The sequence below is a fragment of the Burkholderia sp. BCC1644 genome (genome assembly GCF_902833225.1).
Lineage (GTDB): Bacteria > Pseudomonadota > Gammaproteobacteria > Burkholderiales > Burkholderiaceae > Burkholderia.
Genome location: NZ_CADFEI010000019.1, coordinates 57,156 through 110,650, shown reverse-complemented (window position 1 = coordinate 110,650; position 53,495 = coordinate 57,156). Strand labels below are relative to the sequence as shown.

General features: G+C 67.6%; 61 protein-coding genes, 1 tRNA gene, 1 other RNA gene and 1 riboswitch (2 of these 64 cut by a window edge). Of the genes, 34 read left to right on the top strand and 29 right to left on the bottom strand.

Annotated features, from left to right (window positions below):
* The 4 genes from nadB to radC form a co-directional block, all read right to left on the bottom strand.
* Positions 1-1,278 carry the 5' portion of an L-aspartate oxidase gene (gene nadB, locus HWX87_RS30350; RefSeq protein ID WP_176050682.1) on the bottom strand. 309 nt of this gene lie to the left of the window's left edge, so 1,278 of the gene's 1,587 nt are visible here — the first part of the coding sequence; it begins with the start codon at positions 1,276-1,278; its stop codon lies beyond the left edge, outside the window.
* Positions 1,279-1,438: 160 nt separating this feature from the next.
* The gene (gene rpmG / locus HWX87_RS30345; protein ID WP_006478046.1) at positions 1,439-1,606 is read right to left on the bottom strand and encodes a 50S ribosomal protein L33; all 168 of its coding nucleotides are present in this window, start codon (positions 1,604-1,606) and stop codon (positions 1,439-1,441) included.
* A gap of 17 nt (positions 1,607-1,623) precedes the next feature.
* On the bottom strand, positions 1,624-1,857 hold the full coding sequence (rpmB, locus tag HWX87_RS30340) for a 50S ribosomal protein L28 (RefSeq protein WP_004186391.1): 234 nt from the start codon (positions 1,855-1,857) through the stop codon (positions 1,624-1,626).
* A gap of 237 nt (positions 1,858-2,094) precedes the next feature.
* Positions 2,095-2,868, bottom strand: a complete 774-nt coding sequence (gene radC / locus HWX87_RS30335; protein ID WP_176050681.1) for a DNA repair protein RadC — start codon at positions 2,866-2,868, stop codon at positions 2,095-2,097.
* 136 nt (positions 2,869-3,004) lie between these two features.
* Here radC and HWX87_RS30330 point away from each other — a divergent pair, with 136 nt between their 5' ends.
* The 8 genes from HWX87_RS30330 to HWX87_RS30295 all read left to right on the top strand — a co-directional run bounded on the left by HWX87_RS30330 (position 3,005) and on the right by HWX87_RS30295 (position 10,209).
* Positions 3,005-3,460: a peptidylprolyl isomerase gene (locus HWX87_RS30330; protein WP_006488950.1), complete on the top strand. Its 456-nt coding sequence runs from the start codon at positions 3,005-3,007 to the stop codon at positions 3,458-3,460.
* A 2-nt stretch (positions 3,461-3,462) separates the two neighbouring features.
* A complete protein-coding gene (gene ispH, locus HWX87_RS30325; RefSeq protein WP_011352949.1) occupies positions 3,463-4,443 on the top strand; it encodes a 4-hydroxy-3-methylbut-2-enyl diphosphate reductase in 981 nt (326 codons plus the stop codon).
* A 269-nt stretch (positions 4,444-4,712) separates the two neighbouring features.
* Positions 4,713-5,387 (top strand): amino acid-binding protein, encoded by a 675-nt coding sequence (locus HWX87_RS30320; protein WP_244137793.1) that lies wholly within the window; start codon positions 4,713-4,715, stop codon positions 5,385-5,387.
* Positions 5,388-5,598: 211 nt separating this feature from the next.
* Positions 5,599-6,549: a branched-chain amino acid ABC transporter permease gene (locus HWX87_RS30315; RefSeq protein ID WP_006488946.1), complete on the top strand. Its 951-nt coding sequence runs from the start codon at positions 5,599-5,601 to the stop codon at positions 6,547-6,549.
* An 18-nt stretch (positions 6,550-6,567) separates the two neighbouring features.
* Positions 6,568-7,737: an ABC transporter ATP-binding protein gene (locus tag HWX87_RS30310; protein ID WP_176050679.1), complete on the top strand. Its 1,170-nt coding sequence runs from the start codon at positions 6,568-6,570 to the stop codon at positions 7,735-7,737.
* Positions 7,738-7,760: 23 nt separating this feature from the next.
* The gene (locus HWX87_RS30305) at positions 7,761-8,537 is read left to right on the top strand and encodes an ABC transporter ATP-binding protein (RefSeq protein ID WP_059233415.1); all 777 of its coding nucleotides are present in this window, start codon (positions 7,761-7,763) and stop codon (positions 8,535-8,537) included.
* Entirely contained in the window at positions 8,537-9,253 is a 717-nt protein-coding gene (locus tag HWX87_RS30300; protein ID WP_059233416.1) for an ABC transporter ATP-binding protein, read from the top strand. The genes HWX87_RS30305 and HWX87_RS30300 overlap by 1 nt, the downstream gene beginning before the upstream one ends.
* A 284-nt stretch (positions 9,254-9,537) precedes the next feature.
* Complete coding sequence (locus HWX87_RS30295) at positions 9,538-10,209, top strand: DUF2278 family protein (RefSeq protein WP_176050678.1); 672 nt, start codon at positions 9,538-9,540, stop codon at positions 10,207-10,209.
* Between the two features lie 24 nt (positions 10,210-10,233).
* Here HWX87_RS30295 and HWX87_RS30290 read toward each other — a convergent pair whose 3' ends face one another.
* The 3 genes from HWX87_RS30290 to HWX87_RS30280 all read right to left on the bottom strand — a co-directional run bounded on the left by HWX87_RS30290 (position 10,234) and on the right by HWX87_RS30280 (position 13,214).
* Entirely contained in the window at positions 10,234-10,689 is a 456-nt protein-coding gene (locus HWX87_RS30290) for a GNAT family acetyltransferase (RefSeq protein ID WP_176050677.1), read from the bottom strand.
* A 13-nt stretch (positions 10,690-10,702) separates the two neighbouring features.
* Complete coding sequence (locus HWX87_RS30285; protein ID WP_176050676.1) at positions 10,703-11,887, bottom strand: acetylornithine transaminase; 1,185 nt, start codon at positions 11,885-11,887, stop codon at positions 10,703-10,705.
* 295 nt (positions 11,888-12,182) lie between these two features.
* The gene (locus HWX87_RS30280) at positions 12,183-13,214 is read right to left on the bottom strand and encodes a CDP-6-deoxy-delta-3,4-glucoseen reductase (protein ID WP_174942003.1); all 1,032 of its coding nucleotides are present in this window, start codon (positions 13,212-13,214) and stop codon (positions 12,183-12,185) included.
* 107 nt (positions 13,215-13,321) lie between these two features.
* Between HWX87_RS30280 and HWX87_RS30275 the strand changes: the two genes are divergently transcribed.
* Positions 13,322-14,359, top strand: a complete 1,038-nt coding sequence (locus tag HWX87_RS30275) for an NAD-dependent epimerase/dehydratase family protein (RefSeq protein ID WP_176050675.1) — start codon at positions 13,322-13,324, stop codon at positions 14,357-14,359.
* Here HWX87_RS30275 and HWX87_RS30270 read toward each other — a convergent pair.
* Complete coding sequence (locus tag HWX87_RS30270) at positions 14,342-14,530, bottom strand: hypothetical protein (protein ID WP_176050674.1); 189 nt, start codon at positions 14,528-14,530, stop codon at positions 14,342-14,344. The two genes, HWX87_RS30275 and HWX87_RS30270, sit on opposite strands and share 18 nt — an antisense overlap.
* A 106-nt stretch (positions 14,531-14,636) precedes the next feature.
* Positions 14,637-15,353 (bottom strand): 16S rRNA pseudouridine(516) synthase, encoded by a 717-nt coding sequence (locus tag HWX87_RS30265; RefSeq protein ID WP_176050673.1) that lies wholly within the window; start codon positions 15,351-15,353, stop codon positions 14,637-14,639.
* 114 nt (positions 15,354-15,467) lie between these two features.
* Here HWX87_RS30265 and copC point away from each other — a divergent pair, with 114 nt between their 5' ends.
* The 4 genes from copC to HWX87_RS30245 all read left to right on the top strand — a co-directional run bounded on the left by copC (position 15,468) and on the right by HWX87_RS30245 (position 18,454).
* Entirely contained in the window at positions 15,468-15,842 is a 375-nt protein-coding gene (copC, locus tag HWX87_RS30260) for a copper homeostasis periplasmic binding protein CopC (RefSeq protein ID WP_176050672.1), read from the top strand.
* A gap of 65 nt (positions 15,843-15,907) precedes the next feature.
* Positions 15,908-16,408, top strand: coding sequence for a DinB family protein (locus HWX87_RS30255; protein WP_176050671.1), 501 nt, complete (start codon positions 15,908-15,910; stop codon positions 16,406-16,408).
* A gap of 179 nt (positions 16,409-16,587) precedes the next feature.
* Positions 16,588-17,361, top strand: coding sequence for an SDR family oxidoreductase (locus tag HWX87_RS30250; protein WP_027785181.1), 774 nt, complete (start codon positions 16,588-16,590; stop codon positions 17,359-17,361).
* A gap of 157 nt (positions 17,362-17,518) precedes the next feature.
* Positions 17,519-18,454, top strand: a complete 936-nt coding sequence (locus HWX87_RS30245) for a LysR family transcriptional regulator (protein WP_176050670.1) — start codon at positions 17,519-17,521, stop codon at positions 18,452-18,454.
* Between the two features lie 23 nt (positions 18,455-18,477).
* Here the strand turns inward: HWX87_RS30245 and HWX87_RS30240 are convergent, their stop codons facing one another.
* Entirely contained in the window at positions 18,478-19,374 is an 897-nt protein-coding gene (locus HWX87_RS30240; RefSeq protein WP_176050669.1) for a LysR substrate-binding domain-containing protein, read from the bottom strand.
* A 106-nt stretch (positions 19,375-19,480) separates the two neighbouring features.
* On the opposite strand from HWX87_RS30240, the gene HWX87_RS30235 reads away from it, so the two are divergent.
* Complete coding sequence (locus HWX87_RS30235) at positions 19,481-20,371, top strand: alpha/beta hydrolase (RefSeq protein WP_176050716.1); 891 nt, start codon at positions 19,481-19,483, stop codon at positions 20,369-20,371.
* A gap of 40 nt (positions 20,372-20,411) precedes the next feature.
* Here HWX87_RS30235 and HWX87_RS30230 read toward each other — a convergent pair whose 3' ends face one another.
* The 4 genes from HWX87_RS30230 to HWX87_RS30215 all read right to left on the bottom strand — a co-directional run bounded on the left by HWX87_RS30230 (position 20,412) and on the right by HWX87_RS30215 (position 23,074).
* Entirely contained in the window at positions 20,412-20,579 is a 168-nt protein-coding gene (locus HWX87_RS30230; RefSeq protein ID WP_176050668.1) for a hypothetical protein, read from the bottom strand.
* Positions 20,580-20,729: 150 nt separating this feature from the next.
* Positions 20,730-20,814 (bottom strand) — tRNA-Leu (locus tag HWX87_RS30225).
* Between the two features lie 96 nt (positions 20,815-20,910).
* Positions 20,911-22,068, bottom strand: coding sequence for an ABC transporter substrate-binding protein (locus tag HWX87_RS30220; RefSeq protein ID WP_176050667.1), 1,158 nt, complete (start codon positions 22,066-22,068; stop codon positions 20,911-20,913).
* A gap of 64 nt (positions 22,069-22,132) precedes the next feature.
* Positions 22,133-23,074 (bottom strand): CysB family HTH-type transcriptional regulator, encoded by a 942-nt coding sequence (locus tag HWX87_RS30215; protein ID WP_176050666.1) that lies wholly within the window; start codon positions 23,072-23,074, stop codon positions 22,133-22,135.
* A 215-nt stretch (positions 23,075-23,289) separates the two neighbouring features.
* Here HWX87_RS30215 and HWX87_RS30210 point away from each other — a divergent pair, with 215 nt between their 5' ends.
* The 6 genes from HWX87_RS30210 to cobA all read left to right on the top strand — a co-directional run bounded on the left by HWX87_RS30210 (position 23,290) and on the right by cobA (position 29,500).
* Complete coding sequence (locus HWX87_RS30210) at positions 23,290-24,969, top strand: nitrite/sulfite reductase (RefSeq protein WP_176050665.1); 1,680 nt, start codon at positions 23,290-23,292, stop codon at positions 24,967-24,969.
* Between the two features lie 25 nt (positions 24,970-24,994).
* A complete protein-coding gene (locus HWX87_RS30205) occupies positions 24,995-25,546 on the top strand; it encodes a DUF934 domain-containing protein (protein ID WP_176050664.1) in 552 nt (183 codons plus the stop codon).
* Positions 25,543-26,286 carry a phosphoadenylyl-sulfate reductase gene (locus HWX87_RS30200; protein WP_176050663.1) on the top strand — a complete coding sequence of 248 codons (744 nt, stop codon included), beginning with the start codon at positions 25,543-25,545 and terminating at the stop codon, positions 26,284-26,286. The genes HWX87_RS30205 and HWX87_RS30200 overlap by 4 nt, the downstream gene beginning before the upstream one ends.
* 76 nt (positions 26,287-26,362) lie before the next feature.
* Entirely contained in the window at positions 26,363-27,325 is a 963-nt protein-coding gene (gene cysD, locus HWX87_RS30195; protein WP_176050662.1) for a sulfate adenylyltransferase subunit CysD, read from the top strand.
* A 22-nt stretch (positions 27,326-27,347) separates the two neighbouring features.
* Positions 27,348-28,664, top strand: coding sequence for a sulfate adenylyltransferase subunit 1 (locus tag HWX87_RS30190; protein ID WP_176050661.1), 1,317 nt, complete (start codon positions 27,348-27,350; stop codon positions 28,662-28,664).
* 86 nt (positions 28,665-28,750) lie between these two features.
* Entirely contained in the window at positions 28,751-29,500 is a 750-nt protein-coding gene (gene cobA / locus HWX87_RS30185; protein ID WP_176050660.1) for a uroporphyrinogen-III C-methyltransferase, read from the top strand.
* 81 nt (positions 29,501-29,581) lie between these two features.
* Here cobA and HWX87_RS30180 read toward each other — a convergent pair whose 3' ends face one another.
* From HWX87_RS30180 to lptF, 3 genes are read right to left on the bottom strand one after another with little or no spacing between them, the layout of a single operon-like run.
* Positions 29,582-29,965, bottom strand: coding sequence for a CbiX/SirB N-terminal domain-containing protein (locus HWX87_RS30180; protein ID WP_176050659.1), 384 nt, complete (start codon positions 29,963-29,965; stop codon positions 29,582-29,584).
* Between the two features lie 27 nt (positions 29,966-29,992).
* Entirely contained in the window at positions 29,993-31,141 is a 1,149-nt protein-coding gene (gene lptG / locus HWX87_RS30175) for an LPS export ABC transporter permease LptG (protein WP_176050658.1), read from the bottom strand.
* A 3-nt stretch (positions 31,142-31,144) separates the two neighbouring features.
* Positions 31,145-32,236: an LPS export ABC transporter permease LptF gene (lptF, locus tag HWX87_RS30170; RefSeq protein WP_176050657.1), complete on the bottom strand. Its 1,092-nt coding sequence runs from the start codon at positions 32,234-32,236 to the stop codon at positions 31,145-31,147.
* Between the two features lie 122 nt (positions 32,237-32,358).
* Here lptF and HWX87_RS30165 point away from each other — a divergent pair, with 122 nt between their 5' ends.
* Genes HWX87_RS30165 through HWX87_RS30155 form a run of 3 tightly spaced genes read left to right on the top strand, consistent with a single transcriptional unit; the run spans position 32,359 to position 35,093 of the window.
* Positions 32,359-33,870, top strand: coding sequence for a leucyl aminopeptidase (locus HWX87_RS30165; protein WP_176050656.1), 1,512 nt, complete (start codon positions 32,359-32,361; stop codon positions 33,868-33,870).
* A 34-nt stretch (positions 33,871-33,904) separates the two neighbouring features.
* Complete coding sequence (locus HWX87_RS30160; RefSeq protein WP_176050655.1) at positions 33,905-34,321, top strand: DNA polymerase III subunit chi; 417 nt, start codon at positions 33,905-33,907, stop codon at positions 34,319-34,321.
* A gap of 25 nt (positions 34,322-34,346) precedes the next feature.
* Positions 34,347-35,093 (top strand): DUF2486 family protein, encoded by a 747-nt coding sequence (locus HWX87_RS30155; RefSeq protein ID WP_176050654.1) that lies wholly within the window; start codon positions 34,347-34,349, stop codon positions 35,091-35,093.
* A gap of 143 nt (positions 35,094-35,236) precedes the next feature.
* Here HWX87_RS30155 and HWX87_RS30150 read toward each other — a convergent pair whose 3' ends face one another.
* Positions 35,237-35,563, bottom strand: a complete 327-nt coding sequence (locus tag HWX87_RS30150; protein ID WP_176050653.1) for a c-type cytochrome — start codon at positions 35,561-35,563, stop codon at positions 35,237-35,239.
* A 126-nt stretch (positions 35,564-35,689) separates the two neighbouring features.
* Positions 35,690-37,363 (bottom strand): dihydroxy-acid dehydratase, encoded by a 1,674-nt coding sequence (ilvD, locus tag HWX87_RS30145; protein ID WP_176050652.1) that lies wholly within the window; start codon positions 37,361-37,363, stop codon positions 35,690-35,692.
* 134 nt (positions 37,364-37,497) lie between these two features.
* On the opposite strand from ilvD, the gene HWX87_RS30140 reads away from it, so the two are divergent.
* Both HWX87_RS30140 and lgt read left to right on the top strand, forming a co-directional pair.
* Entirely contained in the window at positions 37,498-38,412 is a 915-nt protein-coding gene (locus HWX87_RS30140) for a LysR substrate-binding domain-containing protein (RefSeq protein ID WP_176050651.1), read from the top strand.
* A gap of 88 nt (positions 38,413-38,500) precedes the next feature.
* Positions 38,501-39,391: a prolipoprotein diacylglyceryl transferase gene (lgt, locus tag HWX87_RS30135; RefSeq protein ID WP_176050650.1), complete on the top strand. Its 891-nt coding sequence runs from the start codon at positions 38,501-38,503 to the stop codon at positions 39,389-39,391.
* A gap of 105 nt (positions 39,392-39,496) precedes the next feature.
* Here lgt and HWX87_RS30130 read toward each other — a convergent pair whose 3' ends face one another.
* The 5 genes from HWX87_RS30130 to HWX87_RS30110 all read right to left on the bottom strand — a co-directional run bounded on the left by HWX87_RS30130 (position 39,497) and on the right by HWX87_RS30110 (position 41,876).
* On the bottom strand, positions 39,497-40,237 hold the full coding sequence (locus tag HWX87_RS30130; protein ID WP_034186272.1) for an SIMPL domain-containing protein: 741 nt from the start codon (positions 40,235-40,237) through the stop codon (positions 39,497-39,499).
* A 181-nt stretch (positions 40,238-40,418) separates the two neighbouring features.
* Entirely contained in the window at positions 40,419-40,880 is a 462-nt protein-coding gene (locus tag HWX87_RS30125) for an EVE domain-containing protein (RefSeq protein WP_176050649.1), read from the bottom strand.
* 71 nt (positions 40,881-40,951) lie between these two features.
* A non-coding RNA gene (gene ssrS, locus HWX87_RS30120) (6S RNA) lies at positions 40,952-41,133 on the bottom strand.
* A gap of 81 nt (positions 41,134-41,214) precedes the next feature.
* The gene (locus HWX87_RS30115) at positions 41,215-41,529 is read right to left on the bottom strand and encodes a cell division protein ZapA (RefSeq protein ID WP_006478091.1); all 315 of its coding nucleotides are present in this window, start codon (positions 41,527-41,529) and stop codon (positions 41,215-41,217) included.
* Positions 41,526-41,876 carry a hypothetical protein gene (locus tag HWX87_RS30110; protein ID WP_059233447.1) on the bottom strand — a complete coding sequence of 117 codons (351 nt, stop codon included), beginning with the start codon at positions 41,874-41,876 and terminating at the stop codon, positions 41,526-41,528. Before HWX87_RS30110 ends, HWX87_RS30115 begins: the two co-directional genes overlap by 4 nt.
* Positions 41,877-42,030: 154 nt before the next feature.
* Positions 42,031-42,283, top strand: a riboswitch (cobalamin riboswitch).
* A gap of 158 nt (positions 42,284-42,441) precedes the next feature.
* Between HWX87_RS30110 and HWX87_RS30105 the strand changes: the two genes are divergently transcribed.
* From HWX87_RS30105 to cobC, 5 genes are all read left to right on the top strand, one after another.
* A complete protein-coding gene (locus tag HWX87_RS30105) occupies positions 42,442-43,440 on the top strand; it encodes an iron ABC transporter permease (protein ID WP_244137792.1) in 999 nt (332 codons plus the stop codon).
* A complete protein-coding gene (locus HWX87_RS30100; RefSeq protein ID WP_176050647.1) occupies positions 43,437-44,249 on the top strand; it encodes an ABC transporter ATP-binding protein in 813 nt (270 codons plus the stop codon). The genes HWX87_RS30105 and HWX87_RS30100 overlap by 4 nt, the downstream gene beginning before the upstream one ends.
* A gap of 61 nt (positions 44,250-44,310) precedes the next feature.
* Entirely contained in the window at positions 44,311-45,366 is a 1,056-nt protein-coding gene (gene cobT, locus HWX87_RS30095) for a nicotinate-nucleotide--dimethylbenzimidazole phosphoribosyltransferase (RefSeq protein ID WP_176050646.1), read from the top strand.
* A complete protein-coding gene (locus tag HWX87_RS30090; RefSeq protein ID WP_176050645.1) occupies positions 45,356-46,132 on the top strand; it encodes an adenosylcobinamide-GDP ribazoletransferase in 777 nt (258 codons plus the stop codon). The genes cobT and HWX87_RS30090 overlap by 11 nt, the downstream gene beginning before the upstream one ends.
* Positions 46,117-46,701 (top strand): alpha-ribazole phosphatase, encoded by a 585-nt coding sequence (cobC, locus tag HWX87_RS30085; RefSeq protein WP_176050644.1) that lies wholly within the window; start codon positions 46,117-46,119, stop codon positions 46,699-46,701. Before HWX87_RS30090 ends, cobC begins: the two co-directional genes overlap by 16 nt.
* 26 nt (positions 46,702-46,727) lie before the next feature.
* Here the strand turns inward: cobC and HWX87_RS30080 are convergent, their stop codons facing one another.
* Genes HWX87_RS30080 through cobU form a run of 4 tightly spaced genes read right to left on the bottom strand, consistent with a single transcriptional unit; the run spans position 46,728 to position 50,146 of the window.
* Positions 46,728-47,645: a cobalamin-binding protein gene (locus HWX87_RS30080; RefSeq protein WP_176050643.1), complete on the bottom strand. Its 918-nt coding sequence runs from the start codon at positions 47,643-47,645 to the stop codon at positions 46,728-46,730.
* Positions 47,642-48,661 (bottom strand): threonine-phosphate decarboxylase CobD, encoded by a 1,020-nt coding sequence (gene cobD / locus HWX87_RS30075; RefSeq protein ID WP_176050642.1) that lies wholly within the window; start codon positions 48,659-48,661, stop codon positions 47,642-47,644. Before cobD ends, HWX87_RS30080 begins: the two co-directional genes overlap by 4 nt.
* Complete coding sequence (gene cbiB / locus HWX87_RS30070) at positions 48,654-49,598, bottom strand: adenosylcobinamide-phosphate synthase CbiB (protein WP_176050641.1); 945 nt, start codon at positions 49,596-49,598, stop codon at positions 48,654-48,656. Before cbiB ends, cobD begins: the two co-directional genes overlap by 8 nt.
* Positions 49,592-50,146, bottom strand: a complete 555-nt coding sequence (gene cobU, locus HWX87_RS30065) for a bifunctional adenosylcobinamide kinase/adenosylcobinamide-phosphate guanylyltransferase (protein ID WP_176050640.1) — start codon at positions 50,144-50,146, stop codon at positions 49,592-49,594. The genes cbiB and cobU overlap by 7 nt, the downstream gene beginning before the upstream one ends.
* Positions 50,147-50,220: 74 nt before the next feature.
* Here cobU and HWX87_RS30060 point away from each other — a divergent pair, with 74 nt between their 5' ends.
* From HWX87_RS30060 to HWX87_RS30045, 4 genes are all read left to right on the top strand, one after another.
* On the top strand, positions 50,221-51,723 hold the full coding sequence (locus tag HWX87_RS30060; protein WP_176050639.1) for a cobyric acid synthase: 1,503 nt from the start codon (positions 50,221-50,223) through the stop codon (positions 51,721-51,723).
* A gap of 82 nt (positions 51,724-51,805) precedes the next feature.
* On the top strand, positions 51,806-51,943 hold the full coding sequence (locus HWX87_RS30055; RefSeq protein WP_176050638.1) for a hypothetical protein: 138 nt from the start codon (positions 51,806-51,808) through the stop codon (positions 51,941-51,943).
* A 148-nt stretch (positions 51,944-52,091) separates the two neighbouring features.
* Entirely contained in the window at positions 52,092-52,505 is a 414-nt protein-coding gene (locus tag HWX87_RS30050; protein ID WP_176050637.1) for a DoxX family protein, read from the top strand.
* A 137-nt stretch (positions 52,506-52,642) separates the two neighbouring features.
* A complete protein-coding gene (locus HWX87_RS30045) occupies positions 52,643-53,311 on the top strand; it encodes a ParA family protein (protein ID WP_176050636.1) in 669 nt (222 codons plus the stop codon).
* 73 nt (positions 53,312-53,384) lie between these two features.
* Here the strand turns inward: HWX87_RS30045 and panD are convergent, their stop codons facing one another.
* Positions 53,385-53,495: the final stretch of an aspartate 1-decarboxylase gene (gene panD / locus HWX87_RS30040; protein ID WP_011545962.1), read on the bottom strand. It continues 276 nt past the right edge of the window; 111 of the gene's 387 nt are visible here — the last part of the coding sequence; its start codon lies beyond the right edge, outside the window; its stop codon occupies positions 53,385-53,387.

Genomic DNA, 53,495 nt, shown 5'->3' with positions numbered 1-53,495 from the left:
GACGACTTCCTCGTCGGCATCCGACACGCGGCTTTCGTCCCATGCGGGCAGCGTGGACGGCGTTTCGGCGTCGAAGCCGGCCGCCTCGATGGCTTCGGCGGCCGCGCGGCCGATCACGAGACATTCGAGCAGCGAGTTGCTCGCGAGCCGGTTCGCGCCGTGCAGCCCCGTGTACGACGTTTCGCCAACCGCATACAGGCCCGCGAGATCGGTACGCCCGGCAAGATCGGTGACGACGCCGCCGCACGTGTAGTGCGCGGCCGGCACGACGGGGATCGGCTCTTTCGCGATGTCGATGCCGAATTCGAGGCAGCGCGCGTGGATCGTCGGGAAGTGTTCGCGCAGGAACGCTTCCGGCTGATGGCTGATGTCGAGATACACGCAGTCGATCCCGCGCTTCTTGATTTCGAAGTCGATCGCGCGTGCGACGATGTCGCGCGGGGCGAGTTCGGCACGCGGATCGTGCGCGGGCATGAAGCGCGTGCCGTCGGGCAGCTTCAGCAGGCCGCCTTCGCCGCGCACGGCCTCCGAAATCAGGAACGACTTTGCATACGGGTGGAACAGGCAGGTCGGGTGGAACTGGATGAATTCCATGTTCGACACGCGGCAGCCCGCGCGCCACGCCATCGCGATGCCGTCGCCGGTCGCGGTGTCGGGGTTCGTCGTGTACAGGTAGACCTTGCCGGCGCCGCCCGTGGCGAGCACCGTATGCGGCGCCTCGATCGTGATCGTGCGGTCGTGGTCGACGTCGAGCGCATACAGGCCGTGACAGCGGCGGCCGGGCAGGCCGAGCCGGTCCGACGTGATCAGGTCGATCGCATGGTGGTTTTCGAAGAACGTGATATTCGGATGCTGGCGTGCACGCTCCGACAGCGTCGCCAGCACCGCGTGGCCGGTCGCGTCGGCCGCGTGGATGATCCGGCGGTGGCTGTGGCCGCCTTCGCGCGTCAGGTGAAAGCCGAGTTCGGCCGCATCGTCCTTCGTGAACGGCACGCCTTGCGAGATCAGCCATTCGATCGCTTCACGGCCGTGCTCGACGATGTAGCGCGTCGCGCCTTCGTCGCACAGCCCGCCACCGGCGACCAGTGTGTCGTCGACATGGTTCTCGATACTGTCCGCCGAGTCGAGGACCGCCGCGATACCGCCTTGCGCGTTATCGCTTGCCCCCTCCATCATCGAACGTTTCGCGATCAGCGCGACACGTCGCGTGCTGGCCAGGTTGAGTGCGACCGACAGCCCTGCCAGGCCGCTGCCGACGATCGCCACGTCGAATTTCATGCTGCATCTCCATCGTTACGCTTTTGATCTTGTGCGTTCCGGCGGCCGGGGCCGCGGAAAGGGGAGAGCATACCGCGTCGGGCCCGAGCGTGCGCGCAAAACAAAAAGCCCCGCAGGAGCGGGGCTTTTCGGTTGCCGTCAGGCTGGCAGAAACCCGAGATTACTTGATCTTGGTTTCTTTGTATTCCACATGCTTGCGGACGACGGGATCGAACTTCTTGATCGCCATCTTTTCCGGCATGTTGCGCTTGTTCTTCGTGGTCGTGTAGAAGTGACCCGTACCAGCGGTCGACTCCAGCTTGATCTTGTCGCGGGCGCCTTTTGCCATGATTGTGCTCCTTGGGCTTAGGCTTCGCCGCGTGCGCGCAGGTCAGCGAGCACGGAATCGATGCCGTTCTTGTCGATCAGGCGCAGGCCGGCGTTCGAGACGCGCAGGCGCACCCAGCGGTTTTCGCTCTCAACCCAGAACCGGCGGTTTTGCAGGTTCGGCAGGAAGCGACGCTTGGTCTTGTTGTTGGCGTGGGAAACGTTGTTGCCGCTCATCGGCGCTTTCCCAGTTACTTGGCATACGCGTGCCATGAGAGCACTCCTAATACGCTAAATTCGGGGTTCGATCGCCGGTGAAGGTTCCATCGCACCGCCACGTGATCCATGGCTGCACTCAGAACGCCGTAGCCCTTACAGACAAGGCCCTTCGATGGCTAGAACTGGTTGGAAAAAAGACAGACGACGATTCTAGCAGAAAAAGTTCAGAAAAATCAAACCTAATTTCGCTACGTCGTTGCGGCGCCCCGGGGTGGGCTGCCGCGGCACAGTCTACAGCCAACCGGCACGTGCGAACGAAAAAGTGTCATCGACGCCGACGACGACGTGGTCGAGCAGCCGCACGTCGACGAGTTCGAGCGCGTCTTTCAGCACGCGGGTCAGGCGGCGGTCCTCCGCGCTCGGCTGCACGGCGCCCGACGGATGGTTGTGCGCGACGATCAGCGACGCGGCGTTGTGCACCATCGCGCGCCGCACGATTTCGCGCGGGTAGACGGCCATGCGCGTGAGCGAGCCGCGCGTGATTTCCTCCATGTCGATCAGGCCGTTGCGCGCATCGAGATACACCGCGACGAACACTTCGTGCGAACGCGAGCCGATCCTCAGCCGCAGGCAATCCTCGACGGCCCGGGGCGAATCGATCGGCGTCCGTACCTGCGCCTTCTCGTTCAGCACGCGCCGGGCGATCTCGATGATTGCGGCCAGCCGTGCGGCGCGCGCGGGGCCGATGCCGGGGTGTGCCTCGAAATCGTCGGTGCTCGCTTCGAGCAGCCCGCGTAACGTCTTGAACTGATCGACCAGTGCGCGGGCGGTGACGAATACATCGTGCCCGGGCTTGCCCGTGCCGAGCAGCAGCGCGATCAGTTCGTCGTCGGTCAGCGCGGCCGGCCCGCGCTCCAGCAATCGCTCGCGCGGCCGCTCGGGCCGCCAGTCGCCGGTGCGGCGCTTGCGCGGGCGGATCGGGAGGACACGGCCCGGCGGATTGGCCGGCGCATCGGTGGTGTCGCGGCATTCGACCGGCGACAGGGCGAGGCAGGGTGACGTCATGCTCGAAACTCCATTGGCGGCAGGGCGGTGTGCGCGACGTCGTCGCACTTTCCGCCTTGCGCGCTCAGGTGACTTACAATATTGGCTTTGCGCCGGGCCATTCGGCCGTATCGGGCGCCGACCGAACGAGTAATTCATGAGCCTCATCGATCTATCCGAAGTGAAGCCCGGTTCCCATGTCACGTTGCATTACCGGCTGGCACTGGCCGACGGCGCCGACATCGTCAACACCTTCTCCGACAAGCCGGCCACGCTGCTGCTGGGCGCGGGGCAACTGGCGCCCTCGCTTGAACAGATTCTGCTCGGGCTCAGGGTCGGCGACCATTCGACTTTTCAGCTAGCCCCCGATCAGGGGTTCGGTCCCCGTAATCCCGACATGCTCCAGCGCGTGACGCTGTCGACGCTGCGCGAGAACGGGATGGTCGGCGACGATTTCACGCCGGGCGAGTTGATCGAGTTCAACGCGCCTGACGGCGGCAGGTACGCGGGGGTGCTGAAGGAAGTCAGCGAGACCTCGGCGCTGTTCGACTTCAATCATCCGCTCGCGGGCCAGGCGCTCACGTTCGAAGTGAAAATCATCGGAATCCTGTAATCATGAGCACCACCGATACGCTGTCCGGGCAGACCGTCGCCGCCGATGCCGAAATCCTGCTGGCCCAGCCGCGCGGCTTCTGCGCGGGCGTCGACCGCGCGATCGAGATCGTCGAGCGCGCAATCGCGATGCACGGTGCGCCGATCTACGTCCGTCACGAGATCGTCCACAACAAGTACGTGGTCGAGGATCTGAAGAAGAAAGGCGCGATCTTCGTCGAGGAACTCGAGGAAGTGCCGGCCGGCAACACCGTGATCTTCAGTGCGCACGGCGTGTCGAAGGCCGTGCGCGACGAGGCCGACGTGCGCGGGCTGCGCATTTACGACGCAACCTGCCCGCTCGTCACGAAGGTGCACGTCGAAGTGGCGAAGATGCGCCAGGACGGCGTCGACATCGTCATGATCGGGCACAAGGGCCACCCTGAAGTCGAAGGCACGATGGGGCAGGTCGAGCGCGGCATGCATCTCGTCGAGAGCGTCGAGGACGTGCAGAAGCTCGAGCTCGCCGATCCCGAGCGCATCGCGCTCGTCACGCAGACGACGCTGTCCGTCGACGACGCCGCGGAAATCATCGGGGCGCTGAAGGCGAAGTATCCGAAGATCCGCGAGCCGAAGAAGCAGGACATCTGCTACGCGACGCAGAACCGCCAGGACGCGGTGAAGTTCATGGCGCCGCAGTGCGATGTCGTGATCGTCGTCGGCAGCCCGAACAGCTCGAATTCGAGCCGCCTGCGTGAAGTGGCCGAGAAGCGCGGCGTGGACGCGTACATGGTCGATGCACCTGACCAGATCGATCCGGCATGGGTCGCCGGCAAGCGCCGCATCGGCGTGACGGCCGGCGCGTCGGCGCCGGAAGTGCTCGCCCAGGCCGTGATCGCGCGGCTGCGCGAACTCGGCGTGCGCAATGTCCGCGCGCTCGACGGCATCGAGGAAAACGTGTCGTTTCCGCTGCCGCGCGGGTTGAACCTGCCGCCCGCCGCCTGATTGCCGCATCGCACCCGCGGAACACCAAAGCGCGCCTCCCGGCGCGCTTTTTTTTGCGTCTCGAAATTGTAATCGCAACCATTATTCGCAGTCGCGGTGCAACCCGGTTGCTCCATTCGTTCCCAACCGTCTCTCAAAATTGGTTGCAATGCAGGAAAACCCCATCGAATCAGGATTATTGGCGTCCTATAAATGGAGTTACAATGCGCCCGTTTTCAAGCCGGAATGGCTTTGAAATCGGGTTTTGGCAAGGCGCGGGAGACCATTCAATGCATGTGAAGTTGGCTTACGCCGAGTCCGTCGCCGCACCGGTTGCAATGCTTGCCGGATGCAGCAAAAAGAGCGACGACGGGGCGGGCAGGGAGGCTGCGGCGTTCGCGGCACCGCCGGCCAGCGGCGTGCGCGTCGCCGGAACCGGTCGTGCGGCGCCGTGGGCGTGCCGTATCGCGCAATTGGGCAACGACAAGGAATACGGGGCACGTTTGACGATTGACGAAATCAACGCGCTTGGCGCGACGCACGGTCCGGCAGCGGGCATGCCGGTTGCGCCGCGGCAAGCCGCCGATCGTGGCGCGACGGTGACCATACGCGCCGATCGACGGATGCCGGCCGGTCGCGACGCCGTAGGCGGCGCGCAGGTGTCACCGGCCCCCCTTCATTTCAATTCGATGAAACAGCGTGCCGCCACGACCGGTCGGGTCATGGCGCGCGGTCTGGTTCGTACGACGGATTCCGACGCAGTCCTGACGAATGTCGGGTGCGGCTTGCGCAATGCCCCGACGGGCGACGCGGCGCGGAATCCGATCCGTCCGGGTGTGGCGCTTGCGTCGCGCCGGACGGGCCAAGGCACGGATGCCGGGAAACCGGACGAAGGCCGTCTCGGCATGCTGTCCCACGACTTCAAGGAGGCCACGAACACCGTCCTCGATGTCGTGACGATTTAGCGACGGGACTCATGACGGCACCGGGACAGTGCGGTGCCGTTTTTGTATCCGCTCCGGCGGCAGGTCCGGCCGTACAGGCCGGGCGGCGCGCGCCGGAACGATCCACCCTTACCGGTATCGACTAGTACCCGCAGTGTCGCCGAGAAGGCGCGATTCCTCGCTTACCCGCGGGGCGCAACGTCCTCCGGCAGCACGGGCCAAGGAGCTTCAAATGGATATTTTCGTCCAGCAGGTTCTCAACGGGCTGGTGCTCGGCAGTGTCTACGCCATCATCGCGTTGGGCTACACGATGGTGTACGGCATTCTCGGCATCATCAACTTCGCGCACGGCGACGTGCTGATGATCGGCGCGATGGTCGCCCTGTCGGCCATTACCGTGCTGCAGAACCATTTCCCCGGACTCGGCAACGTCGCGACGCTGACGATCGGCCTGGGCATCGCCGCGGTCGTCTGTGCGTTCGTCGGCTTCACGATCGAACGCGTCGCATACCGGCCGCTGCGCCGCGCACCGCGCCTCGCGCCGCTGATCACCGCGATCGGTGTGTCGATCCTGCTGCAGACCGCCGCGATGATCATCTGGTCGCGCAACCCGCTGCCGTTCCCGCAATTGCTGCCGACCGATCCGATCAACGTGATCAAGGCGACCGACACGACGCCCGGCGCCGTGATCTCGGTCACTGAAATCGTGATCATCGCCGTCGCGTTCATCGTGATGGGCGGCCTGCTGCTGCTCGTGCACAAGACCAAGCTCGGCCGTGCGATGCGCGCGATCGCCGAAAGCCCGAACACCGCGAGCCTGATGGGCGTGAACCCGAACTTCGTGATCTCCGCGACGTTCATGATCGGCTCCGCGCTCGCCGCGCTGGCCGGCGTGATGATCGCCTCCGAATACGGCAACGTGCACTTCTACATGGGCTTCATCCCCGGCATGAAGGCGTTCACGGCGGCGGTGCTGGGCGGGATCGGCAACCTCGGCGGTGCGATGGTCGGCGGCGTGCTGCTCGGCCTGATCGAGCAGCTCGGGGCCGGCTACATCGGCAACCTCACGGGCGGCGTGTTCGGCAGTAACTACCAGGACGTGTTCGCCTTCATCGTGCTGATCATCGTGCTGGTGTTCCGTCCGTCGGGCCTCTTGGGCGAACGGGTCGCGGATCGCGCGTAACGGAAGGGAGCAAACAACATGACATCCATTCAACCGATCGAATCCTCGACGTCGCTCGTCGAAGAGCGCAACACCGCCAAGACCGTCGTCATCGGCCTGCTGACGGCCGTCCTCGTGATCGCCGCGCCGATCATCATCGGCTCGGCCGGCGGCAACTACTGGGTCCGCGTGCTCGACTTCGCGATGCTGTACGTGATGCTCGCGCTCGGCCTGAACGTGGTGGTCGGCTTCGCCGGCCTGCTCGACCTGGGCTACATCGCGTTCTACGCGGTGGGCGCGTACACGGCGGCATTGTTGAGCTCGCCGCACCTGAGCTCGCAGTTCGAGTGGATCGCGGCGCTCGCGCCGAACGGCCTGCATGTGCCGTTCCTGATCATCGTGCCGATCGCGATGGCGCTGGCGGCGACCTTCGGGATCCTGCTCGGCGCGCCGACGCTGCGCCTGCGCGGCGACTACCTCGCGATCGTGACGCTCGGCTTCGGTGAAATCGTCCGGATCTTCATGAACAACCTCGACCGTCCGGTGAACATCACCAACGGCCCGAAGGGGATCACGGGCATCGATCCGGTGCACGTCGGCGGCTTCAACCTGTCGCAGACGCACTCGCTGTTCGGCCTGCAGCTGCCGTCGGTCTACATGTACTACTACCTGTTCGTGCTGTGCTCGCTGCTGGTGATCTGGGTGTGTACGCGCCTGCAGCACTCGCGTATCGGCCGTGCGTGGGCAGCCATCCGCGAGGACGAAATCGCCGCGAAGGCGATGGGCATCAACACCCGTAACGTGAAGCTGCTCGCGTTCGCGATGGGCGCATCGTTCGGCGGCCTGTCGGGCGCGATGTTCGGTTCGTTCCAGGGCTTCGTGTCGCCGGAATCGTTCACGTTCTGGGAATCGATCGTGGTGCTGGCGTGCGTGGTGCTGGGCGGCATGGGCCACATCCCGGGCGTGATCCTGGGCGCGGTGCTGCTCGCGATCTTCCCGGAATTCCTGCGCTCGACGATGAGCCCGCTGCAGCATGCGCTGTTCGGTCACGACATCGTCGACACGGAAGTGATCCGTCAGGCGCTGTACGGCCTCGCGATGGTGGTCATCATGCTGTACCGCTCGGAAGGCCTGTGGCCCGCGCCGAAGCATGAGGACAAGATCGCGAAACTGGCGAAGCGCGCCAGCAAGAAGCCGGTGCGCGCGTAACGAACGGACAAGGGGATATCCACATGAGCGACAAGCAAATCCGACTGTCCGTGCAGGGCGTGAACAAACGCTTCGGCGGCCTGCAGGCATTGTCCGACGTCGGCCTGCAGATCAAGGAAGGCGAGATCTACGGCCTGATCGGCCCGAACGGCGCCGGCAAGACGACGTTCTTCAACGTGATCACGGGCCTCTACACGCCGGACTCCGGCGATTTCAAGCTGGACGGCACGAACTACACGCCGACGGCCGTGCACCAGGTGGCCAAGGCCGGCATCGCGCGCACGTTCCAGAACATCCGCCTGTTCGGCGGGATGACGGCGCTCGAGAACGTGATGGTGGGCCGCCACGTGCGGACCAAGCACGGCCTGCTCGGCGCGGTGTTCCAGACGCCGGCCGAGCGCCAGGAAGAGCGCGAGATCAAGGAACGCGCGATCGAGCTGCTCGAATACGTGGGCGTGCTGCAGTACGCGGACTACACGTCGCGCAACCTGTCGTACGGCCACCAGCGCCGTCTCGAGATCGCGCGCGCACTGGCCACCGACCCGAAGCTGCTCGCGCTCGACGAGCCGGCGGCCGGGATGAATGCGACCGAGAAGGTCGAACTCACGCGCCTGCTCGACAAGATCCGCTCGGACGGCCGCACGATCCTGCTGATCGAGCACGACGTCAAGCTCGTGATGGGACTGTGCAACCGGATGACGGTGCTCGATTACGGCAAGGTGATCGCCGAGGGTCTGCCGCAGGACGTGCAGAAGAATCCGAAGGTGATTGAGGCATATCTCGGCGCAGGGGTGCACTGATGGCAGCGGCAATGTTGAAAATCAAGGGCTTGCAGGTCAACTACGGCGGCATCCAGGCCGTCAAGGGCGTTGACATGGAAGTCCGTCAGGGCGAGCTCGTGACGCTGATCGGCGCGAACGGCGCAGGCAAGACCACGACGATGAAGGCGATCACGGGTCTGAAGCCGTATTCGGCGGGCGACATCGAGTACGACGGCAAGTCGATCAAGGGCGTGCCGTCGCACGAACTGCTCAAGCGCGGCCTCGCGATGGTGCCGGAAGGCCGCGGGATCTTCGCGCGGATGTCGATCATCGAGAACATGCAGATGGGCGCATATCTGCGCAACGACAACGAGCAGATCAAGAAGGACGTCGAGCGGATGTTCGGCTTCTTCCCGCGCCTGAAGGAGCGTGCGACGCAGCTCGCGGGCACGCTGTCGGGCGGCGAGCAGCAGATGCTGGCGATGTCGCGCGCGATCCTGTCGAAGCCGAAGCTGCTGCTGCTCGACGAGCCGTCGATGGGGCTGTCGCCGATCATGGTCGAGAAGATCTTCGAAGTGGTGCGCGAGATCTCGAAGGAGGGCATCACGGTGCTGCTCGTCGAGCAGAACGCGCGCCTCGCGCTGCAGGCGGCCGACCGTGGCTACGTGATGGATTCGGGCACGGTCACGATGGAAGGCGACGCAAAGCAGATGCTCGACGATCCGAAGGTGCGTGCCGCGTATCTGGGCGAATGAACGAGTAACCGAGCGGGCCCGGCGACGCGCGGCGGCAGATGCCGCGCGGTTCGCGCCAGGGCTTTCGAAAGGCTGTCACGGGTTGCCGTGACAGCCTTTTTTCATGTTGTGCGATGTGTGCCGAACTGTGCGCGTGAACGCGACTCCATTCGACTGTTGCGCCGCGCATGCGGCGCGGGAATGGTGGAGCGCAGGCCGTCGGCAAGCGGTTCGATGCCGGTGGCCCGCAAACCGACACACGGGCCGCGTAGCATCGGCGGTCCATCCGAACACGGAGAGCACGCATGAGTCTGGACTACGGTTTCGTGAAGGCGAAGGTGACATCGGTGGCGACGCTGAAGGGCTCGCCGCATGGCAGCGAGATTCAGTATCACATCCACCTGACGCTGGCGCTGCCGTCGGGCGACTGGGATGTCGCGATCAACGTCGGCACCAGCGACGCGGACGACTTGTTGAACTACAAGCTCGTCTACGATTTCCATCATCCCGTCACCGAGACGCTCGCGGCCGCGGCCGAAGGCTACACCGACCTCACGGGGCAGACCGCGCTGCCCGCGCTCGACTACCTGCGCAGCGACATCCTGAACGAGACGGGCGCGTGGCGCGCGAGTGCGGTGATGGACGGCACCGAGAATCCGGAGCCGATTCCGTCGCTGCTGCGGCTCGTGAACGCCGCGCAGTCGCAGGGCCTCGACGTCGTCGTGTTCGGCCGCACCTATACGGAAGGCAACGGCATTCACGACACGCACATGAACCAGGGCTCGACGGGCCCGAACTACCTGCATCGCGCGGGCGACGACCACAACGACCACAACGACGTGTGGCAGGACGGCGCGCTGATCGTGCGCGTGAGCCAGTCGCAGTGGGCCGCGTATTTCGCGGCGTTCGAGCAGCAGGCCGTGCCGACCGACGCGCTCGGCAATCCGCTGCCGGGCGCGGGGCCGATCACGCGCTGAGATCGCCGGCTGCCGGCATTCGCGTCACGCGGCCGGCAGCGTCTTGCCGAACGAGATGCGCTCCTCGACGCGATAGCCGAGCGCCGCATAGAAGCGGCACGCGTCGTCGTTGCCGGGCAGGACCTGCAGGTTGATCTTCAGGCACCCGCGCGCGGCTAGCGCACGTTCCGCGTGCGCGATCAGCGCACGGCCGACGCCGAGCCGGCGAGCGTCGTTCGCGACGCCAAACGAGTAGAGCCAGCCGCGATGTCCGTCGAAACCCGCCATCAGCGTGCCGACGACGCGCGCGCCGCTGGTCGCGACGAAAAACAGTTCCGGCTGCGTCGCGAGCTTGAGCTCGATCGATCGCAGCGGATCGCGATGCGGCGGCGCATCGGTGTCTTCGTATTGCGGGAACGCGTCGCGCCATACCGCAAGCACGGCATCGGTGTCGGCGCGTTCGAACGGGCGGATAGCGACAGCATCGGCGGTGGTGTCCATCGCGGCGGTCTCCTTAGAGCGTGTCGAGGATCGACCGCAGCATCGCCATCATCTGGTCGATTTCTTCGGTCGTCACGTTCAGCGCGGGCATGAAGCGCAGCAGGTTCGGCCGCGCGGCGTTCAGCAGCAGGCCGTCCGGCTGCATGTCGCGCGCCTTCTCGACGATCTGCGGGCCGATGTCCTTGCCGAGCAGCAGCGCGCGCAGCAGGCCTTCGCCGCGTTCGCCCTCGAAGCCGCGCTCTTCCGACAGCTCGAGCAGCTTGCGCTTCAGGTATTCGCCGCGTGCGCGCACGCCCTCGAGGAAGCCGGGCGCGACGAGCTGCGAGATCACCGAATAGCCGACCGCCGTCATCAGCGGGTTGCCGTTGTAGGTGCCGCCCTGATCGCCCGCCTCGAATACCGCGACGTCGGCCTTCGACAGCAGCGCGCCGAGCGGCGCGCCGCCGCCGATGCCCTTCGCGAGCGTCATGACGTCCGGCTCGATACCGGCGAGTTCGTACGCGAACAGCGTGCCCGCGCGGCCGCAACCGCTTTGCACTTCATCGACGATCAGCAGCAGGTTGTGCTGCTTCGTCAGCGCGCGCAGCGCCTGCATGAATTCGCGCGTCGCCGGGATCACGCCGCCTTCGCCCTGGATCGGTTCGAGCATCACGGCGACGGTCTTGTCGGTGATCAGCTTCTCGACCGAGTTGATGTCGTTCAGCTCGGCCTTCGGGAAGCCCGGCACCTGCGGTGCGTAGATCGTGTCCCAGCCCGGCTTGCCGCTGGCCGACATCGTCGCGAGCGTGCGGCCGTGGAAGCTGTGGTCGAACGTGATGATCTCGTACGCGCCGTTCTTGAACTTGCGGCCCCACTTGCGCGCGAGCTTGATCGCGCCTTCGTTCGCTTCGGCGCCGCTGTTCGTGAAGAACACCTTGTCGAACACGCTGTGCTGCGTGAGCAGGCCCGCGAGCTTCGCCATCGGCTCGTTGTAGAACGCCGGCGACGGGTTCAGCAGCTTTTCGGCCTGCGTCTTCAGGGCTTCGACGATACCGTCGTTGCAGTGGCCGAGGCTGTTGACGGCCCAGCCCTGGATGAAGTCCAGATAGCGCTTGCCCGTGTGATCGTAGAGCCACGAACCCTTGCCGTGCGTAAACACGATGTCGGGGCGGTTCGTGATGTACATCAGCGAGTCGATCGGAAAATCGTTCAGGGGCATGGCAGCAGACTCCAGCGGACGTTGAAAGGGAACGGGCAATAAAAAAGCCACGGAAGGCCGTGGCTGGTGGATTCGAACAGCTTGTGCGTAACCGGTGAAGCGGTGTGGAGGTTACGCGCGAGTCCGTGACGAGCCTGCGGCATCCGGGCGGAGCGGCGAGCGGCGACGTCGAAGGGTGGACAGGAAGCAGTTCATGTGCGCAAGCATAAGGCATCCCGCGCCTCACTGTAAACCGCTGCGATGCCACGTATGTGACATCGCAGCGTGCAGCGCGGGACGCGGGCGGCCCCGGCGCTCAGACCGGATGCGCGAGATCGGCGGCGCTCGTGAACGAGTCCGCGTAGAACTCGTCGGCCGGCAGTGCGTGGTGCTGCGTGAAGTCGCGCTGCGCGGATTCGACCATCACCGGCGCACCGCATGCGTACACCTGGTGGCCCGACAGATCGGGCAGGTCCTCGATCACTGCGCGATGGACGAAGCCCGTGCGGCCCGTCCATTGATCGCCGGCGTCCGGCTCGGAGAGCACCGGCACGTACTTGAAGTTCGGAATCTCGCGCGCCCACTGCTCGGCGAGTTCGTCGAGGTAGATGTCCTTCTTGCGGCGGGCACCCCAGTAGAGCGTCATCGGGCGCGTGATGCCCGAGTGCTTCACATGCTCGATGATCGCCTTGATCGGCGCGAAGCCCGTGCCCGACGCGAGCAGCACGATCGGCTTGTCGGAATCCTCGCGCAGGAAGAACGTGCCGAGCGGGCCTTCGAAGCGCAGGATGTCGCGCTCCTTCATTGCGCCGAACACGTGGTCGGTGAACTTGCCGCCCGGCATGTGGCGGATGTGCAGCTCGATCGGGCCTTCCTCGTGCGGCGCGTTCGCCATCGAGTAGCTGCGGCGCGAACCGTCCTTCAGGATGAACTCGACGTACTGGCCCGCGAGGTACTGCAGGCGTTCGTTGGCGGGCAGTTGCAGCTTCACGACCATCACGTCGTCGGCCTTGCGCTCGAGCGCGGCGATCCGGCACGGCAGCTTCTTGACCTGCACGCCGTCGACGCCGGCGATTTCACGCACGTCGATTTCGAGATCGCACTGGGCCTTCGAGCAGCACAGCAGCGCGAGGCCGCGCGTGCGTTCGTCGTTGGACAGTGCCGACGCGGCGTGCGGGCCCTGTTCGATCTGGCCCGACACGATCTGGCCCTTGCAGGAGCCGCACGCGCCGTTCTTGCAGCCGTACGGCAGATGGACGTTCTGGCGCAGCGCGGCGGCCAGCACGGTTTCGTCCGACTCGACCTGGAATTGCCGGCCGCTTTGCTTGAGAGTGACGTTGAATGCCATAGAACCAAACTAGAACAAAATGTGGGGACCGTGCATGTCGCGCACGGCAGCTACAATGCAAGACCGTTGCGCGTCGCGCAACGGCCGCTACTGATTTCGCAACCAACATGATCGCGACACGAATCCTGCGCCGGCCGCGCGCACTGATCGTCGGCTGCGGCGACGTCGGCATGCGCTGCGTCGCGCAATGGCGCGCCGCGCGCCGCAACCTGCGGATCTTCGCGCTGACGAGCCACCCGGCCCGCCGCGACGAACTGCGCGCCGCAGGCGCGACGCCGATCGTCGGCGATCTCGATCGCCGGGCGACGCTCGGCCGCCTCGCGGGCCTTGCCCGCACGATCCTGCATCTCGCACCGCCGCAATCCGACGGCCGTGACGACCGGCGCACGCGTGCGCTGATCGCCGCAACGTCCATGCCCGCGCGTCGGCCATCGACCCCGCCGGCACCGGCGGTCGGCCGGCTCCGGACGCTGCGCACCGCTGCACGGCAGGCCGGCGCACCCGTTCGGGGAGCGCGTATTGTACCCGACGGCCTTCGCGCGCCGAGGCTCGTCTACGCGAGCACGACAGGCGTATACGGCGACTGCGGCGGCGCGCGCATCGACGAAACGCACCCGCTGCGCCCCGCCAATCCGCGCGCGTTCCGGCGCGTGTCGGCCGAGCGGCAACTGCGTGCGGCGACGGTGCGCGGCGTGTTGTCCGCGCGCATCGTGCGCATTCCCGGCATCTACGCGGCGAACCGTCTGCCGGTCGCGCGGCTCGAGCGCGGCACGCCGGCGCTCGAACCGGCCGACGACGTGTACACGAACCACATCCACGCGGACGATCTCGCGGCGATCCTGCGCCGCGCGGCCGAGCGCGGCAGGCCGGCGCGCGCCGTGCACGCGTCGGACGACAGCGAACTGCGGATGGGGGAGTATTTCGACCGGGTCGCGCAGGTGCTCGGCCTGCCGAGGCCGCCGCGCGTCAGCCGCGCGGACGCCGAGCGGCAGCTCGAACCGACGCTGCTGTCGTTCATGCGCGAGTCGCGACGCCTGTCCAACGCACGGCTCAAGGGCGAATTGTGCGTGACGTTGCGATATCCGACCGTAGACGATTTCCTTCAAACGCTCGCGCCGGGCAGCGCGTCAGGTCAGCGCCGGTAACGCCTCGATCAGCAGGAAGCACAGCAGCGCACCGATCAGCGCGCCAATCAGGTTCGGATGATATTTGTGCTTCGCGTGCATCATGGCCAGCAGGCCGCCGATCGCGACGACACCGATGAGCGCGAACGCGATCATCACGGACGACAGTTCGAAAGAATGGTTGATGTTCATGGTATCTCCCCCTGCATCGCTGCTCTTGCAGCTTGTGAGTTCAGTATAGCGGGGGAACCTGCGGCCGAGACGCGGCCGGGCACCGAACGGTCGTGCGGATTTTCCCTTACAGGGTTTTGACTGGATTGCGCAGCGCTGAAAGGTCGGCGTCATCGAGCCAGCGCCACGCACCCGGCGCGAGATCGCCCGGCAGCGTGAAGCCGCCGATGCTTTCGCGGTGCAGCAACTCGACGCGATTGCTCGCCGCCGCCACCATGCGCTTGACCTGGTGGTATTTGCCTTCGAGGACGGTCAGCGCGAGCGCGTGCGTGTCGCGCGCGTCGGCGGCGACGGCCGCGATCGGCTTCGGCTCGCCGTGCAGCTGCACGCCGCTACGCAGCGCATTCAGCTGCGCATCGTCGAGCGGGTGGCGCACGGTCGCGACGTAGGTCTTCGGCACCTTGCGCTTCGGCGACGTGTACGCATGCACGAACTGACCGTCGTCGGACAGCAGCAGCAGGCCGGTCGTGTCCTGGTCGAGACGGCCGACGCACTGTACGCCGCGCGCGACGAGCGGCGCGGGCAGCAGGCTGAACACGCTCGCGTGATGCTGCGGATCGCGCGAGCACTCGTAGCCGGCCGGCTTGTTGAGCGCGAGATATGCGCGTGCGTGGAACGGCCACGCCGTATCGTCGACCGAGAACACGAGGCCGTCGGTGTCGAACGTGGCGTCGGGGTCGGTCGCGCCGGTGCCCGCGACGGCGACGCGGCCCGCTTCGATCAGGCCGCGGCACTGGCGGCGCGAGCCGAAGCCCTGAGTGTAGAGAATGCTTTCGAGATCCATAGCGCGCGCATTCTATCAAGCGGCGGCCGATGACCGGCATGAACGCGCATGCGCTGGTAAGCTGCCGGAACGCCGCGCGGGGTGCGGCGCCCGTTCATTCTTCACGGAAAGTCCATGCGTTTCGATTCATTCCCGTTCGGCCGCCAGGCCGCCACCCTCATCGTTGCCGCGACCGTCTCGTCGGCCGCGTTCGCGCACGCGCATCTCGCGAAGAGCGATCCGGCGGCAGGCGCGGCGGTGGCCGCCGCACCGGCTGCCGTCACGATCGACTTCACCGAGCCGCTGGAGCCGGCATTCAGCTCGATCGTCGTCGTCGACGGCGGCGGCAACACGGTATCGGACGGCCGCGCGCGCATCGACGCGTCGAACCGCAAGCGGATGACGGTGCCGCTGACGGCAATCGGCGCCGGCGCCTATACGGTGAAATGGGTGGCCGTCGCGACCGACGGGCACCGCACGCAGGGCGCGTACGGTTTCAGCGTGAAGTGACGCAACGGCGGCGGCAGGCCCGTGCCAGGGTTGTCGTCGCCCTCATCCGACAGGGAGTTTCCCGCATGAACCCGACGACGCTCGACGCACTCGCCGATTTCCCCCGTCAGCTCGAAGCGCATTTCGCGGCCGTCCCCGACGGCTACGCGCGCTGGACGCCCGACGACTGGGCCGGGATCCCGAGCGAGCATTTCTCGCCGCTCGGGCAGCTCTGCCACGTGCGCGACATCGAGATCGACGGCTATCACGTGCGGCTGCGGCGGATGCTCGACGAGGACCGGCCGCTGCTCGCGTCGATCGATGGCGACGCGCTCGCGATCGAGCGCCGCTACAACGATGCGTATGCGTCCGACGTGCTCGCGGCGATCCGCGAAGCGCGACGCGAAACGCTGGAGTTGCTGTCGCGCGTGACTCCCGAGCAGTTCGAGCGCACCGGCGAGTTCGACGGCTACGGTTCGCTGACCGTGCGCGGGCTCGTCCACTACCTGTGCAGCCACGACCAGCAGCATCTGGCCGGCATGCAGTGGCTGCTCGGCAAGATCGACGCGGCGCTTTACGCTCGCTGAGACGGCGGCTGGCCGTTCGGCCTGGTGCGGAATCCGTCGTCGCCGTCGGTGCGGCTGACCACACAGCATCGCTCCGATTGGATCGTTTTTCTGGATAATCCATCCAGCCGCGACCGGCTGACCGGCGCGTCGCGCGTGCCTACACTCCTAGCTTCGTTCAACGGAAAAAGGAGTCAACCGTGGCAACTCACACGCTCGCAGACAAGGTCGTCCTGATCGCAGGCGGCGCCAAGAATCTCGGCGGCCTGATCGCGCGGGATCTGGCAGGCCACGGCGCGAAGGCGGTGGCGATTCACTACAACAGCGCGGCGTCGCAGGCGCAGGCCGAGGAGACGGCCGCCGCGGTGCGCGCGGCCGGCGCGCAAGCCGCAACGTTCCAGGCCGACCTGACCACGGCCGCCGCGGTCGAGAAGCTGTTCGACGACGCGAAGCAGCGCTTCGGCAAGATCGACATCGCGATCAACACGGTCGGCAAGGTGCTGAAGAAGCCGTTCACCGAGATCAGCGAGGCCGAGTACGACGAGATGTTCGCGGTCAACAGCAAGTCTGCGTTCTTCTTCATCAAGGAGGCCGGGCGGCACCTCGAGGATCATGGCAAGCTCGTCACGCTCGTGACGTCGCTGCTCGGCGCGTTCACGCCGTTCTATGCGGCGTACGAAGGGTCGAAGGCGCCGGTCGAGCACTTCACGCGCGCGGCGTCGAAGGAATACGGCGCACGCGGGATCTCGGTGACCGCCGTCGGGCCGGGCCCGATGGATACGCCGTTCTTCTATCCGGCCGAAGGCGCCGATGCGGTTGCGTATCACAAGACGGCGGCCGCGCTGTCGCCGTTCAGCAAGACGGGCCTGACCGACATCGAGGACGTCGTGCCGTTCATCCGCCATCTCGTGACCGACGGCTGGTGGATCACCGGCCAGACGATCCTGATCAACGGCGGCTATACGACCAAGTAACCGGGCCGCTCACGGGCCGCGCGGCCCACCGCAATGACGCGTTTGCGTGGACAATGAACGGGCGTGCAGCCGCGCGCCCGTTTTCTCTGTGCCGCCGACCTTGCCGCGATGTGCAGCGGCTGGCGGCGACGGTCGTCCGAACCCACGTTCCCTGCCGATGGACAAGCTGGATCAGGTCAGAATCTTCCTGCAGGTTGCCGAAATGGGCAGCTTCATCAAGGCCGCGCATGCGCTCGACGTGCCGCGCGCGACCGTGTCGGCGGCCGTCCAGCAGCTCGAGACGGGGCTCGGCACGCGCCTCCTGCATCGCACGACGCGCCAGGTGCAGCTCACGGCCGACGGCACGCTGCTGCTCGAACGCGGCCGGCGCCTGCTTGCGGAAGCCGACGATCTCGACCGCCTGTTTCGCCGCCGCGACCGCGACGTCGTCGGACGGCTGAACGTCGACGTGCCGAGCCGGATCGCGCGCCGTGTCGTCGCGCCCGCGCTGCCGTCACTGTTCCACCGCTACCCGAAGCTGCAACTGTCGCTCGGCTCGACCGACCGCTCGATCGACCTCGTGCAGGAAGGCGTCGATTGCGCGATCCGCGTCGGGCGGCTCGCGGACAGCAGCCTCGTCGTGCGGCCGCTCGGGCAGTTCACGCTGATCAACTGCGCGAGCCCCGACTATCTGCGCGAGTGCGGCGTTCCCGAGCGCCCGGATGCGCTTGCGCACGGGCACTGGGCGATCGGCTATGCGTCGCCGACGACGGGGCGCGAACTCGGGTGGGAATACTGCGCGGACGGCCAGCGCCACACGCTGACGCTGCCGAGCCGCGTGATCGTCAACAACGCCGAAACCTATATCGCCGGCTGCATTGCCGGCATGGGGCTGATCCAGATACCGCGGTTCGACGTCGAACATCTGCTGGAAAGCGGCGCGCTCGTCGACGTGATGCCCGGCTACCGAGCCGAGCCGATGGACGTGTCGGCCGTGTATCCGCACCGCCGCCATCGGTCGCGCCGGCTCAATGCATTCATCGAGTGGTTCGGCGAGTTGATGGCCGATGCGCTGACGGAGACGGCGGCCGGGCAGGGCGCGGACGGCGACTGATCGCGCCAGCCGTCGCGTACGTTTCAGTCGTCCAGCGCCGCGAACTGCCGGTGGCGCCCGGCGTCCCGCACCGCGTCGATCAACGCCGCGCCGGGGCCGTCGAGCTTCGCCGCGAACGCATAGAAGCGCGCGGCCGGCAGCGCCGGCAGGCCGTCCTGCGGCCCGCATTCGCGCAGGCCGTCGCGCAACTGGCTGCGCGCGAGCGCGGTGACCGCGAAGCCGGCGAGCGCGGCCGACACGCAGCCGGCCATGCTGCTGCTCTCGAACAGCACGCGGAACGGCCGCAGCGCGGCGGCGAGCGCCGCGACGGCCGCTTCCCGATAGACGCACGGCTGCGGAAACAGCGCGAGCGGCACTTCGCCGCCGGCGTCGAGCGCGCGGTCCGACGCGAAGGCCCACACGAGCGGCTCTTCCCACAGCAATTCGCCCGGCGTGTCGACCTGCCGGCACTGCTTGCCGAATACGACATCGAGCCGGCCGAGCGTCTGTTCGCGCAGCAGCGATGCAGTGATCCCGACCTTCAGCTCGATCGCCATACGCGGGTGGCGGTCGCGGAACGTGCGCAGCACGTGCGGCAGCCACGCACCGGCAAAGTCCTCCGACGCACCGACCCGCAGCGGCCCGTGCGCCGGCGCGCCGCGCAGCCGCGCGCGCACTTCGCGCTCCATGTCGACGATGTTGCGCGCGTAGGCGTACAGCGTGTCGCCGGCCGGCGTGAGCGCGATACGGCGCGTCGTGCGCGCGAGCAGCACGGTGCCGGCGGCCTGTTCGAGCCGCTTGATGTGGCCGCTGACGGCGGAGGGCGTGAGCGCGAGACGTTCCGCCGCCGGCGCGAATCCGCTGCTGTCGACGACTTCGAGGAAGGTGCGCAGCAGCGTGATGTCGAGTGCGGTCGACGCGGGATCGGTCAGCGGTTCCATCAATCGATTCAACGTGAAATTCAAAGAATGAATCATGATACTCCGTGAATCGTGATGAAAGGCCGGCCTACCATCGTGCCCTCAGGCTGACCCAACGGAGGACATGATGACGACCCATGCGCATGCGACGACCGCGTCGCTCGATATTGCCTATCTGGAATGGAACCCGCGCGGCGAGCGCGTGGCCGTGCTTGTGCACGGGTGGCCGGACAGTCCCGTCGGCTGGGAAGCGGTGGCGGCAGCGCTCGCCGGGCGCGGCTACCGCGTGCTGGCGCCCGCGCTGCGCGGCTTTGCGCCGACGCGCTTTCGCGATGCGTCCGTGCCGCGCAGCGGCGAGCTCGCGGCGCTCGGGCGCGACCTGCTCGAATTCGTCGATGTGCTCGGTGTCGAGCGGCCCGTGCTGGTCGGGCATGACTGGGGCGCCCGGGCGGCCGCGAACGCGTGCGGGCTGCGTGACGGTGCCGCTTCGCATCTCGTGATGCTGTCGGTCGGTTACGGCACCAACGATCCCGGCCAGCCGCTGTCGTTGCAGCAGGCGCGCAACTACTGGTATCACTGGTTCATGGCGACACCGCGCGGCGAGCAGGCGCTGCGCGACGATCGCCGTGCGTTTGCCCGCCTGATGTGGGACACGTGGTCGCCGCCCGGCTGGTATCGCGACAGCGATTTCGACGTGGCGGCCGACGCGTTCGACGGGCCCGACTGGATCGACGTCGTGCTGCATTCGTACCGGCATCGCTGGGGTTTCGCGCCGGGCACACCGGCCTATGCCGACGACAATGCGCGGCTCAACCCGGCGCCCGTGCTGGCGGTGCCGACGCTCGTGCTGCACGGCGGCGCGGATGCCTGCAATCATCCGGACAGCTCGGCGGGGCGCGAACGGTTCTTCGCCGGCCGCTACGAGCGGCGGATCGTGGATGCGGCCGGGCACTTTCCGCAACGCGAGGCGCCGGCGGCCGTCGCGGACGCGATCCTGCGGTTCTGCGAGCACGACTGAACGCGCGGCCCGTGCCGCGGCGCGCGGCCGTCCGATGCGGTCATTCGGTGCGATGCGGAATGTTGTCCGGGAACGGGTAGGGCGCATGCGGCCCCGGCCAGTCGGGTACGGGCGGCTCGCGGAGCAGGTCGCATCCGCCCAACATGATCGACAGCAGCGCGGCGAGCACGCCGACGCGGATCGGGATTGAAATGACGCGCCTGGACATGGCTTGCCTCCTTGCTGCGTTCCCTGATGCTTGGACCGTCGCGGGAGGGCGCGCGTTGCGGCGGGCATCGCGTGCGGCCAAAACAAAAAACCCGCGAAGCAGTGAGCTTGCGCGGGTTTCGACGGTGCAGCGCATGGCGCTGCGAAATACTGGTGCCCAGGGCCGGAATCGAACCGGCACGCCTTGCGGCGGGGGATTTTGAGTCCCCTGCGTCTACCAATTTCACCACCTGGGCTTGATCCTGACCGCGCATGCGATTGTGCGCGGCGAAACGCGGATTATGTCCGAAATCCAGACGCCGGGCAAGCTGCCCGGCGTGCCGGTCGCGCAGTCACTGGCTCAGGTAGACGAACCGGCCCTGCTTCACGATCCCCATGACGCTCGCACGCTGATCGAGCCCCACATGATCCTTGTCGCTGGCATTGACGACACCGTTCGGCACGACGAGCTCGTGCGCGCGTTCCAGCTCGCGCCGCAGCGCCGCGCGGAACGCGGGCGTGCCGGGCTGCGCGGCCTTCAGCGCGCGGCCGACCGCGTCGGCGAGGCGCGGGTAGACGCCCGCCGCGTCGCCCGCGAACTGCGTGACCGTGCCGGCGCCGTACTTCGCCTCGTATGCGTCGACGAATGCGAGCGCGGCCTTGCGGGCCGGATGGTCGGCCGGCAGCGTACGCGCGACGACCACCGGCTGCGTCGGAAACAGCGTGCCGTCGACATCCTTGCCACCGAGCTTGATGAATTCCGGCGTCGCGATCCCGTGCGTCTGGTAGACCGGGCCCTTGTAGCCGCGCTCGATCAGCGTGCGCTGCGGCAGCACGGCCGGCGTGCCCGAGCCCGCGATCAGGATCGCGTCGGGCTTCGCCGCGATCAGCTTCAGCGCCTGGCCCGTGACGCTCGCGTCGGTGCGGTTGAAGCGCTCGGTCGCGACGACGCGGATCTTGCGCAGATCGGCAAAGCGCGTGAATTCGTTCAGCCAGCTGTCGCCGTAGCTGTCCGCGAAGCCGATGAAGCCGACCGTCTTCACGCCGTGGTTTGCCATGTAGCGCGTCATCACGTCGGCCATCGCGCGGTCGCTCTGCGCCATCTTGAACGCCCAGGTCCGCGCGCCTTCCTGCGGCTCGACGATCGCGCCGGAGCCGACCAGCGTGATCATCGGCGTCTGCGCGGCAGCGACCGTGTCGAGCGCCGCAAGCGCGGCCGGCGTGATGTTCGGCCCGACGACGACATCGACGTGATCCTCGTCGACCAGCTTGCGGATGTTGCGCACCGCGGTACCCGGATCGGACGCGTCGTCGAGCACCGTCACCTGGACGGGCTGCCCGGCGATCGTCTTCGGCCACATCAGGATCGCGTTCTTGCTCGTGATGCCGATCGCGGCGGCCGGGCCGGTCGACGACAGGTCGACACCGACCTTCAGGTCGGCCTGCGCGGCCGCGCAGGCCAGCAAGAGGGCGGCGCCGGCGGCGCGGCGCAGCAGGGCGGGAAGCGTCATGCGGGAATCTCCGTCGGGCAGCAAAAAGGGGCGCGATATGCGCCCCTCCGTTTATACACGCGGCTCAGAGCTCGTACGATTCGGCTTCACCCTTGAGCGCCTGTTCGATCAGCTTGCGGGTCAGCGTCGGCGACAGCAGTTCGACGAGCGTATACACATAGCTGCGCAGGTAGGCGCCCTGCTTGAGCGCGACGCGCGTCACGTTGCTGCCGAACAGGTGGCCGACCGGGATCAGCCGCAGGTTGCGGTCGCGCTCCGGGTTGAACGCGATGTCGGCCATGATGCCGACGCCGAGGCCGAGTTCGACGTAGGTCTTGATCACATCCGCGTCGATCGCCTCGAGCACGATGTCCGGCGACAGCCCGCGCAGCGCGAATGCGTGGTTGATCTTCTTGCGGCCCGCGAACGCACCCTCGTATGTAATCAGCGGGTACTGCGCGAGATCGTCGAGCGTGATCGGCTTGCGTTCGAGCAGCGGATGGTCGGCCGGCACGACGGCCGCGTGATGCCACTGGAAGCAGGGCAGCGACACGAGCTCCTTGTAGTCGGAGATCGCCTCGGTCGCGATCGCGAGATCGGCCTGGTCGTGGATCACCATCTCGGCCACCTGCGTCGGGCTGCCCTGCAGGATCGACAGGTGCACCTTCGGGAAGCGCTTCTTGAATTCGGCGATCGCGGCCGGCAGCGAGTAGCGGGCCTGCGTGTGGGTCGCGGCGATGGTCAGGTTGCCCTGATCCTGTGCGGCATAATCCTTCCCGACCCTTTTAAGGCTCTCAACCTCCTGCAGGATCCGCTCGACCGACGCGAGGATGATCCTGCCCGGCTCGGTGAGCGAGCGCACGCGCTTGCCGTGCCGCGTGAAGATCTCCACGCCGAGCTCGTCCTCGAGCTCGATGATCGCCTTCGATACCCCCGGTTGGGACGTGTAGAGCGCCTTCGCGGCCTCGGTGAGGTTGAAATTCTGCCGGACGGCCTCGCGCACGAAGCGAAATTGGTGCAGGTTCATTTATAACCCTTCCGCATATCAACAGAATTTTTTAGTCGTTTGAAATATAAGGCGAGTTTATTACGATTCACCGGAGTTTTTCAAATATGGATATCTGTTTTCGTCATTAGCAATCCATCCGGTGGCGGATGGGGGCGGTGACGGCGGAACGGAGATTCGGGCGCGACGTGGCTAGGACGTCGCGCGGTCACCACGAAAACCCCTGGGGTCCCCGAATGTATCAGTACGACCAATACGACCAGACGATCGTCGACGAGCGTGTCGCGCAGTACCGCGATCAGGTGCGCCGCCGCCTGTCGGGCGAGTTGAGCGAAGAAGAATTCCGTCCGCTGCGCCTGCAGAACGGCCTGTACATGCAGCGCCACGCGTACATGCACCGCATCGCGATTCCGTACGGCAACCTGCGCAGCGACCAGCTCCGGATGCTGGCGCGCATCGCCCGCGAACACGACCGCGGCTACGGCCACTTCTCGACCCGCTCGAACATCCAGTTCAACTGGATCGAGCTGGAAGACACGCCCGAGATCCTCGCGAAGCTCGCGTCGGTGCAGATGCACGGCATCCAGACGTCGGGCAACTGCATCCGCAACATCACGGCCGACCAGTTCGCCGGCGTCGCGCAGGACGAAGAGATCGATCCGCGTCCGTGGTCGGAAATCCTGCGTCAGTGGTCGACGTTCCATCCCGAATTCGCGTGGCTGCCGCGCAAGTTCAAGATCGCGGTGTCGGGCTCGAAGGACGACCGCGCGGCCGTGCAGATCCACGACCTCGGCGTGTACCTGAAGAAGAATGCGCAGGGCGAAGTGGTCGCGAGCATCCTCGCGGGCGGCGGCCTCGGCCGTACGCCGATCATCGGCGCGGTGATCAAGGAAGACTTGCCGTGGCAGCATCTGCTGACCTACTGCGAAGCCGTGCTGCGCGTGTACAACCGCTACGGCCGCCGCGACAACCTGTACAAGGCGCGGATCAAGATCCTCGTGAAGGCGCTGTCGCCGGCGAAGTTCGCGCAGCAGGTCGAGGAAGAGTGGCAGCACCTGAAGGACGGCCCGTCGACGCTCACGCAGGCGGAAGTCGATCGCGTGTCGCAGTACTTCCAGCCGCCCGTCTACGAGAAGCTGGCCGATACCGACGCATCGTTCGAACAGCACCTGCTCGAGAACAAGGCGTTCGCGCGCTGGGTCGAGCGTAACGTCGCGCCGCACAAGGTGGCCGGCTATGCCGCCGTCACGCTGTCGCTGAAGGATCACCGCGTGGCGCCGGGCGATGCGACCGACGCGCAGATGGAGCTGGTCGCCGACTGGGCCGACGAATACTCGCTCGGCGAGCTGCGCGTGTCGCACGAGCAGAACCTGATTCTCGCGAACGTGAAGAAGCGCGACCTGTTCGCGGTGTGGGAAAAGGCGAAGGCGGCGAGTTTCGCGACGCCGAACATCGGCCTGCTGACCGACATCATCGCGTGCCCGGGCGGCGACTTCTGCTCGCTCGCGAACGCGAAGTCGATCCCGATCGCGCTGGCGATCCAGCAGCGTTTCGACGATCTGGACTACGTGTACGACCTCGGCGACCTGTCGCTGAACATTTCCGGTTGCATGAACTCGTGCGGTCACCACCACGTCGGCAACATCGGCATCCTCGGTGTCGACAAGGACGGCGCCGAGTGGTACCAGGTGTCGCTCGGCGGCGAGCAGGGCACGGGCCAGAACGGCGCGCGCCTCGGCCGCGTGATCGGGCCGTCGTTCTCGGCGGAAGAAGTGCCGGACGTCATCGCGAAGCTGATCGACACGTTCGTCGAATCGCGCATCGACGGCGAGCGCTTCGTCGATACGTACGACCGCATCGGCATCGCGCCGTTCAAGGAGCGCGTGTATGCGGCGCGCCAGGCAGTGAACGCGTAACCAACCGGGTACAAGGAATTAGCAGATGGCTTCGATTATCAAGAACCGCGCAGTGATCGACGACGCATGGCAGGTCGTGCGCGCGGCAGAAGACGGTGCGCTGCCCGCGGTCGACGCATTGCCGGCCGGCAAGGTGCTAGTGCCGTTCGCATTGTGGCAGGCCGAGCGCGCGGCGCTCGTCGCCGCGAAGACGAAGGACGAACTCGGTGTGTGGCTCGCGCCGGACAGCGAGCCGGCCGATCTCGTGGCCGACTTCGGCGCGATTTCGCTGATCGCCGTCGATTTCCCGCGCTTCGCGGACGGCCGCGGCTACAGCATCGCGCGCCTGTTGCGCGAGCGCCACGGCTGGACGGGCGAGCTGCGCTCGATCGGCGACGTGCTGCGCGACCAGCTGCTGTACATGTCGCGTTGCGGCTTCGACGCATTCGCGGTGCGCGCCGACAAGGACATCCACGACGCGCTGAACGCGTTCACGGAATTCACGCAGCGTTACCAGGGCGCGTTCGACGAGCCGGCGCCGCTGTTCCGCCGTCGCGCGGCAGACGTAGCGACGCCCGACGCGAAGGTGAACGCATGAGTACGGCCACCGCGCTGACGCCGGAACTCGCCGCGAAGGTCGAGCGCCTCGACGCGCTGCTCGCGCAGATCGGTGCCCGTCACGACAAGGTGAAGTTCGCGAGCAGCCTCGCGGCGGAAGACATGCTGCTCACGCACGCGATCCTGTCGAAGGGCGTGTCGATCGGCATCTTCTCGCTGAATACGGGCCGCCTGCACGCGGAAACGCTCGGCATGATCGATCGGGTGCGCGAGCGCTACGGCTACGAGATCGAGCAGTTCCACCCGCAACCGGAAGCGGTCGACCAGTATGTCGCCGAGCACGGCCTGAACGCGTTCTACGAGAGCGTCGAGCTGCGCAAGTCGTGCTGCCACATCCGCAAGGTCGAGCCGCTGAACCGCGCGCTGGCCGACGTCGGCGCGTGGGTCACCGGCCAGCGCCGCGAGCAGTCGGTCACGCGGGCCGAGCTGCACGAGGAAGAACAGGACGACGCGCGCGGGATCGCGAAGTACAACCCGCTGGCCGACTGGACGGAAGCCGACGTATGGGCGTACCTTGACGCGTTTGACGTGCCGGTCAACCCGCTGCATGCTCGCGGCTACCCGAGCATCGGCTGCGAGCCTTGTACCCGTGCGATCCGTCCCGGCGAGGACAGCCGCGCGGGCCGCTGGTGGTGGGAATCGCGCGATACGAAGGAATGCGGCCTGCACATCACGATCACGCCGATTCCTGCGGAAGCCGTTGCCGGCGCCTCGCACTGAACGCCTGACAAGAAACTGAATATTGCGCCGCCCGCGACAGCGGGCGGCACGAACCCAGAAGAGAAGGACTGAAATCATGAGCACGACGCTCGAGCAATCCGCCTTTGCCCCGGCCACCGGCGCGGACAGCCGCATGGGCCACCTCGACTGGCTCGAAGCCGAGTCGATCCACATCCTGCGCGAGCTGGTTGCCGAGTGCAGCAAGCCGGCGCTGCTGTTCTCGGGCGGCAAGGATTCGGTCGTCGTGCTTCATCTGGCCCTGAAAGCGTTCGGCCTCGGCGCGAACCGCAAGACGGCGCTGCCGTTCCCGCTCGTGCACATCGACACGGGCCACAACTACGAGGAAGTGATCGACTTCCGCGACCGTCGCGCGCAGGAACTGGGCGCCGAGCTGGTCGTCGGTCACGTCGAGGATTCGATCAAGCGCGGCACGGTCGTGCTGCGCCGCGAAACCGATTCGCGCAACGCTGCGCAGGCCGTCACGCTGCTCGAGACGATCGAGGAGCATGGCTACACCGCGCTGATCGGCGGCGCGCGCCGCGACGAAGAGAAGGCACGTGCGAAGGAGCGCATCTTCTCGTTCCGCGACGAATTCGGCCAGTGGGATCCGAAGGCGCAGCGCCCGGAACTGTGGAGCCTGTACAACGCCCGCCTGCACAAGGGCGAGCACCTGCGCGTGTTCCCGATCTCGAACTGGACCGAACTCGACGTGTGGCAGTACATCGCACGCGAAAACCTCGAACTGCCGTCGATCTACTACGCGCACCAGCGCGAGATCGTGCGCCGCAACGGGTTGCTCGTGCCCGTCACGCCGCTCACGCCGATGCGTGAAGGCGAGTCGAGCGAGCTTGCGCAGGTGCGCTTCCGCACGGTCGGCGACATCAGCTGCACGTGCCCGGTCGAGAGCGACGCGGACGACGTCGAGAAGATCATCGCCGAGACGGCGGTGACCGAGATCACCGAGCGCGGCGCGACCCGGATGGACGACCAGGCGTCCGAAGCCGCGATGGAAACGCGCAAGAAGCAAGGTTATTTCTGAAGCACACGAGGACATTCACATCATGAGCATCATCGAGAACACCGAAGACCTCGGCGTGCTGCGCTTCATCACCGCAGGCAGCGTCGACGACGGCAAGAGCACGCTGATCGGCCGCCTGCTGTACGACAGCAAGGCCGTGCTGTCCGACCAGCTGTCCGCGCTGTCGCGCGCGAAGAACAAGCGCACGGTCGGCGACGAACTCGACCTCGCGCTGCTGACCGACGGCCTCGAAGCCGAGCGCGAGCAGGGCATCACGATCGACGTCGCGTACCGCTACTTCGCGACCGCGAAGCGCAAGTTCATCATCGCCGATACGCCGGGCCACGAGCAGTACACGCGCAACATGGTGACGGGCGCGTCGACCGCGCACGCGGCGATCGTCCTGATCGATGCGACGCGCATCACGGTCGAGAACGGCGTCGTGCAACTGCTGCCGCAAACCAAGCGCCACAGCGCGATCGTCAAGCTGCTCGGCCTGCAGCACGTGATCGTCGCAATCAACAAGATGGACCTCGTCGACTACAGCGAAGCGCGCTTCAACGAGATCCGCGACGCGTACGTCACGCTCGCGAAGCAGCTCGGCCTGACCGACGTGCGCTTCGTGCCGGTGTCGGCGCTGAAGGGCGACAACATCGTCGGCGCGAGCGAGCGCATGTCGTGGTACGCAGGCGAGCCGCTCCTCGACGTGCTCGAGTCGCTGCCGGTCGAGACGCAGGCGCATGACGCGCTGCGCTTCCCGGTGCAGTGGGTCGCGCGCCAGGACGGCAGCTCGGCCGACGATTTCCGCGGCTACATGGGCCGGATCGAGTCGGGCGAAGTGAAGGTCGGCGACGAAATCGTCGTGCTGCCGTCGAACCGCACGGCAACGGTCGCCGAGATCGTCGCGCCGGTGCCGGGCGGCACCGCGTCGGTCGCGCACGCGTTCGCGGGCCAGACGGTGACGATTCGTCTCGAGGAAGATGTCGACGTGTCGCGCGGCGACATGTTCGTCACGACCGCCGAGCCGGTCGAGCCGGCCAAGAAGCTCGAGGCCGACCTGTGCTGGTTCGACGAGACGCCGCTGTCGCCGCAGCGCAAGTACCTGCTGAAGCAGACCACGAGCACGGTGTTCGCGAAGATCGGCGCGGTCAAGCAGGTGCTCGACGTGCATACGCTGTCGCACGCGACCGACCGCCACGACCTGAAGATGAACGACATCGGCCGCGTCGCGCTGACGCTGCAGAAGCCGATCGTCTGCGATACGTACGATGCGCATCCGGGCACGGGCGCGTTCGTGCTGATCGACGAAGCGACGCACCACACGGTCGCCGCCGGCATGATCCGGGCGTTCTCGGCGTAATCGTCAATCTGCGCGGCAAACCGCGCCGCCACACGGCGGCGCGGGCCGTACGCAAACGTCCGCACGGACGAAGCGAAGCGACAAACATGGGCAAGGTGTATCTGATCGGAGCAGGGCCGGGCGCGGCGGACCTCATCACGGTGCGCGGCGCGCGCCTGCTCGCGCAGGCCGACGTCGTGCTGCACGACGCGCTCGTCGAGCCCGCGATGCTCGACTACGCGCCGAACGCGCGCCGGATCGCGGTCGGCAAGCGCTGCGGGCAGCGTTCGACCGCGCAGCATTTCATCAACAAGCAGATCGTCGATGCGGCGCGCGAACACGCGTGCGTCGTGCGGTTGAAGGGCGGTGACCCGATGCTGTTCGGTCGCGCCGAAGAGGAGATGCGCGCGCTGGAAGCGGCCGGCATCGACTACGAGGTCGTGCCGGGCATCACCGCGGCGCTGGCCGGTGCGGCGACGCTGAAGCGGTCGCTGACGTTGCGCGGCGTGTCGCGCAGCGTCGCGTTCGCGACGCACAGCCGCGCGCCGGGCAGCGACGAGATCCGCGAAGCCGCGCGTGCCGATTCGATCGTCTACTACATGGGCCGCGACAGCGCGCCCGGCATCGCGCAGGAACTGATCGACGCCGGCCGTGCGCCGGCGACGCCCGTCGCGATCGTCGAGGCGTGCAGCACCGCGCGCGAGCGCTCGCTGACGCTGACGCTTGCGCAGATGGCGGCGGGCGACGCGCAGGCGTGGCTCGATCCCGCGGAACCGAGCCTGCTGATGATCGGCGATGCGTTCGCCGAGCGCGCACGGCAGGCGAAAGCGGGGGATCCGATGCGCAATGCCGCCTGAGGGCGGCTCGACCGCAGTCCGAAACGAAAAAAGCGCTGGCATCTGCCAGCGCTTTTTCTTTGTGTGCGGGAAATACGTGGCTTACGCGTCGCTGCCGAGCTGGTCGATGCAGTAGCGGGCGATCGCGTCGAGCACGCCGTCGTCTTCGCCGACGGCCGTCGCGCAGCGGATCTCGACAGCGGGATGCGCGGCGCGGCATGCATCGACGAGCTGCGGCAGGTCGCGGCGGACATGGCCGCCCTGGCCGAAGAACACGGGCACGACGGTGATGCGCGTGCAGCCGGCGGCGACCTGCGTGGCGACGGCGTCGGCGAGCGACGGCGTCATCAGTTCGAGGAACGCGAGCGACACGTGCGGGGCAGGGGAGCCGGCGCCGCGCAGCCGCGTGGCGAGCCGCTCGAACGGCTCGGCCCAGCGCGGATCGCGGGCGCCGTGGCCGAACAGGACGATGCCGTGCGAACTCATGTCGAAGCCTCCGTCATGACGCGGCGCTCAGTGCCGGTCGACCCACTTGAGCGAGAACAGGCCGAGCGCGAGATAGATCAGCCCCGGTGTCGCCGCGGTGAGCGGCGCGGGCCACGCGCTCAGCGTGCCGATGTGCGAGAACAGCGTATTGAGGAGCTGGAAGCTCATGCCGAGCATGATGCCGCCGAACACCTTCATGCCGACCACGCCCGCACGCGTGTGCAGGTACGCGAACGGCAGCGACAGCACGAGCATCACGAACACGGCGAACGGATACAGCAGCTTGCGCCACAGGGCGATGTCGTAGCGCTGCGTGTCCTGCTGGTTCTCGCGCAAGTGCTGGATGTACCGGAACAGGTTGATGATTGACATGCGCTCCGGCGACACGAGCAGCACCGACAGGATCTGCGGCGTCAGGTCCGAACGCAGCCGGTATTCGGGCAGCGATACCTGCTGCGACCGGTACACGGGGTTCAGCGCGTCGGTCGGCTGGCCGCTGATCGGCTTGATGGGCGTCAGCTCGGTCTCGGTGACGCCTTTCAGCAGCCAGTGGCCGGGCGGCTCGTAGCGCCCCGTTTGCGCGATCCGCACGTTCTGCAGCTGGAACTTCGAATCGAATTCGTAGATGCGCACGTTGCTGATCGTCGAGTCGGGCGACAGGCTGCCGACGTTGACGAAGCGCGTGACCTGCTCGCCGTTGTCGCGGGCCGCGAGCGTGTCCTTCACCCACACGCCCGACTGGAAGTTCGACGACACCGAGGCGCCGAGCGCCTGCAACCGCACGCGTTCGGACAACTGATCGGCGTACGGGCCGACGAATTCGCCGATCAGGTAGGTGACGATCACGAGCGGTATGCCGATCTTCAGCAGCGAGCGCAGCGCCTGGTTGGTCGCGAGACCCGACACGCGAAAGATCGTGAATTCCGAGTTCGCGGCCATTTGCGCGAACACGTAGATCGCGCTGATCAGCGCGGCGACCGGGATGATCTCGTAGAAGCGTGACGGCGTCTGCAGCGCGACGCGCAGCACCGCGTAGCCGAACTTGTAGTTGCCGTGCCCGACCGAGTTCAGTTCGCTGATCAGGTCGAAGAAGAAGAACAGGCCCGAGAACGCGAACAGGATGAAGACGAACGTGACGTAGATCTGTCGCGCGAAGTATTTTTCATAGAGCCGCATCGATCATGCTCCCGAGCGGCCGAACAGCGCGCGTGTAAACAGCGGACGATTGCGCACGCGCAACCAGAAGATGAACGCGACGATCGCCGCGACGACGAGGTGCAGGCCGACGAGGCCGACGCCGAACGACATCTTGCCCTGCTCGATCTGCGCCTGCACGACGTTCAGCAGGTTCGAGTACGTGAGGTAGATCAGCACGGCCATCACGAGGTTGATCGTGCGGCTGCGGCGCGGGTTCTGGTACGACAGCGGGATGCCGAGCACCAGCAGGTTGATCGCGATCAGCGGCAGCCCCGCGCGCCACGCGAATTCCGCGAGGTTGTCGCGCGTCGGGTTGCGCAGCAGGTCGAGCGTCGGCGTGCTGTTCGTGGTCGGCACGTTGGTGACCGGCGTGCTCGTGATCTTCACGCCGTAGCGCTCGAACTCCATGATCTTGAAGTTCGGCTGGCCGGGCGTGCCGTCGTAGCGGCGGCCGTCCTCCAGGACGACGAAGCGGCTGCCGTCGTGCGTTTCCGTGTGACCCGTCTGCGACACGACCACGTTGACCTTGCCGTTCTCGGTCGACGTGACGAACACGTTCTGCACCTTGCTCTGGTCGGGCGTCATCTTCTCGATGAAGAACACGCGGTGGTTCGCGGCCGACTCGCGGAACTGGCCCGGCGCGAGCAGCGAGATCTCGTCGCGCTGCTGGAAGCGTGCCTTGATCATCTTGCTTTGCTGGTTCGACCACGGCCAGCCGACGAACGCGAAGAAGGCAATCAGCAGGATGATCGGCGTGGCGAACACGCCGATCGGCTTGATGAGGCGCGTGAGGCTCACGCCCGACGCGAGCCACACCACCATTTCGGAGTCCCGGTACCACCGGGTCAGCACGAACAGGATCGACACGAACAGCGTGACGACGAGCATCACGGCGAGGTAGCCGATCACGGTCAGGCCGATCAGCACGAGCACGTCCCGCGGATCGATTTCACCGGACGCGGCGTAGCCGACGATGCGGATCATCATCGTCGTGAGCATGATCGTGAGCAGCACCATGAACACGGCGCCAGCCGTATACGCAAGCTCGCGCTGGAGGGAGCGTTCGAAGATCATTCTTGATGAGAAGAGGGCGGGAGGCTGCGCACGCGTGGTGGAGCGCTCGCGCCGCCGGGGGAAAAATAGCGGATAATTGCGGCTTTCATCCTTAGCCCAGATTTTATCCGAGGACAAGCGCGATGGACTTTAGCATAAAAGGCTGTGATTGGAGCAAAGGCGAGGCCAAGGGGTTCCTGACCGGGAAATCCGACTGCATCGTGCTCGGCATCTTCGAGGCGCAGACGCTTTCGGGCGCGGCGCTCGACATCGACACGGCCACCAAGGGGCTGATTTCGCGCGTGGTGAAGGCCGGCGACATGGACGGCAAGCGCGGCAAGACGCTGTTCCTGCACGAAGTGTCGGGCATCGGCGCATCGCGCGTGCTGCTCGTCGGCCTCGGCAAGCAGGATGCTTTCAATCAGAAAGCCTATAACGACGCAGTGACGGCCGCGTGGCGCGCGCTGCTGGCGACCAAGGTGGTCCAGGTCACGTTCTCGCTCGCGCAACTGCCGGTCGACGAGCGCAGCTCCGACTGGGGCGTGCGTGCCGCGATTCTCGCGCTGCGCAACGAGACCTACCGCTTCACGCAGATGAAGAGCAAGCCGGAACCGGCGTCGCACACGCTCAAGCGTGTCGTGTTCAGCGTCGACCCGGCCGACGAGAAGGCCGCGAAGGTCGCGGTCAAGCAGGCCGTCGCGCTCGCGAACGGGATGGATCTGACCCGCGATCTCGGCAACCTGCCCGGCAACGTCTGCACGCCGACCTACCTCGGCAACACCGCGAAGAAGATCGCGAAGGATTGGGGCCTGAAGGCCGAAGTCCTCGGGCTCAAGCAGATCCAGGCGCTGAAGATGGGCTCGTTCCTGTCGGTCGCGCGTGCATCGGTCGAGCCGCCGCAATTCATCGTGCTGCACTACCAGGGCGCCGCCGCGAAGGCCGCGCCGGTCGTGCTGGTCGGCAAGGGCATCACGTTCGACACGGGCGGCATCTCGCTGAAGCCGGGCGAGGGCATGGACGAGATGAAGTACGACATGTGCGGCGCGGGCTCGGTGCTCGGCACGATGCGCGCGGTCGCCGAGATGGGCCTGAAGATCAACGTCGTCGCGATCGTGCCGACCTGCGAGAACATGCCGGGCGGCAACGCGACGAAGCCGGGCGACATCGTCACCAGCATGAAGGGCCTGACGATCGAAGTGCTGAACACCGACGCCGAAGGCCGCCTGATCCTGTGCGACGCGCTCACGTATGCCGAGCGTTTCAAGCCGGCGGCGGTGATCGACGTCGCGACGCTGACGGGCGCCTGCGTGATCGCGCTGGGCGGCCACAACAGCGGCCTGTTCTCGACCGACGACGCGCTCGCAGGCGAGTTGCTCGACGCATCGCGCGAAGCGAACGACCCGGCATGGCGTATGCCGCTCGACGACGAGTACCAGGACCAGCTGAAGTCGAACTTCGCGGATCTCGCGAACATCGGCGGGCGTCCGGCCGGCGCCGTGACGGCGGCGTGCTTCCTGTCGCGCTTCACCGAGAGCTATCCGTGGGCCCACCTCGACATCGCGGGCACCGCATGGAAGGGTGGCGCGGCGAAGGGGGCGACGGGCCGTCCGGTGCCGTTGCTCGCGCAGTTCCTGATCGACCGCGCCGGCCAGTGATGGCGGTGTTGACGACGATGCGGGTAGGCGGGCAATGACGCGGATCGATTTCCACTCGAACGTCGGCGATTCGCTCGCGTACGCGTGCCGGCTGCTGCGCAAGGCCTACCAGGCCGGGCAGCCGGTCGTCGTGCTCGCCGAGCCCGCGCGCCTGCGCGCGCTCGACGAGCAGCTCTGGACGTTCTCGCCGCTCGATTTCATCCCGCATTGCGGTGTCGACAGCGAGCACGCAGCCGGCACGCCGATCGTGCTGGCCGCCGATCTCGACCGCGCGCCGCATCACCACGTGCTGCTGAACCTCGGCGCGGCCGTGCCCGCGCAGTTCGCCCGCTTCGAGCGCCTGCTCGAAGTGGTCGGCAATGCGCCGGACGAACTGGCCGCGGGCCGTGACCGCTACCGGTTCTACCGCGACCGCGGGTACGCGCTGAACAACTACAAGCAGGGCAGCTAGCCGCAACCGTCGACGGAGTGTTGCCGTGACAGAAGCCGATTCATCCTCGATCCCGACGCTGACCGACGTGCTGGTGCCGGGCAAGCCGGTGCCGGCGCGCGCGTCCGCGCCCGACGCGCCGCCGCCGCAGCCGCATGACCGCGCGGCGATTCCGATGCTCACCGACGTGATCGCGTCAGGTGATTCCATGAAAACCGGGGCCGACCCCGAAGCCGTCGTCGTCGAGCCGGTGCCGACGCCGCACGTGCCGGCGATCGAGCTGCCGGGCGACGTGGCGACCGCCGAGGCGGCCGCGATGGGCGAGACCGATGCGCCGGCCGAACCGGGCGCCGCGGAGCACGTGGTCGCCGAAGACGTGGTGGTGATGAATGCGCCGCTGCAGTCGTCGCTGGCACACGACGCCGTGCCGCAGCACGTGTCTGCCGTGATGGCGCACGAAGCGGCCGGGCAGGCGCCCGAAACGGCGCTGCCGGAGGCGGTCGTACCGGCCGTGGTGCCGCAGCCCGATGTAGCCGCTGCCGCGGGGCTGACGCCGGAGGACGCGCAGCATATCGCCGAGCGCCTGCGCAATCGGCTGACGAACTATTTGACCGGAGCGGGCCGCGACGCGATCGAGGCGCGCTGTCGCGACGCGCTGCATGAGCATTCGGCCTGGCTCGTCGGCCAGGTGACGCGTGAGGTGGCGCTCGCGTTGGAAACCGAGGTCATGGATTGGGTCCGTGACGCGGTCGATGAAGAGATCGCACGCCGCCGCGCCAGTCATTCCGGCTGAGCGCACGGTCGATCCGTGGCGGGAAAGAGGGGGCGGTTCCAGTCCGTACCCGTGAGGCGGCCTTCAGGGGGCCGGGCAGCCGGTACAGGCCCGCCTGTCGGCAGCGCCCGGCGCAACGGCGATCGCCGTCCGGGGCATCCGGTTCAGCGCAGCGACAGCACCCATTGCGCGAGCGTATGGGCTTCGGTGTTCGTCAGTTGCGTATTGGCGGGCATCGGCACGTTGCCCCATACGCCGACGCTGCCTTTCACGATCGATTGGGCCAGGTAGTCGACGGCGTCGCCGCGCGCCGCGTACTTGCCGGCGATGTCGCGGAACGACGGGCCCATCAGCGGCTTGCTCACTGCGTGGCAGGCCATGCAGTTCTTGCGCTGCGCCAGCGCGAGCCCGTCGGCCTGGTCGGCACGCGCGGCCGCCGCGCTGCCGGTCAGCAGCGTCACGAGCAGCGCGCGCAATATCGTCTGTTTCATGCGGTTCTCCGCCGGCGGGGACGGCCGGCTTCATGGTCCGCGCATTATAAAAGCAAAGGGAAAGCGCGTTTTGCGCGTTTCCCCGCGGCCATGTCCATTGGGGTCGCATGTCAAGGCGGGCTGCCGTCAACCCGTGACGGCCCCCTTGTTCGCCGGCTGTGCCAGCGCGGCGAATTTCGCGAGCACGCCGCGCGTGTAGCGCGGCGCCGGCTGTCGCCACGCGGCGCGGCGGCGCGCGAGTTCCGCGTCGTCGACATTCAGCTCCAGCAGCAGCCGGTGCGCGTCGATCGTGATCGAGTCACCTTCCTGCACGAGCGCGATCGTGCCGCCGACGAACGCCTCCGGCGCGACGTGGCCGACCACCATGCCCCAGGTGCCGCCCGAGAAGCGGCCGTCCGTGATGAAGCCGACCGATTCGCCGAGCCCCTTGCCGATGATCGCGGACGTCGGCGCGAGCATTTCCGGCATGCCGGGGCCGCCCTGCGGGCCGAGATAGCGCAGCACGAGGATGTCGCCGGCGCGGATCCGGTCGCCGAGGATCGCATCCATCGCGCTTTGTTCGTCGTCGAACACGCGGGCCGGGCCCGTGATCACCGGGTTCTTCAGGCCGGTGATCTTCGCGACCGCGCCGTCTTCCGCGAGATTGCCCTTCAGGATCGCCAGATGGCCTTCCTTGTACAGCGCGCGGTCGATCGGGTAGATCACGTCCTGGTCGGCGCGCGGCACGCTCGGCACGTCCTTCAGTTCGTCGGCGATCGTGCGGCCCGTGATCGTCATGCAGTCGCCGTGCAGCAGCCCCGCATCGAGCAGGATCTTCAGCACCTGCGGAATCCCGCCGGCCTGGTGCAGATCGGTCGCGACATACTTCCCGGACGGCTTCAGGTCGCAGATCACCGGCACGCGCTTGCGGATGCGCTCGAAGTCGTCGATCGTCCAGTCGACCTCGGCCGCGTGCGCGATCGCGAGATAGTGCAGCACCGCATTGGTCGAGCCGCCGGTCGCCATGATCACCGACACCGCGTTCTCGATCGCTTCCTTCGTGATGATGTCGCGCGGCTTCAGGTCGCGCTTCACGGCCTCGACGAGCACGCGCGCCGATTCGGCGGCCGAATCGACCTTCTCCTGGTCGGGGTTCGCCATCGTCGACGAATACAGCAGCGACATCCCGAGCGCCTCGAACGACGAGCTCATCGTGTTCGCGGTGTACATGCCGCCGCACGACCCCGACGTCGGGCACGCGTTTTTCTCGACCCCTTCGAAATCCTCCTGCGACATCCGGCCCGCGGTGAATTCGCCGACGGCCTCGAACGACGACACGATCGTCAGGTCGCGGCCCTTCCAGTGGCCGGGGCGGATCGTGCCGCCGTACACGTAGATGCCCGGCACGTTCAGGCGCGCGAGCGCGATCATGCCGCCCGGCATGTTCTTGTCGCAGCCGCCGACCACCACCACGCCGTCCATCCACTGGCCCTGCACGCAGGTCTCGATGCAGTCGGCGATTACCTCGCGCGACACGAGCGAGTACTTCATCCCCTCGGTGCCCATCGACATGCCGTCCGAAATCGTTGGCGTGCCGAAGATCTGCGGGTTCGCGCCGGACGTCTTCACGGCCTCGACGGCCGCGTCCGACAGGCGCTGCAGGCCGGAATTGCAGGGCGTGATCGTCGAATGGCCGTTCGCGATGCCGACCATCGGCTTGTCGAAATCGTCCTTCTGGTAACCGAGTGCGTAATACATCGAGCGATTCGGCGAACGGGCCACGCCTTGCGTGATGTGCTTCGAGCGACGGTTGTACGACATGGGGGACTCCATCGTTGTATGGGCGTCGCTCGTGAGGGCGCGCCGGTTCGGATCAATCAAGAATGGAGTTTCCCGATTGGGATGTCCAATATATTATTTGTCGCTTATTAAGTCGTTTCACGAATGAGTCGAGCATGGCCGATCCGACACCCGACCTGCGCCAGTGGCGCTATTTCGCGACCGTCGCCGAAGAGCGCCATTTCGGCCGCGCGGCCGAGCGCCTGTCGATGACGCAGCCGCCGTTGTCGCAGGCGATCCGCGCACTCGAGGACGCGCTGGGCGTCGCGCTGTTCGTGCGCACCAAGCGCTCGGTGGCGCTGACGGCGGTCGGTGCGGCGCTGTTGCCCGACGTGCGCCGGCTGCTGGCGTCGGCCGATGCGCTGCCGCCGCTCGCGCGGCGGCTCGCGCGCGGCGAGGCCGGCTCGCTGTCGCTCGCGTTCGTGTCGACCGCCGATTACGGGCTGCTGCCGTCGCTGCTGCGCGCGTTCGGCGCACGTTATCCGCAGGTGCGGCTGCAGCTCGCGGAGGCGACGAGCGACGTGCAGATCGACGAGCTCGTCGCCGGCCGCATCGACGCGGGGCTCGTCATCCCGCCGGTGCCGCCGCGCCACGCAGCCGGCCTGTCGTACCTGCCCGTGGTGCGCGAGCCGCTGGTGGTCGCGATGCCGGCAGCGGCGTCCGATGCGCCCGAAGACGAACCCGTGCATCTCGCCGAAGTGGCCGCGTTGCCGCTCGTGATCTTTCCGCGCCGTTTGGCGCCCGGCTTTTATGACATCATTACGGGCTGCTACGGCGCGGCGGGGGAAACCCCGCGCATCGGCCAGGAGGCGATCCAGATGCAGACGATCGTCAGCCTCGTGTCGGCCGGCATGGGCGTCGCACTGGTGCCGCAATCGCTGCGTAACCTGCGGCGCACCGGCGTGGTCTACCGGCCGCTTGCCGGTCACGCGCCGGCCGTCGAGACAGGCCTCGTGTGGCGCACGGGCGACGTGAGCCCCGTGCTGGCCGGCTTCATCGACGTCGTGCGCGCGCAGGGCCTTGCCGCGTGACGTGAACGATGATGCACCGGTGCCGTCCAATGCGCGGTGCTGCGCAGTGCGACAGCCGTACCGCATTCGAAAACTTCTTCGCTAACCCATGATCATTCACCCGAATTTCGACCCCGTTGCGATCCATCTCGGGCCGCTGGCCGTACGCTGGTACGGCCTCATGTATCTCGTCGGCTTCATCGCGGCGATCGTCGTCGGCCGGATCCGCCTGAAGCTGCCGCACGTCGCGGCGCAGGGCTGGACCGCGAAGGACATCGACGACATGATGTTCTACGGCGTGCTCGGCACCGTGCTCGGCGGCCGGTTCGGCTACGTGCTGTTCTACAAGGCCGATTTCTATTTCTCGCATCCGCTCGACGTGTTCAAGGTGTGGGAAGGCGGCATGTCGTTTCACGGCGGCTTCCTCGGCGTCACGCTCGCGATGATGCTGTTCGCGTGGCAGCGCAAGCGCCACTGGCTGCAGGTCACCGATTTCGTCGCGCCGATGGTGCCGACGGGGCTCGCGGCCGGGCGGCTCGGCAACTTCATCAACGGCGAGCTGTGGGGCCGCGTGACCGATCCGGCCGCACCGTGGGCAATGCTGTTCCCGGGCGCGATGCGCGACGATGCCGCATGGCTGCCGAAGCATCCGGCGCTCGTCGAGAAGTGGCATCTCGCCGACGTATTCATGCAATACCAGATGCTGCCGCGCCATCCTTCGCAGCTCTATGAAATCGCGCTCGAAGGCATCGCGCTGTTTTTCGCGTTGTTCTTCTTCTCGCGCAAGTCGCGGCCGATGGGCGCCGTGTCCGCGCTGTTCCTGATCGGCTACGGCCTCGCCCGCTTCACGGTCGAGTTCGCGCGCGAACCCGACGACTTCCTCGGCCTGCTTGCGCTCGGCCTGTCGATGGGGCAGTGGCTGTCGCTGCCGATGATCCTCGTGGGTGTCGCGCTGATGGTTTGGGCGTATCGCCGTCGCGCGGCAAACGCAGCGGCGTGATGCGAAATCGATGCGCGCGCAATCGATGCGTGCATCGACAACGCGCAGGCACATAAAAAAACGCCGGCCCTCGGGCCGGCGTTTTTCGTTGGCGACGGCGGCGCGTTACTTCATCTGCACCGAGCCGTTGACGGTGACCGACACGGTCGCCTTGCCGCCTTCGACCGCGATCGGCGCGCTCATCTTCGCGCTGTCCATCGGTGCCGCGGCCATCGCCATCATGCGCGGGTACGGCTGCACGTTGCGGCCGCTGCCGACGTTCACGTCGCGAATCGTGTAGCTGCTGTAGCCGAACGCCTTCGCGGCTTCGTCCGCGCGTGCGCGGAACGACTTGATCGCCTCGGTCGTGAGCTTCTGCTCGGCCGTGCGCTGCGCTTCAGGCGACAGCGAGAACTCGACGTTCGCGACCTGCATCAGGTTCGACAGCTGGCCCGCGAGCTTCGACGCCGCGGCGAAATCGCGCGATTCGAGCGCCACTTCGGTACGGCCGCGCCACGCGGAGATCTTGCCGTCGCGATCGGTGCTCGGATACACGGAGAACGCACCCGTGTGCGCGGTGACGCCCGACACGCCCTTCGCCTGCGACAGCGCTGCGTCGGCGCGCTGGTTCAACTGCGCCGTGAGGCTGCCCGGATCCTTGGCCTGCTGCTCGTAGAACAGCGTGATGTGGATGATGTCCTGCGGCACGTCGGCGCTGGCCTGCGACGAAAGCGACAGCACGCCCGCCGGCTCGGGGAAGTGCGGGTTTGCGGTCTGCGCGTGCGCGGCCGGCGACGCGAGCGTCAGCGCGACGGGAACGGCGGCGGCGAGGGCGAGCGACAACGCGAGTGCGGATTTCTTGGTCATTGTTGGACTCCTTGTGCGAGGGCGTGCACGCGGATCACGCATGCACGACGCGGGCGTACCGCGCGACGAAATAAACGACGGCCGGCCTGATCGGCCGACAGCGGTTGCTTAGGCTGCGCAAAAGACCCGCGAGTTCCGTGTCGGCCGCGTGTGCTGACCAGATTTGACCTTTGATGCAGGCCTACTTCATCAGCTTTTCGGTGATGAAGCGCCATTCGGTGCGCGTCACGGGTGTGATCGACAACCGGTTGCCGCGAGCCAGCACGCGCATGTCGGCGAGTTCGTCGTGTTCGCGCAGTGCGGCGAGCGGCACGAGCGGCGACTTTTTCACGTAGCGCACGTCGACGAGCAGCCAGCGCGGCGCTTCCTGCGTCGATTTCGGGTCGTAATAGGGGCTTGTCGGATCGAACTGCGTGGGATCGGGGTAGGGCGTCGACGATACTTCGGCGAGGCCCGCAATGCCCGGCTCGGGGCAGCTCGAGTGATAGAACAGCACGCCGTCGCCGATCTTCATCGTGTCGCGCATGAAATTGCGCGCCTGATAGTTGCGCACGCCGGTCCACGGCAGCGAGCGCTGCGGGGCGTTGGCGAGATCGTCGATGCTTGCTTCGTCCGGTTCGGACTTCATCAGCCAGTATTGCATGGATCGTGATCGACGCAGAAAGAGGCTGCTACAAAAGAAAACGGCACCGGGAGGTGCCCGATGCCGTTGGATAGGTCCCCGCCTTGGCCGCTAGGCCGGCATCCTGAACCTGGGGTTCAGAATTGGTCGCAGTTAGCAGCACTTCGGGTACATCAGACAGAGTGACGCGCGCGCCCGTGCTACAAATTTCCGCAACCGTGCACATGGCATTGGTTCAAGGAATATATGACCTTGGCGAACCAGGCAGGGAAGCTGACTGAACTGTGATTCGATGCGCCAATTTGACCACCGTTGACCGCCGAGATCAAGGGGAATCGACGTATCGATTAAAACGTTACTGCGTCTCGTGCTGTGCGAGCACCGCGCCGAGCTGTTCATTCATCTGGTGCATTGTACGACGGATTTCCTCCGCCGGAAATGCTTCACCGTGTCGCACGCTCGTTTGCAGCCGCAGCAATTCCGATGCGAGCGACAGCGCCGCCATCACCGCAATGCGATCGGTGCCGCGTACCGAGCTGTTCGAGCGGATTTTCGACATTTCGGCGTCGACGCGCGCGACTGCCTCGAGCAGCGCCGCTTCGGTCTCGGCCGAACAGGCCAACCGATAGGGCTGACCGAGAATCGAGACTTCGATCTGCTTGGTGCTCATGCATGTTCTCCGTGGCTGGCCGCGTCATCGCCATCCGGGCGCGCCTGCGCATCCAGCAGGTCGAGCTGATTGTCGGCTTGCTCCGCGCTTTTCGAGCGCGGCAGCTTTTCGAGAATCGCGTTCAGTTTCACCTGGGCGTCGTCGATCTTTGCCGACAGCGTGTCACGCTCGGCCGCGAGTGCATTGCGTTCGTCGCGAAGTTCCGCGAGTTCCGCGCGGACCGTGTCCGCTTCCGCGCGCAATTGCGCGACCTGCTCCTCGAGCGCGAGCCGTTCCGCGTGATAGCGCTTGTTCAGCGAAATCAGACGGCCAATATTTTGAGATAAGGTTTCGAGTTCGTTGAGCATTTGCTGCGTCCTCTAAAGACCCAGCATTTTAGCGCGGAATAACGCGCAATCCGACATCTGTATCGTTTCCAGTCGTAACACCCCTGCTTCTTGCCGTGAATCGGTGCTTCCCGTACGTGTCCTGACGCTTCCTTGACGCTCGCGCGACCGGCTCCTAAACTGGCGCCGCCTCGGTGCTCGCGCGTGGCACGCGCGGTTAAACGGGAAGCAGGGCGTGCGCTTCGAGAGCGTGCCAACCTGCGCTGCCCCCGCAACGGTAAGCGGCCGCGTCTCCCGACGCAGGCCGGCTCGGGCGCGTTTTGCGTGCAGGTGTCGCACGCGGGCGCGGGCCACTGCGCGTGAAACGCGCGGGAAGGCGAGCCGGACCGCCGCCAGCCCGGATACCGGCCGAGACGGGAAGCCCGCACGGGCTTCGTGACGCGCGGCCTGCGGGGAAGCGGGGCGCGCAATGCTTCACGGAATGTTCTTCGATGCTGACCCCAATCGTCGGCGCGGCGTCCCTGTCACGTCCGGCCGGCAACCTCGAGCGGATGCGCCGCGCGTCATGCGCGCGGCCGAGCACGGCATGAGCGCCGCGCGCGCTGCCGCGATCTGGGCCGCGCTGGCCGCCATGGTCGCGTTGCTGTTCGTCGCATCGCTGTCGATCGGCAGCGTGCCGATGTCGCCGTGGCAGGCACTTGCATCGCTCGTGCCGCATGGCGGCGATGCGCTGTTTGCCGATATCGTCCGCACGCTGCGTCTGCCGCGTGCGCTCGCGGGCTTCGCGTGCGGCGCGCTGCTCGCGCTGGCGGGCGCACTGCTGCAGGTGCTGCTGCGCAATCCGCTCGCGGAACCCTACGTGCTCGGCGTGTCCGGCGGCGCGGCCGGCTTCGCGCTCGTCGCGATGATCGCGGGCGGTGCGTGGTGGCTCGTCGACGCGTCTGCATTTGCCGGCTCGCTCGTCTCGGTCGCGCTCGTGCTCGGCCTCGCGCGCCGCGAGCTGTGGCGCGGCGATTCACGCGACGCGTCGCCGCGCCTGCTGCTCACGGGTGTCGTGATCGCGGCAGGGTGGGGCGCGCTCGTCACGCTGTTGCTGTCGCTCGCACCCGATGCGCGGCTGCGCGGCATCATCTTCTGGCTCACGGGCGACCTGAACGGCGTGACGACGCCGTGGTTCGCATGGGGGGCGCTGCTGCTGGCCGCCTGCGTCGCGCTGCCGGTCGCGCCACAACTGAACGTGCTGCTGCGCGGCGACGCGACCGCGCTCGCGCTCGGCGTGCCCGTCGCCCGCCTGCGCGTGCGGATCTATCTCGTCGCGTCGCTGGCTGCCGCAGCTGCGGTGACGACGGCCGGCACGATCGGCTTCGTCGGCCTCGTCGTGCCGCATGCGCTGCGGCTCGCATTCGGCAACGACCAGCGGATGCTGCTGCCGGCCGCGATGCTCGCGGGCGGCGGCGGCGTAATGGCGGCCGACCTGCTCGCGCGCACCGCGATCGCGCCCGCGCAGTTGCCGGTCGGCGTGATGACCGCGTTGATCGGCGTGCCGGTGTTCCTGTGGATGTTGTTGAGGAGGCCGATGCGATGACGGATGCCGCACGGCATGCTGGCAGCGACCTGCGCTACGCGGCCGTCGACGTGACGTTGAAGGCCGGCGCGCGCACGTTGCTCGACGGCTTCACGCAGGCCTTCCGCCCCGGCGAGATCTGGTGCGTCGCGGGGCCGAACGGCGCGGGCAAGACGACGCTGCTCGCGACGCTGGCGGGGCTGCAGCCGCCGGCCGGCGGACAGGTCGAGATCGACGGCCGGCCGCTTGCCGCGTGGCGCCCGGAACTACTCGCGCAGCGCCGCGCGCTGATGCCGCAGCAACTGCACGACGCGTTCAGCGCGACCGTATTCGACACGGTGCTGCTCAACCGCTTTCCGTATCTCGGCGGCTGGGGCTGGGAGCGCGACGGCGATCGCGCGGCCGCGCACGATGCACTTGCGACGTTCGACCTGACCGCGCTCGCGTCGCGCGACGTGTTGTCGCTGTCGGGCGGCGAGCGGCAGCGGGTCGCGCTGGCCGCGACGCTGTGCCAGGATGCGCCGCTGATGCTGCTCGATGAACCGCTCGCGCATCTCGACCTGCATCACCAGATCGACTGCCTGAGCGCGCTGACCGCATGGCTCGATGCGGGCCCGCGCACGGTGCTGTTCTCGTGCCACGACCTGAATCTCGCGCGGCGTTTCGCGACGCATGCGCTGCTGCTCGACGGTTGCGGCCGCGCGTGGGCCGGTCCGGTGTACGACGTGCTGACGCCCGAACGCGCGAGCGACGCATTCGGCTATCCGCTCGTGCTGATCCGCGAGAATGGCCGCGATGCGCTGTTGCCGGCGTGGCCTGCGCGACAATGACCTTTCCTTTTCCGATTCTTCCGATGCGCGGCGCGTGCCGCGCTCACGACACGGCTTCCCGATGACGACTCCGACCCACTTCCCGCCCGCGATCGCGCCGCTCGACGACGCGCTGCGCATACGCCTGCAGCACGTGATCGACCACAAGACCAAGCCGCCCGGCAGCCTCGGCCAGCTCGAGGCGATCGCGCTGCAGATCGGCCTGATCCAGCACACCGAGCGGCCGGTCGTGCAGCGCCCGGTGACGATCGTGTTCGCCGGCGATCACGGGATCGCGGCCGAAGGCGTCAGTCCTTATCCGCAGGCGGTGACCGCGCAGATGGTCGCGAACTTCCTGGCCGGCGGTGCGGCAATCAACGCGTTCTCGGGCGTCGCGCAGAGCACGCTGGAGATCGTCGATGCGGGCGTCGCGTCGCCATTGCCGCTGTCCGACCGGCTGGTGTCGCTGCCGGTCGCGCGCGGCACGCGCAACTTCGCGGCGGAGCCGGCAATGTCGCGTGACGAGGCGATGACAGCGCTGGCCGCCGGTGCGGCGCGCGTGCGCCTCCATGCATCGCTCGGCACGAACGTGATCGGTTTCGGCGAGATGGGGATCGCGAACACGTCGTCGGCCGCGTGCCTGATGAGCCGGCTGCTCGACGTGCCGATCGACGCGTGCGTCGGGCGCGGCACGGGCCTCGACGACCAGGGCCTCGCGCACAAGCGCGCGGTGCTCGGCCGCGCGCTCGTCAAGCATTCGCACGCGATCGCGCCGCTCGACGTGCTCGCGACGTTCGGCGGCTTCGAGATCGCGATGATGACGGGCGCGTACCTCGCGGCCGCGAGCGAGCGGATGACGATCCTCGTCGACGGCTTCATTGCGACGGCCGCGCTGCTCGTCGCCGAGCGCATCGCGCCCGGCGTGCGCGACTACTGCGTGTTCTCGCATACGTCGCACGAGGCCGGGCACCGGCGCATGCTCGAGCATTTCGGCGCGAAGCCGCTGCTCGCGCTCGACCTGCGGCTCGGCGAAGGCACGGGTGCGGCGCTTGCGCTGCCGCTCGTGCGCGCGGCAGCCGCGTTCCTCCGCGAGATGGCGAGCTTCGAATCCGCAGGCGTCGACGATCGTGACGCCTGAGCGCGCGCGCGGCGTGCAGGCCGAACTGCGTTACTTCTTCGTCGCGCTCGGCTATTTCACGCGCGTGCCGGTGCCGCGTTCGATCGGCTACGCGGCCGGCGATCTCGACCAGGCCGCGCGCTATTTTCCGCTCGTCGGCGCGTGCGTCGGCGCGTGGGGCGCGCTCGTCTATCTCGTCGCGCTGCGCGTGCTGCCCCCGTCGATCGCGGTCGGGCTGTCGATGGCCGCGACGCTGCTCGCGACCGGCGCCTTCCACGAGGACGGCCTCGCCGACAGTTGCGATGCGTTCGGCGGCGGCTATACGCGCGACGACGTGCTGCGCATCATGCACGACTCGCGGATCGGCACGTTCGGTGCGGTCGCGCTCGTGATCACGCTCGGCCTGAAATGGCAGGCGCTTGCGTCGATGCTGCCGTTGCGCGCCGCATGGACGATGATCGCCGCGCATGCGGCGAGCCGCGCGGCGGCCGTGAGCCTGCTGATGACGCTCGACTACGTGCGGCCCGAAGGCAAGGCGAAGCCGGTCGCGCAGCGGATGGGCGCACGCGCGGCGTGCGTCGCGGCCGCATTCGGATTGCCGTGGCTGTTCTGGCCCGACTGGCGCATGGGCGTCGCGGCGTGCGTGGCGCTCGTGCTCGTGCGCGCGTGGGCGGCCCGCTATTTCGTGAAACGGATCGGCGGTTATACGGGCGACTGCCTCGGCTTCGCGCAACAACTGTGCGAACTGGCGATTTATCTCGTGGTGCTCGGATGGACGTCGTCCTGATCCGTCATCCGGCCGTCGGTGTCGAACCGGGCATCTGCTACGGGCGCAGCGACGTGCCGCTCGCCGCACCGGCCGATGCCGGCGCGCAGGCCGTGCGCGCGCACCTGTCGGCACGCGGCGCGCCGTTGCCCGGACAGGTCTGGACGAGCCCGTTGACGCGCTGCGTATCGGTTGCCGACCGGCTCGCGCAGGCGTGCGATGTGCCGTTGCGGTGCGATGCCGGCTGGCAGGAAATGGACTTCGGCGCGTGGGAAATGCAGCGCTGGGACGACATCGACCGCGCGGCGCTCGATGCGTGGGCGGCCGATCTGATGCATGCGTGTTCGCATGGCGGCGAAAGCGTTGCGCGGTTCGTCGAGCGGATCGCGCGGCAGGTCGATGCGGTTGCGCAGTTTGACGGGCCGCAATGGATCGTTACGCATGCGGGCGTCATTCGCGCGTTCGCGTCACATGTATTGCGAGTGCCGCTCGAGACGATGCTGTCGCGGCCGGTGCCGACGGGCGGGATTGTCTGGTTGCGCGCGGACCACGATGCGCAAGCGTGGAAAGTCATGCACTGGGATGCGTAGGCGCGCGCAATGCAGTGGCGCGTGAATCAGCGCGCCGGCCGCCGCGCACGCGCGGCATCGAGGTCCTCGCACAGCGCAGCCGCACCCTGTGCGATCCGCGGCGAAGGCCGTGTCAGCAGATCGCCGTCGATTGCGAACAGGTTGTTGCGCGTCACGGCCGTCAGCGCGGGCCACGCGCGCCAGCGCGCCAGGCTCGGCAGCGGTTCGTTCGAACGCGTCGCACCGGCGCTGGTCGTCACGATCGCTTCCGGATTCGCCGCGAGCACGGCCTCGTCGGTGACGGTCGGTGCGAGCGGCTTGAGCGACGCGAACACGTTGCGGCCGCCGCATAGCTCGATCACTTCGTTGATCAGGTGTGTGCCGTTGAGCGTCGTCAGCGGCCGGTCCCAGACCTGGAAGAACATCGGGACGGGCGCTCGCGCCGCGTAGCGTGTGCGCAGGGCCGCGATGTCGCGCGTATAGGCGGCCGCGGCCGCGTCGGCCGCCGGTTGGGTGCCGAGCAGCGTGCCGAGCCGGCGCAGTGACGACGACACGTCGTCGAGATGCTTCGGTTCGCTGAAGAACAGCGGGATGTGCAGCGCGCGCAGCGCGTCGGTCTGCCGCTCGGCGTTGCCGTGCCGCCAGACGACGATCAGGTCGGGCTTCAGCGCGGCGATCCGCTCGAGGTCGAGCGCCTTGTTGTCGCCGACACGCGGCACCGCTTGCGCGGCGGGCGGATAGTCGCTGTAGGTGACGGTGCCGACGAGCTTCGTACCGCCGCCGGCCGCGTAGACGAGTTCGGTCGCGTGCGGCGCGAGGCTGATCACGCGTTGCGCCGGTGCGGGCAGCGTGACGGTGTTGCCGGCGTCGTCGCGCGTCGACACATCGGCGTGGACGAGCGGTGCGTGCGCAAGCGCGGCGAGCATGGCGACCGGCGTCAGCCGGCGAAACCGATGCGGACTCATGCGGATGCCTGTTGCAGCAGCGGCACGCAGCGCGCAAGCGCGTCGCCGAGGCGCCGCCATTCGGCTTCGCTGCCTGGCAGGCCGACGCGTACGCTCGACGGCGCCGGGAAGTGCCGCGTCCAGATCCCGTGGGCCGCGAGTGCCGCATGCAATGCCGCGGCGCGCGGGTCGTCGGTCCAGCTGAAGAGCGGCGTTGCACGTACCGCGAAGCCGTGCGTACGCAGCAATGCAGCCAGTCGTTCGCCGTCGGCCGCGAGCCGTTCGCGGGCGGCGGCCTGCCACGCGCGATCGGCAAACGCCGCGGTCACCGCGTGACGGGCAGGACCGCCGACCGTCCATGCGCCGAGCATGTCGCGCAGCGCGACGATTCGTTCGGGGCACGCGAGCACGAAGCCCGCGCGAATGCCGGCGAGCCCGTAGAACTTGCCGACCGAGCGCAGCACGACGAGCCCCGGGCGATCGACCTGCGGCGCGAGCGACTGCGATGCGCCCGTATCGGCGAATGCCTCGTCGACGATCAGCGTGCCGCCGCGTGCCGCCAGTTGCGCATGCCAGCCGAGCAGGCGCTCGGTCGGCACGAATTCGGCGGTCGGATTGTTCGGATTCCCGACGATGGCGTGGCGAAGTGTCACGGGCAGCGTATCGGCGCCGATGTCGAGCGGCACGACACGATGACCGTGACGCGCGAATGCGGGCGCATATTCGCCGTATGCGAGCGTCGCGACTCCGGCGTCGCCGGCCGGCAGCAACGCGGGCAATGCGCGGATCGCGGCCTGGCTGCCGGCAACCGGCAACACATGGGCGGGATCGGGTGCGCGGTAGTACTGCGCGGCGCAGGCCGCGAGGCCGTCGCCGTCGTCGGGCAGCCGGCGCCATGCGTCGGCCGGGACGGGCGGTACCGGATAGCCGACCGGATTGATGCCGGTCGACAAGTCGAGCCACGCGTCGTACGGGATGCCGTGGCGGCGGGCGGCTTCATGCAGGTTGCCGCCGTGCACGATGCGTGTATCAGACATGATGGGTGGCCATGGCGAGTGCGCCGCTCGCGACCAGCAGCGCGAGCCACAGGGCAAGTGTGCGCGTGACGAGCGACAGCGCGGCGACGATGTGGAGGGCGGTTGCAGACGCGCCGGTACCGAGCGCGGGGCGATCCTCGATCTCGCCGTGATAGACGGCCGGGCCGCCAAGCTGCACGTTCAGGCTGCCGGCCCCTGCCGCCATCACGGGGCCTGCGTTCGGGCTGTCCCAGTGACGCGCCTGCGTGCGCCAGCAGCGCCATGCGGCGGCGGTATCGCCGAGCAGTGCGTAGCTCGCGGCCGTGAGGCGTGCGGGCAGCCAGTTGAGCGCATCGTCGAGGCGCGCGGCGGCCCAGCCGAAGGTCAGGAAGCGCGGCGTGCGGTAGCCCCACATCGCGTCGAGCGTGTTCGCGAGACGGAACAGCAGCGCGCCGGGACCACCGGCGACGACGAACCAGAACAGCGCGCCGAAGATCGCGTCGTTGCCGTTTTCGAGCGCCGATTCGACGGCCGCGCGCGACAGCGCGCCTTCGTCGGCGTCGCTCGTGTCGCGCGACACGATGCGCGCGGTCAGCGTGCGGGCGGCCGCGAGGTCGTGCCGCAGCAGCGCGGCGGCGATCGGCGCGACGTGGTCGGTGAGGCTCTTCGCGCCGAACGCGAACCACAGCAGCGCGACGTGCAGCGCGGCCGCGAGCGGCCACGGCAGCACGGTGACGAGCCATGCCGCGACGGCCACCGGCGGCACGACGGCCGCGATCCACGCGGCGACGCCGATCATGCGGCCGCGCCGGCCAGTGTTCAGTGCGCCTTCGATGCGTGCGGCGAGGCGGCCGAACGCGACGAGCGGATGCCAGCCGGCCGGCTCGCCGAGTGCGCGGTCGACGATCGCGGCCGCGACCGCGAGCATCGCGACGACGGGCAGCGACAGCATCAGCATGACGATGCTCCCGCCTTGAGGTCGAGCGGCAGCCCCGCGACGAGCAGCGTCACGCGCGTCGCGAGCGCGGCGACACGCTGGTTCAGGCGCCCGAGTTCGTCGACGTAGCGGCGCGTGACCGACCCGAGCGGCACGACGCCGAGCCCGATCTCGTTGCTGACGACGATCACCTGCGCGCGTGCGCCGCGCAATGCGTGCTCGAGACGGTCGACCTGGGCCGCGTACTGCGCATCGTCGAGCGGGTCGCCGTCGGCGGGGCACAGCAGGTTCGTGAGCCACAGCGTCAGGCAGTCGACGAGCAGGCACGCGTGCGGATCGTCGAGCCGCGCGAGTGTGCCGGCGAGGTCGACGGGTGCGTCGGCGAAGCCCCAGTCGGCCGGCCGCCGCGCGCGATGATGCGCGATGCGCTGCGCGAATTCGGCATCGGCGGCGGTCGCGGTCGCGATGTAGGTGACGGGGCGGCCGCTGTCGGCGGCGAGCCGCTCGGCGAAGGCGCTCTTGCCCGAGCGCGCGCCGCCGAGGACGAAGGTGAGGTCGTGCGGAATCATCGCGTGATTGTAACGGCGCGGGCATGCCGGCGCGGGCGATAATGCGGCCTTTGCTTTGCCATGACCTTTACACGATGAATGCACCCGAGCCGCGGCCGCGCGGCACGCTGATGATCCAGGGCACGACGTCCGACGCGGGCAAGAGCACGCTCGTCGCGGGATTGTGCCGCCTCGCGCACCGTGCCGGCGCGCGCGTCGCGCCGTTCAAGCCGCAGAACATGGCGCTCAACAGCGCGGTAACGGCCGACGGCGGCGAGATCGGTCGCGCGCAGGCGCTGCAGGCGCTGGCCGCGGGCGTCGCGCCGCATACGGATTTCAACCCCGTGCTGCTGAAGCCGACGAGCGACCGCGGCGCGCAGGTGATCATTCACGGCAAGGCGCGCATGAACCTCGACGCACGCGCGTATCACGACTACAAGCCGGTCGCGTTCGATGCGGTGCTCGAGTCGTATGCGCGCCTGCGTGCCGGCTACGACACAGTGATCGTCGAGGGCGCCGGCAGCCCGGCCGAGATCAACCTGCGCGAAGGCGACATCGCGAACATGGGCTTCGCCGAACGCGTCGACTGTCCCGTCGTGCTCGTCGCCGACATCGACCGCGGCGGCGTGTTCGCGCACCTGGTCGGCACGCTCGCGTGCCTGTCGGACAGCGAGCGCGCACGCGTGCGCGGCTTCGTGATCAACCGCTTCCGCGGCGACATCAAGCTGCTCGAACCGGGGCTCGACTGGCTGCGCGCGCAGACGAGCAAGCCCGTGTTCGGCGTGCTGCCGTACCTGCACGGGCTGCTGCTCGACGCCGAGGACATGCTGCCCGCCCAGGCGCGCAGCGCCGCCGCGCGCGGCGACGCCGGCGTGCTGCGTGTCGTCGTGCCCGCGCTGCCGCGCATCAGCAACCACACGGATTTCGATCCGCTGCGCGCGCATCCGCAAGTCGAATTCACGTACTGGAAGAGCGGCCCCGTGCCGGACGCCGACCTGCTGATCCTGCCCGGCTCAAAGAGCGTGCAGCGCGACCTCGCATGGCTGCGCGACGCGGGCTGGGACGCGGTGATCCGTCGCCATCTGCGCTACGGCGGCAAGGTGATCGGCATCTGCGGCGGGATGCAGATGCTCGGCCGCACGCTCGACGATCCGCTCGGCCTCGAAGGCGTGCCCGGCAGCGTGCCGGGGCTCGCTCTGCTCGATTTCGACACGACGCTGCAGCCCGACAAGACGCTGAAGAACGTGACGGGGCGACTCGCGCTGCCGGGCGGAGCCGCCGTGCGCGGCTACGAGATCCACATGGGCGACACGCGCGGGCCCGCGCTCGCGGCGCCCGCGCTGACGCTGGCAGCCGACGGTGCGCAGGGCGGTGCGCGTCCGGACGGCGCGGTGTCGGCCGACGGCCAGATCCTCGCGACCTACGTGCACGGGCTGTTCGACGCGCCCGACGCATGTTCGGCGCTGCTCGCGTGGGCCGGGCTCGACGGCGCGGAACGCATCGACTATCCGGTGCTGCGCGAGGCATCGCTCGAGCGGCTGGCCGACACGTTCGCCGACCATCTCGACCTCGACGCGCTGTACGCCGAGTTTCGTTGACGTGCGCGCGGCCGGCCCTCGCTTTTTCCGCCCGATCGCGTACAACAGAGGAGGGCGGAGGTCCGCCCGGAGGAGTGCGACGATGAAGGCTCGATGGTGGTGGAGCATGCTGCTCGCGGCGCTGCTGGGCGCGTCGGCGGTGGCGCACGCGTGCGATTCGTACGCGCCGGGCGGCCAGTCCGGCTCCGGCGACGCCACACAAGGCAAGAGCGGTTACTGAAGCATCGCAACGGGCATGATCGGTCATGCCCGTTTTTTATTCGATTCGTTCTCAACAGGAATCAGTTAAAGCGTATTGGCGTGTTTATCGGCGAAATTGATTTCAATAGAGTGTGATCCATTCTCATCCACTCACGAAGGAATCCGCCATGAACTCCAATCGCCTGAACGATTTCGCCGCGACGCTGCTGCGTGTCACGCTCGGCGTGCTGTACCTCGCGCACGTGGCGCAGAAGGTGTTCGTCTTCACGCTGCCCGGCACCGCGCAATTCTTCGCGTCGATCGGCCTGCCGGGCTGGCTCGCGTACCTGACGACGTTCGTCGAGCTCGCGGGCGGCCTTGCGCTGCTCGCGGGCTTCCGCGTGCGCGTTGCCGCGCTCGCGCTGCTGCCGTTCATGCTCGGCGCGACCGCCGCGCATCTGCCGAACGGCTGGAGCTTCTCGTCGCCGAACGGCGGCTGGGAATATCCGGCGTTCTGGGCCGTCACGCTGGCCGTGCAGGCGCTGCTGGGCGGCGGTGCGTTCGCGATCGGCGCGCGGGAGGCGGCGGCCCAGCGCGCGTAAGGCGAACGAAAGCGGGGTGCGGATCGGCGCAACCCGTTCCGGTGACACCCCGTTTGCCGATATCATCGCTCCCTGTATCCGCAATCGAGCGGCGCCAGCCACGCGGCCAGCGCCGCGCGGCTTTTTCGGGGGAATTCATGACGGTGATCGTGGTGGCGAATCCGAAGGGCGGCGTGGGGAAGAGCACGCTGTCCACCAATCTTGCCGGCTATTTCGCGGCGCAGGGCGCATGGGTCGCGCTGGCCGACCTGGACCGGCAGCAGTCCGCGCATGCGTGGCTCGACCTGCGGCCGGCCGGCCTGCCGCCGATCGAGGCGTGGGATCTCGATCCGGACGCGCCGTCGAAGCCGCCACGCGGCCTCGAATATGCGGTGATCGACACGCCGGCCGGCCTGCATGGCAACCGCCTCAACCTCGCGCTGCAACTGGCCGACAAGGTGATCGTGCCGCTGCAGCCGTCGATGTTCGATATTCTCGCGACCCAGCAGTTTCTGGAGCGCCTGGCCGGCGAGAAGGCGGTGCGCAAGGGCAGCGTCGAGGTCGGGATCGTCGGGATGCGGGTCGATGCGCGGACGCGCTCGTCCGACCAGCTGCACCGGTTCGTCGAGGGGCTTGGCCTGCCGGTGCTCGGCTACGTGCGCGATACGCAGAACTACGTGCAGATCGCCGCGCACGGCCTGACGCTGTGGGACGTCGCGAAGAGCCGCGTCGAGAAGGATCTCGAACAGTGGCGGCCGATCGTCGAATGGGCCGAGCGCCGTGCGCCGAAAGCGGAAAAGGCAGAGAAGGTCGCCAAGGCGTCCTGAGCGTGACGAAACGAGAAGGGCCGGATCCCGTGGCGTACGGGATCCAGCCCTTTGTGCGTGAGCGGCAGCCGGCTTACGTCCAGTTCTGCGTCGGCACGTGATCGCGGTGGCCCTTGATCTTGTTGCCGTCGTCGATGAACACGAGCTTCGGCTTCCAGCCGGCCTGCAGTTCGGCTTCGTCGAC

What these genes read in the sequence shown, in the direction of transcription:
- rpmG (WP_006478046.1), bottom strand. Translation starts at nt 1,606, where the DNA reads ATGGCAAAAGGCGCCCGCGACAAGATCAAGCTGGAGTCGACCGCTGGT.
- rpmB (WP_004186391.1), bottom strand. Translation starts at nt 1,857, where the DNA reads ATGGCACGCGTATGCCAAGTAACTGGGAAAGCGCCGATGAGCGGCAAC.
- radC (WP_176050681.1), bottom strand. Translation starts at nt 2,868, where the DNA reads ATGACGTCACCCTGCCTCGCCCTGTCGCCGGTCGAATGCCGCGACACC.
- HWX87_RS30330 (WP_006488950.1), top strand. Translation starts at nt 3,005, where the DNA reads ATGAGCCTCATCGATCTATCCGAAGTGAAGCCCGGTTCCCATGTCACG.
- ispH (WP_011352949.1), top strand. Translation starts at nt 3,463, where the DNA reads ATGAGCACCACCGATACGCTGTCCGGGCAGACCGTCGCCGCCGATGCC.
- HWX87_RS30320 (WP_244137793.1), top strand. Translation starts at nt 4,713, where the DNA reads ATGCATGTGAAGTTGGCTTACGCCGAGTCCGTCGCCGCACCGGTTGCA.
- HWX87_RS30315 (WP_006488946.1), top strand. Translation starts at nt 5,599, where the DNA reads ATGGATATTTTCGTCCAGCAGGTTCTCAACGGGCTGGTGCTCGGCAGT.
- HWX87_RS30310 (WP_176050679.1), top strand. Translation starts at nt 6,568, where the DNA reads ATGACATCCATTCAACCGATCGAATCCTCGACGTCGCTCGTCGAAGAG.
- HWX87_RS30305 (WP_059233415.1), top strand. Translation starts at nt 7,761, where the DNA reads ATGAGCGACAAGCAAATCCGACTGTCCGTGCAGGGCGTGAACAAACGC.
- HWX87_RS30300 (WP_059233416.1), top strand. Translation starts at nt 8,537, where the DNA reads ATGGCAGCGGCAATGTTGAAAATCAAGGGCTTGCAGGTCAACTACGGC.
- HWX87_RS30295 (WP_176050678.1), top strand. Translation starts at nt 9,538, where the DNA reads ATGAGTCTGGACTACGGTTTCGTGAAGGCGAAGGTGACATCGGTGGCG.
- HWX87_RS30290 (WP_176050677.1), bottom strand. Translation starts at nt 10,689, where the DNA reads ATGGACACCACCGCCGATGCTGTCGCTATCCGCCCGTTCGAACGCGCC.
- HWX87_RS30285 (WP_176050676.1), bottom strand. Translation starts at nt 11,887, where the DNA reads ATGCCCCTGAACGATTTTCCGATCGACTCGCTGATGTACATCACGAAC.
- HWX87_RS30280 (WP_174942003.1), bottom strand. Translation starts at nt 13,214, where the DNA reads ATGGCATTCAACGTCACTCTCAAGCAAAGCGGCCGGCAATTCCAGGTC.
- HWX87_RS30275 (WP_176050675.1), top strand. Translation starts at nt 13,322, where the DNA reads ATGATCGCGACACGAATCCTGCGCCGGCCGCGCGCACTGATCGTCGGC.
- HWX87_RS30270 (WP_176050674.1), bottom strand. Translation starts at nt 14,530, where the DNA reads ATGAACATCAACCATTCTTTCGAACTGTCGTCCGTGATGATCGCGTTC.
- HWX87_RS30265 (WP_176050673.1), bottom strand. Translation starts at nt 15,353, where the DNA reads ATGGATCTCGAAAGCATTCTCTACACTCAGGGCTTCGGCTCGCGCCGC.
- copC (WP_176050672.1), top strand. Translation starts at nt 15,468, where the DNA reads ATGCGTTTCGATTCATTCCCGTTCGGCCGCCAGGCCGCCACCCTCATC.
- HWX87_RS30255 (WP_176050671.1), top strand. Translation starts at nt 15,908, where the DNA reads ATGAACCCGACGACGCTCGACGCACTCGCCGATTTCCCCCGTCAGCTC.
- HWX87_RS30245 (WP_176050670.1), top strand. Translation starts at nt 17,519, where the DNA reads ATGGACAAGCTGGATCAGGTCAGAATCTTCCTGCAGGTTGCCGAAATG.
- HWX87_RS30240 (WP_176050669.1), bottom strand. Translation starts at nt 19,374, where the DNA reads ATGGAACCGCTGACCGATCCCGCGTCGACCGCACTCGACATCACGCTG.
- HWX87_RS30235 (WP_176050716.1), top strand. Translation starts at nt 19,481, where the DNA reads ATGACGACCCATGCGCATGCGACGACCGCGTCGCTCGATATTGCCTAT.
- HWX87_RS30230 (WP_176050668.1), bottom strand. Translation starts at nt 20,579, where the DNA reads ATGTCCAGGCGCGTCATTTCAATCCCGATCCGCGTCGGCGTGCTCGCC.
- HWX87_RS30220 (WP_176050667.1), bottom strand. Translation starts at nt 22,068, where the DNA reads ATGACGCTTCCCGCCCTGCTGCGCCGCGCCGCCGGCGCCGCCCTCTTG.
- HWX87_RS30215 (WP_176050666.1), bottom strand. Translation starts at nt 23,074, where the DNA reads ATGAACCTGCACCAATTTCGCTTCGTGCGCGAGGCCGTCCGGCAGAAT.
- HWX87_RS30210 (WP_176050665.1), top strand. Translation starts at nt 23,290, where the DNA reads ATGTATCAGTACGACCAATACGACCAGACGATCGTCGACGAGCGTGTC.
- HWX87_RS30205 (WP_176050664.1), top strand. Translation starts at nt 24,995, where the DNA reads ATGGCTTCGATTATCAAGAACCGCGCAGTGATCGACGACGCATGGCAG.
- HWX87_RS30200 (WP_176050663.1), top strand. Translation starts at nt 25,543, where the DNA reads ATGAGTACGGCCACCGCGCTGACGCCGGAACTCGCCGCGAAGGTCGAG.
- cysD (WP_176050662.1), top strand. Translation starts at nt 26,363, where the DNA reads ATGAGCACGACGCTCGAGCAATCCGCCTTTGCCCCGGCCACCGGCGCG.
- HWX87_RS30190 (WP_176050661.1), top strand. Translation starts at nt 27,348, where the DNA reads ATGAGCATCATCGAGAACACCGAAGACCTCGGCGTGCTGCGCTTCATC.
- cobA (WP_176050660.1), top strand. Translation starts at nt 28,751, where the DNA reads ATGGGCAAGGTGTATCTGATCGGAGCAGGGCCGGGCGCGGCGGACCTC.
- HWX87_RS30180 (WP_176050659.1), bottom strand. Translation starts at nt 29,965, where the DNA reads ATGAGTTCGCACGGCATCGTCCTGTTCGGCCACGGCGCCCGCGATCCG.
- lptG (WP_176050658.1), bottom strand. Translation starts at nt 31,141, where the DNA reads ATGCGGCTCTATGAAAAATACTTCGCGCGACAGATCTACGTCACGTTC.
- lptF (WP_176050657.1), bottom strand. Translation starts at nt 32,236, where the DNA reads ATGATCTTCGAACGCTCCCTCCAGCGCGAGCTTGCGTATACGGCTGGC.
- HWX87_RS30165 (WP_176050656.1), top strand. Translation starts at nt 32,359, where the DNA reads ATGGACTTTAGCATAAAAGGCTGTGATTGGAGCAAAGGCGAGGCCAAG.
- HWX87_RS30160 (WP_176050655.1), top strand. Translation starts at nt 33,905, where the DNA reads ATGACGCGGATCGATTTCCACTCGAACGTCGGCGATTCGCTCGCGTAC.
- HWX87_RS30150 (WP_176050653.1), bottom strand. Translation starts at nt 35,563, where the DNA reads ATGAAACAGACGATATTGCGCGCGCTGCTCGTGACGCTGCTGACCGGC.
- ilvD (WP_176050652.1), bottom strand. Translation starts at nt 37,363, where the DNA reads ATGTCGTACAACCGTCGCTCGAAGCACATCACGCAAGGCGTGGCCCGT.
- HWX87_RS30140 (WP_176050651.1), top strand. Translation starts at nt 37,498, where the DNA reads ATGGCCGATCCGACACCCGACCTGCGCCAGTGGCGCTATTTCGCGACC.
- lgt (WP_176050650.1), top strand. Translation starts at nt 38,501, where the DNA reads ATGATCATTCACCCGAATTTCGACCCCGTTGCGATCCATCTCGGGCCG.
- HWX87_RS30130 (WP_034186272.1), bottom strand. Translation starts at nt 40,237, where the DNA reads ATGACCAAGAAATCCGCACTCGCGTTGTCGCTCGCCCTCGCCGCCGCC.
- HWX87_RS30125 (WP_176050649.1), bottom strand. Translation starts at nt 40,880, where the DNA reads ATGCAATACTGGCTGATGAAGTCCGAACCGGACGAAGCAAGCATCGAC.
- HWX87_RS30115 (WP_006478091.1), bottom strand. Translation starts at nt 41,529, where the DNA reads ATGAGCACCAAGCAGATCGAAGTCTCGATTCTCGGTCAGCCCTATCGG.
- HWX87_RS30110 (WP_059233447.1), bottom strand. Translation starts at nt 41,876, where the DNA reads ATGCTCAACGAACTCGAAACCTTATCTCAAAATATTGGCCGTCTGATT.
- HWX87_RS30105 (WP_244137792.1), top strand. Translation starts at nt 42,442, where the DNA reads ATGAGCGCCGCGCGCGCTGCCGCGATCTGGGCCGCGCTGGCCGCCATG.
- HWX87_RS30100 (WP_176050647.1), top strand. Translation starts at nt 43,437, where the DNA reads ATGACGGATGCCGCACGGCATGCTGGCAGCGACCTGCGCTACGCGGCC.
- cobT (WP_176050646.1), top strand. Translation starts at nt 44,311, where the DNA reads ATGACGACTCCGACCCACTTCCCGCCCGCGATCGCGCCGCTCGACGAC.
- cobC (WP_176050644.1), top strand. Translation starts at nt 46,117, where the DNA reads ATGGACGTCGTCCTGATCCGTCATCCGGCCGTCGGTGTCGAACCGGGC.
- HWX87_RS30080 (WP_176050643.1), bottom strand. Translation starts at nt 47,645, where the DNA reads ATGAGTCCGCATCGGTTTCGCCGGCTGACGCCGGTCGCCATGCTCGCC.
- cobD (WP_176050642.1), bottom strand. Translation starts at nt 48,661, where the DNA reads ATGTCTGATACACGCATCGTGCACGGCGGCAACCTGCATGAAGCCGCC.
- cbiB (WP_176050641.1), bottom strand. Translation starts at nt 49,598, where the DNA reads ATGCTGATGCTGTCGCTGCCCGTCGTCGCGATGCTCGCGGTCGCGGCC.
- cobU (WP_176050640.1), bottom strand. Translation starts at nt 50,146, where the DNA reads ATGATTCCGCACGACCTCACCTTCGTCCTCGGCGGCGCGCGCTCGGGC.
- HWX87_RS30060 (WP_176050639.1), top strand. Translation starts at nt 50,221, where the DNA reads ATGAATGCACCCGAGCCGCGGCCGCGCGGCACGCTGATGATCCAGGGC.
- HWX87_RS30055 (WP_176050638.1), top strand. Translation starts at nt 51,806, where the DNA reads ATGAAGGCTCGATGGTGGTGGAGCATGCTGCTCGCGGCGCTGCTGGGC.
- HWX87_RS30050 (WP_176050637.1), top strand. Translation starts at nt 52,092, where the DNA reads ATGAACTCCAATCGCCTGAACGATTTCGCCGCGACGCTGCTGCGTGTC.
- HWX87_RS30045 (WP_176050636.1), top strand. Translation starts at nt 52,643, where the DNA reads ATGACGGTGATCGTGGTGGCGAATCCGAAGGGCGGCGTGGGGAAGAGC.